At 64.8% G+C, this 56295-nt stretch carries 47 protein-coding genes and 2 riboswitches (1 of these 49 running past the window's edge); of the genes, 24 read left to right on the forward strand and 23 right to left on the reverse strand.

The features are described 5' to 3' along the window. A protein-coding gene (locus QB898_RS00280) for a ribonuclease catalytic domain-containing protein (protein WP_279523328.1) crosses the window boundary here: on the reverse strand, window positions 1-832 show its start. 1292 nt of this gene lie to the left of the window's left edge; the window shows 832 of its 2124 coding nt (coding positions 1-832); the start codon lies at window positions 830-832; its stop codon lies off the left edge, out of view. A gap of 399 nt (window positions 833-1231) precedes the next feature. Between QB898_RS00280 and QB898_RS00285 the strand changes: the two genes are divergently transcribed. The 3 genes from QB898_RS00285 to phbB all read left to right on the forward strand — a co-directional run bounded on the left by QB898_RS00285 (window position 1232) and on the right by phbB (window position 5854). Next, window positions 1232-2749: an NAD(P)H-hydrate dehydratase gene (locus tag QB898_RS00285; RefSeq protein ID WP_279523329.1), complete on the forward strand. Its 1518-nt coding sequence runs from the start codon at window positions 1232-1234 to the stop codon at window positions 2747-2749. Between the two features lie 455 nt (window positions 2750-3204). Further along, window positions 3205-4971, forward strand: a complete 1767-nt coding sequence (phaC, locus tag QB898_RS00290) for a class I poly(R)-hydroxyalkanoic acid synthase (protein WP_428982705.1) — start codon at window positions 3205-3207, stop codon at window positions 4969-4971. Window positions 4972-5116: 145 nt separating this feature from the next. Then, window positions 5117-5854, forward strand: a complete 738-nt coding sequence (gene phbB / locus QB898_RS00295; RefSeq protein WP_279523330.1) for an acetoacetyl-CoA reductase — start codon at window positions 5117-5119, stop codon at window positions 5852-5854. A 90-nt stretch (window positions 5855-5944) separates the two neighbouring features. Here phbB and QB898_RS00300 read toward each other — a convergent pair whose 3' ends face one another. Next, window positions 5945-6232, reverse strand: a complete 288-nt coding sequence (locus tag QB898_RS00300; protein ID WP_050715906.1) for a c-type cytochrome — start codon at window positions 6230-6232, stop codon at window positions 5945-5947. A 134-nt stretch (window positions 6233-6366) separates the two neighbouring features. Between QB898_RS00300 and QB898_RS00305 the strand changes: the two genes are divergently transcribed. The 3 genes from QB898_RS00305 (at window position 6367) to QB898_RS00315 (ending at window position 8407) form a co-directional block, all read left to right on the forward strand. Then, the gene (locus QB898_RS00305; protein WP_279523331.1) at window positions 6367-6612 is read left to right on the forward strand and encodes a TIGR04438 family Trp-rich protein; all 246 of its coding nucleotides are present in this window, start codon (window positions 6367-6369) and stop codon (window positions 6610-6612) included. Between the two features lie 251 nt (window positions 6613-6863). Then, window positions 6864-8090 (forward strand): multidrug effflux MFS transporter, encoded by a 1227-nt coding sequence (locus QB898_RS00310; protein WP_279523332.1) that lies wholly within the window; start codon window positions 6864-6866, stop codon window positions 8088-8090. Between the two features lie 98 nt (window positions 8091-8188). Further along, window positions 8189-8407: a hypothetical protein gene (locus tag QB898_RS00315; RefSeq protein WP_279523333.1), complete on the forward strand. Its 219-nt coding sequence runs from the start codon at window positions 8189-8191 to the stop codon at window positions 8405-8407. A gap of 7 nt (window positions 8408-8414) precedes the next feature. Here the strand turns inward: QB898_RS00315 and QB898_RS00320 are convergent, their stop codons facing one another. After that, complete coding sequence (locus QB898_RS00320; protein WP_279523334.1) at window positions 8415-8564, reverse strand: hypothetical protein; 150 nt, start codon at window positions 8562-8564, stop codon at window positions 8415-8417. Here QB898_RS00320 and plsY point away from each other — a divergent pair. Continuing rightward, the gene (gene plsY / locus QB898_RS00325) at window positions 8563-9192 is read left to right on the forward strand and encodes a glycerol-3-phosphate 1-O-acyltransferase PlsY (protein WP_279523335.1); all 630 of its coding nucleotides are present in this window, start codon (window positions 8563-8565) and stop codon (window positions 9190-9192) included. The two genes, QB898_RS00320 and plsY, sit on opposite strands and share 2 nt — an antisense overlap. Next, window positions 9189-9806: a DUF1287 domain-containing protein gene (locus tag QB898_RS00330; protein ID WP_279523336.1), complete on the forward strand. Its 618-nt coding sequence runs from the start codon at window positions 9189-9191 to the stop codon at window positions 9804-9806. Before plsY ends, QB898_RS00330 begins: the two co-directional genes overlap by 4 nt. A 182-nt stretch (window positions 9807-9988) precedes the next feature. On the opposite strand, the gene QB898_RS00335 is transcribed toward QB898_RS00330, so the two are convergent. From QB898_RS00335 to bioB, 12 genes are all read right to left on the reverse strand, one after another. Then, a complete protein-coding gene (locus QB898_RS00335; RefSeq protein ID WP_279523337.1) occupies window positions 9989-11191 on the reverse strand; it encodes a YncE family protein in 1203 nt (400 codons plus the stop codon). A gap of 141 nt (window positions 11192-11332) precedes the next feature. Beyond that, window positions 11333-11836, reverse strand: a complete 504-nt coding sequence (locus QB898_RS00340; protein WP_279523338.1) for a copper chaperone PCu(A)C — start codon at window positions 11834-11836, stop codon at window positions 11333-11335. Between the two features lie 87 nt (window positions 11837-11923). Beyond that, window positions 11924-13006 carry an SCO family protein gene (locus tag QB898_RS00345; RefSeq protein WP_279523339.1) on the reverse strand — a complete coding sequence of 361 codons (1083 nt, stop codon included), beginning with the start codon at window positions 13004-13006 and terminating at the stop codon, window positions 11924-11926. A gap of 187 nt (window positions 13007-13193) precedes the next feature. Then, window positions 13194-14342: a copper-containing nitrite reductase gene (gene nirK / locus QB898_RS00350; RefSeq protein ID WP_279523340.1), complete on the reverse strand. Its 1149-nt coding sequence runs from the start codon at window positions 14340-14342 to the stop codon at window positions 13194-13196. A 253-nt stretch (window positions 14343-14595) separates the two neighbouring features. After that, window positions 14596-15255: a DUF2726 domain-containing protein gene (locus tag QB898_RS00355; protein WP_279523341.1), complete on the reverse strand. Its 660-nt coding sequence runs from the start codon at window positions 15253-15255 to the stop codon at window positions 14596-14598. A gap of 689 nt (window positions 15256-15944) precedes the next feature. Further along, the gene (locus tag QB898_RS00360) at window positions 15945-16955 is read right to left on the reverse strand and encodes an inorganic phosphate transporter (protein ID WP_102282932.1); all 1011 of its coding nucleotides are present in this window, start codon (window positions 16953-16955) and stop codon (window positions 15945-15947) included. A 23-nt stretch (window positions 16956-16978) separates the two neighbouring features. After that, window positions 16979-17626, reverse strand: coding sequence for a DUF47 domain-containing protein (locus QB898_RS00365; RefSeq protein ID WP_050715914.1), 648 nt, complete (start codon window positions 17624-17626; stop codon window positions 16979-16981). Between the two features lie 300 nt (window positions 17627-17926). After that, on the reverse strand, window positions 17927-20371 hold the full coding sequence (locus QB898_RS00370) for an MMPL family transporter (RefSeq protein WP_279523342.1): 2445 nt from the start codon (window positions 20369-20371) through the stop codon (window positions 17927-17929). Further along, entirely contained in the window at window positions 20368-21009 is a 642-nt protein-coding gene (locus QB898_RS00375; protein ID WP_279523343.1) for an outer membrane lipoprotein carrier protein LolA, read from the reverse strand. Before QB898_RS00375 ends, QB898_RS00370 begins: the two co-directional genes overlap by 4 nt. Next, window positions 20978-21973 (reverse strand): lysophospholipid acyltransferase family protein, encoded by a 996-nt coding sequence (locus QB898_RS00380; RefSeq protein ID WP_279523344.1) that lies wholly within the window; start codon window positions 21971-21973, stop codon window positions 20978-20980. The genes QB898_RS00375 and QB898_RS00380 overlap by 32 nt, the downstream gene beginning before the upstream one ends. Further along, entirely contained in the window at window positions 21970-22332 is a 363-nt protein-coding gene (locus tag QB898_RS00385) for an ApeI family dehydratase (RefSeq protein WP_279523345.1), read from the reverse strand. The genes QB898_RS00380 and QB898_RS00385 overlap by 4 nt, the downstream gene beginning before the upstream one ends. A gap of 469 nt (window positions 22333-22801) precedes the next feature. Next, entirely contained in the window at window positions 22802-23827 is a 1026-nt protein-coding gene (gene bioB / locus QB898_RS00390; RefSeq protein WP_428982706.1) for a biotin synthase BioB, read from the reverse strand. A 109-nt stretch (window positions 23828-23936) separates the two neighbouring features. Here bioB and QB898_RS00395 point away from each other — a divergent pair, with 109 nt between their 5' ends. The 5 genes from QB898_RS00395 (at window position 23937) to QB898_RS00415 (ending at window position 30618) form a co-directional block, all read left to right on the forward strand. Next, the gene (locus QB898_RS00395; protein WP_279523346.1) at window positions 23937-24614 is read left to right on the forward strand and encodes a protein-L-isoaspartate O-methyltransferase family protein; all 678 of its coding nucleotides are present in this window, start codon (window positions 23937-23939) and stop codon (window positions 24612-24614) included. A 53-nt stretch (window positions 24615-24667) separates the two neighbouring features. Further along, on the forward strand, window positions 24668-25669 hold the full coding sequence (locus tag QB898_RS00400) for a glycosyltransferase (RefSeq protein WP_279523347.1): 1002 nt from the start codon (window positions 24668-24670) through the stop codon (window positions 25667-25669). A 212-nt stretch (window positions 25670-25881) separates the two neighbouring features. Further along, window positions 25882-25998, reverse strand: a riboswitch (SAM riboswitch). A 315-nt stretch (window positions 25999-26313) separates the two neighbouring features. Continuing rightward, complete coding sequence (locus QB898_RS00405; RefSeq protein ID WP_023133590.1) at window positions 26314-26664, forward strand: VOC family protein; 351 nt, start codon at window positions 26314-26316, stop codon at window positions 26662-26664. A gap of 282 nt (window positions 26665-26946) precedes the next feature. Beyond that, window positions 26947-27243: riboswitch (cobalamin riboswitch) on the forward strand. Window positions 27244-27337: 94 nt separating this feature from the next. Then, window positions 27338-29197 (forward strand): TonB-dependent receptor domain-containing protein, encoded by a 1860-nt coding sequence (locus tag QB898_RS00410; protein WP_279523348.1) that lies wholly within the window; start codon window positions 27338-27340, stop codon window positions 29195-29197. Beyond that, window positions 29194-30618: a cobyrinic acid a,c-diamide synthase CobB gene (locus QB898_RS00415; RefSeq protein WP_279523349.1), complete on the forward strand. Its 1425-nt coding sequence runs from the start codon at window positions 29194-29196 to the stop codon at window positions 30616-30618. The genes QB898_RS00410 and QB898_RS00415 overlap by 4 nt, the downstream gene beginning before the upstream one ends. Window positions 30619-30979: 361 nt before the next feature. Here the strand turns inward: QB898_RS00415 and QB898_RS00420 are convergent, their stop codons facing one another. Next, on the reverse strand, window positions 30980-31570 hold the full coding sequence (locus QB898_RS00420) for a hypothetical protein (RefSeq protein ID WP_279523350.1): 591 nt from the start codon (window positions 31568-31570) through the stop codon (window positions 30980-30982). A 341-nt stretch (window positions 31571-31911) separates the two neighbouring features. Between QB898_RS00420 and rng the strand changes: the two genes are divergently transcribed. The 3 genes from rng to QB898_RS00435 all read left to right on the forward strand — a co-directional run bounded on the left by rng (window position 31912) and on the right by QB898_RS00435 (window position 35123). Further along, complete coding sequence (gene rng, locus QB898_RS00425; protein ID WP_050716577.1) at window positions 31912-33411, forward strand: ribonuclease G; 1500 nt, start codon at window positions 31912-31914, stop codon at window positions 33409-33411. Between the two features lie 225 nt (window positions 33412-33636). Then, complete coding sequence (locus QB898_RS00430) at window positions 33637-33837, forward strand: hypothetical protein (RefSeq protein ID WP_279523351.1); 201 nt, start codon at window positions 33637-33639, stop codon at window positions 33835-33837. Beyond that, window positions 33834-35123: an MFS transporter gene (locus QB898_RS00435; protein ID WP_279523352.1), complete on the forward strand. Its 1290-nt coding sequence runs from the start codon at window positions 33834-33836 to the stop codon at window positions 35121-35123. The genes QB898_RS00430 and QB898_RS00435 overlap by 4 nt, the downstream gene beginning before the upstream one ends. Window positions 35124-35332: 209 nt before the next feature. Here the strand turns inward: QB898_RS00435 and QB898_RS00440 are convergent, their stop codons facing one another. Then, a complete protein-coding gene (locus QB898_RS00440; protein ID WP_279523353.1) occupies window positions 35333-36145 on the reverse strand; it encodes a sulfite exporter TauE/SafE family protein in 813 nt (270 codons plus the stop codon). A gap of 415 nt (window positions 36146-36560) precedes the next feature. Between QB898_RS00440 and QB898_RS00445 the strand changes: the two genes are divergently transcribed. The 3 genes from QB898_RS00445 (at window position 36561) to rlmB (ending at window position 43991) form a co-directional block, all read left to right on the forward strand. Then, window positions 36561-38144, forward strand: a complete 1584-nt coding sequence (locus QB898_RS00445; protein WP_279523354.1) for a flavodoxin domain-containing protein — start codon at window positions 36561-36563, stop codon at window positions 38142-38144. A gap of 435 nt (window positions 38145-38579) precedes the next feature. After that, entirely contained in the window at window positions 38580-42707 is a 4128-nt protein-coding gene (gene hrpA, locus QB898_RS00450; RefSeq protein ID WP_279523355.1) for an ATP-dependent RNA helicase HrpA, read from the forward strand. Between the two features lie 543 nt (window positions 42708-43250). Next, a complete protein-coding gene (rlmB, locus tag QB898_RS00455; protein WP_279523356.1) occupies window positions 43251-43991 on the forward strand; it encodes a 23S rRNA (guanosine(2251)-2'-O)-methyltransferase RlmB in 741 nt (246 codons plus the stop codon). A gap of 204 nt (window positions 43992-44195) precedes the next feature. On the opposite strand, the gene QB898_RS00460 is transcribed toward rlmB, so the two are convergent. Then, window positions 44196-46085 (reverse strand): carbohydrate-binding domain-containing protein, encoded by a 1890-nt coding sequence (locus QB898_RS00460; protein WP_279523357.1) that lies wholly within the window; start codon window positions 46083-46085, stop codon window positions 44196-44198. A 457-nt stretch (window positions 46086-46542) separates the two neighbouring features. Beyond that, window positions 46543-47757, reverse strand: coding sequence for a 5-demethoxyubiquinol-8 5-hydroxylase UbiM (gene ubiM / locus QB898_RS00465; RefSeq protein ID WP_279523358.1), 1215 nt, complete (start codon window positions 47755-47757; stop codon window positions 46543-46545). A 222-nt stretch (window positions 47758-47979) separates the two neighbouring features. Here ubiM and QB898_RS00470 point away from each other — a divergent pair, with 222 nt between their 5' ends. After that, window positions 47980-48969 carry a Bug family tripartite tricarboxylate transporter substrate binding protein gene (locus QB898_RS00470; protein WP_279523359.1) on the forward strand — a complete coding sequence of 330 codons (990 nt, stop codon included), beginning with the start codon at window positions 47980-47982 and terminating at the stop codon, window positions 48967-48969. Window positions 48970-49315: 346 nt separating this feature from the next. Further along, the gene (locus QB898_RS00475) at window positions 49316-50398 is read left to right on the forward strand and encodes a TRAP transporter substrate-binding protein (RefSeq protein ID WP_279523360.1); all 1083 of its coding nucleotides are present in this window, start codon (window positions 49316-49318) and stop codon (window positions 50396-50398) included. Window positions 50399-50534: 136 nt separating this feature from the next. Here the strand turns inward: QB898_RS00475 and QB898_RS00480 are convergent, their stop codons facing one another. After that, entirely contained in the window at window positions 50535-52415 is a 1881-nt protein-coding gene (locus tag QB898_RS00480) for a TRAP transporter large permease (protein WP_279523361.1), read from the reverse strand. A gap of 16 nt (window positions 52416-52431) precedes the next feature. Next, on the reverse strand, window positions 52432-53049 hold the full coding sequence (locus QB898_RS00485; protein ID WP_102282911.1) for a TRAP transporter small permease subunit: 618 nt from the start codon (window positions 53047-53049) through the stop codon (window positions 52432-52434). Between QB898_RS00485 and QB898_RS00490 the strand changes: the two genes are divergently transcribed. Together QB898_RS00490 and QB898_RS00495 are read left to right on the forward strand one after the other, a co-directional pair. Continuing rightward, window positions 53048-53224, forward strand: coding sequence for a hypothetical protein (locus QB898_RS00490; RefSeq protein ID WP_279523362.1), 177 nt, complete (start codon window positions 53048-53050; stop codon window positions 53222-53224). The two genes, QB898_RS00485 and QB898_RS00490, sit on opposite strands and share 2 nt — an antisense overlap. Before the next feature lie 123 nt (window positions 53225-53347). Further along, the gene (locus QB898_RS00495; RefSeq protein WP_279523363.1) at window positions 53348-53500 is read left to right on the forward strand and encodes a hypothetical protein; all 153 of its coding nucleotides are present in this window, start codon (window positions 53348-53350) and stop codon (window positions 53498-53500) included. On the opposite strand, the gene QB898_RS00500 is transcribed toward QB898_RS00495, so the two are convergent. Beyond that, window positions 53494-54627, reverse strand: coding sequence for a quinone-dependent dihydroorotate dehydrogenase (locus QB898_RS00500; RefSeq protein ID WP_279523364.1), 1134 nt, complete (start codon window positions 54625-54627; stop codon window positions 53494-53496). The genes QB898_RS00495 and QB898_RS00500 overlap by 7 nt on opposite strands. A 213-nt stretch (window positions 54628-54840) precedes the next feature. On the opposite strand from QB898_RS00500, the gene rpiA reads away from it, so the two are divergent. Then, window positions 54841-55512 carry a ribose-5-phosphate isomerase RpiA gene (gene rpiA / locus QB898_RS00505; protein WP_279523365.1) on the forward strand — a complete coding sequence of 224 codons (672 nt, stop codon included), beginning with the start codon at window positions 54841-54843 and terminating at the stop codon, window positions 55510-55512. A gap of 78 nt (window positions 55513-55590) precedes the next feature. Here rpiA and QB898_RS00510 read toward each other — a convergent pair whose 3' ends face one another. After that, the gene (locus QB898_RS00510) at window positions 55591-55740 is read right to left on the reverse strand and encodes a hypothetical protein (RefSeq protein ID WP_279523366.1); all 150 of its coding nucleotides are present in this window, start codon (window positions 55738-55740) and stop codon (window positions 55591-55593) included. Between the last annotated feature and the right edge of the window lie 555 nt (window positions 55741-56295).

Consider the following 56295-nt stretch of genomic DNA (forward strand, 5'->3'; position numbering starts at 1 on the left):
CAATGTGGATGCCCAGCGTGACTTGCCCGCTGCCCAGTCCTTCGACGGAGAGCGCGTCGTCAATTTCGGTGGTTTGCGAGTCGTCAATGGAATACGCCTGCACGCCAGCCAGCGGCAAGTCATCTGCGGGCGCCAGCGCAGCGGCCAGCGCCTGCGGCGGAAACTGCGTGCCTTTGGGAAAGTGCTCGAACAAAAAGCGCTGCCAGTGAAACTGGTAGGCCGAGGCGATGGCGCCCGCGTTCTTCAGCAGCTCCAGCGGGGCCAGTTGCGTGGCGCGCGCCGCTTCCACCACGGCCTTGTATTCGGGCGCGTTTTTGTCGGGCTTGAACAAGATTTTGTAGAGCTGCGCTTCGATTTCCGCCGGACAGCGCCCGGCCGCCAGCTCGGCCGCCCAGGCGCTCACTTGCGCGGCAATCTGCTTTTTCTTTTCGATGGCCGCCAGCGCCTGCGCAACGATGTCGGCGGCGGCCTTGCGAAAACGCCCCTTGCCCGCGCGGCGAAAGTAGTGCGGCGCGCCATGCAGCGCCATCAGCATGGCCGCCTGCTCTGCCGCGCCGGGCGCGCCGCCAAAGTAATCGGCCGCCAGCGCGGCAAAGCCGAATTCGTCTTCCGGCGCGAATTCCCAGGCCAGCGGCAGCTCCACTTGCGCCGCCATTTCGCCCGCCTGCGCCAGCAAATCAGCGGGCGCGGGTTTGTCAAAACGCAAAAGCTGATTGGCCGCCTTGACTTTCACCCGCTTGCCCGAGTCCAGCTCCACCTGCGCCGATGCCTCGGCCTCCGAAAGAATGCGGCCCGCAAGAAATTTGCCCGCTTCGTCAAACAAAAGATTCATGGGCGCGGATTGTCACATCGAGCCTTGCCAGGATGCAGGCGCGCCCGCCCAAGAAGCCGCGCCCGGCGCCGTCGGCTTTTGCGTCTGCGCTCCGGGCTTTTTTCGCTGCATCCGGAGTTTGTTCAGGGCCTGGCTGCAAGAGGCAAAAGTGCGAAATCGTGATGGGCCGCAAGGCGCAAACCGCTGGCGGGTCTTGCCGCCCAATTGCAGCCCGGCGAGGAGGATGTGCAAGGCCCACGGGCGTCCGAGTTCGCACTTTTCGCACCCACGGACGGATTTTGAACAGGCTCTTAGAGCAGACTGGGTTAGCCGCTGCCGCTTTTGAAGCGCAGGAATGAGCGCCTTCGCTTCTTGGCGTTGCCAGAATCAGGCTTTCGCAGCCTTTGAACCGGAGATTTCATGTTCCGCATCACCCGCCAGACTCCTTTGCCGCTTCACAGCGTGGCTGCTACGCGCCGGATGGAGCATGCGGCCATGCAGGTCCTTGCGGCGCACACGCTCATGCAGCGCGCGGGGCTGGCTGCCGCGCGGCTGGCGCTGGCGCTGGCGCCTCATGCGCGCGTGATCTGGCTGGCCTGCGGCCCTGGCAACAACGGCGGCGACGGGCTGGAAGCCGCCATGCATCTGCACGCCTGGGGCATGCGCCCGGTGGTGAGCTGGCTGGGCGAAGAAGAGCGCTTGCCGCCCGATGCGCGCTGCTCGCTGCAGCGCGCGCGCGCCGCTGGCGTGCTCTTTACGGATGAGCCGCCTGCCGGGCTGAGCGCGCAAGACTTGTGCGTGGACGCGCTGCTGGGCATAGGCGCTACCCGCCCGCCCGAAGGGCGCATGGCCGGCTGGCTGGCGCACATGCATGCCAGCGCCGCCCGCGTGCTGGCGCTGGATGTGCCCACAGGTCTCAACGCCGACACCGGCCACATGGCCCAGCCCTTGCCTGCGCCACGGGCCGAGCGCCACACGCTCACGCTGCTCACGGCCAAGCCGGGGCTTTTCACCGCGCATGGGCGCGATGCCTGCGGCACGGTGTGGTTTGACGACTTGGGCGCGCCCGCCGCCCTGCCCGCTGGCGAGCCGCCTGCCGCCTGGCTGGGCGCCCAGCCTGCCGCGCCGGTGCCGCCCGCCGCCTGCCGCCCTCATGCCAGCCACAAGGGCTGTTTTGGCGATGTGGCCGTGATTGGCGGCGAGTGCAGCGCCGCGCGCGGCACGGCCATGACGGGCGCGGCCTGGCTGGCTGCCAGCGCCGCTTTGCACGCGGGCGCGGGGCGCGTGTATGTCTGCCCGCTGGCTGACGCAGGCGAGCCGGCGCCTGCCGCCTGGGCGGCGCTGCCGGAGCCGGAGCTGATGCTGCGCCGCTTTTCGGCGCTGGAGCTGCGCGCCATCACCGCCGTGTGCGGCTGTGGCGGCGGCCAGGCCGTGCAAGCCGTGCTGCCGGCGGTGCTGCGCGCCTGCCCGCGCCTGGTGCTGGATGCCGATGCGATCAATGCCCTGGCGGCCAGCACGGCTTTGCAGGCCGCCGTGCGCCAGCGCAGCGCCGAAGGCCATGCGACTGTGCTCACCCCGCACCCGCTGGAGGCTGCGCGTTTGCTTGGCAGCAGCGCCAGCGCCGTGCAGCAAGACCGGCTGGCCGCCGCACGCACGCTGGCCGCGCGGCTGGATGCCGTCGTTGTTCTCAAAGGCTCCGGCACCGTCATCGCCGCGCCTGGGCAGCCGCCGTGCATCAACCCCACCGGCAATGCCCGCCTGGCCACGCCCGGCACTGGCGATGTGCTGGCCGGCCTGATTGGCGCCCGCCTGGCCGCAGGCGCACACCCCTGGCCTGCCGCCTGCCAGGCCGCCTGGCAGCATGGCGCGCTGGCTGATGACTGGCCCGCCCTTCAGTCCCTGACGGCAGGCGAACTGGCCCGCCGCCTGCGCCCTTGAGAGCCTGTTCAGAAAGCTGGCCCGCCGCCTGGCCGCAAGCGCAAAAAAACGGTTCGGAATGGCAAGCCGCAGGCGGCGGGGGTGCGGCGTTTTCCGTCTTTATTTCGCTCCTCTATCCATAGCAATACGTCCTAGTGGGGATTGCGCCAAGCGGTATTTGGCCCCACTATTTTTGCTCCTGTTATTGATGCTGCCTGGCAGGCAGCGGGCCGCCCGCTCCGGGCTTGCGGCGCGCTTCGGGACTTGGCTGCGGGCAGGCCTTGAAAGCGCCGCAACAAAGCGCCGCCCGCCCTCTGCGGCGATGGAGAGGAAACTGCATGGCCGCTGCTTGCACGCATTGATTTCCGTCAATCTGGCGCGTCTTTGCATGAAGGGTTTTATCCCATAGCCGAAGCGCGCGTTCCCGCTTACATTGGCCTTGCTGTAGACCGCACTTTTGACAAGGAGGTAATTGCATGGCTCAGCCTTCGAACCCTTTTGCGTCTTTTGGCGCGTGGCCCTGGATGGGACAGACGCAGCCGTTCGCGCCCATTTTCAAAATGCCCTGGCAAAGCGACTGGATGGGCGACTGGGCCAGAGCCATGCAGTCATTGCAGCAGGGCGACGCGCCCAATCCGCTGCCGCCCGCCATGCCGGTGCTGCGCTTTGCGCCGGAAAAACTGCGCGAGTTGCAGGACGAGTACATGAAGGAAGCCACGGCGCTGTGGAACCGCAGCCTGCAAGCGCCGCCTGAAATCAAGGACCGCCGCTTCAAGGGCGAAGCTTGGAAGCAGAACCCGGTGGCGGCCTGGACGGCGGCGCTGTACCTGCTCAACGCCCGCACGCTGATGGCGCTGGCCGACGCCGCCGAGGGCGACGCCAAATCCAAGGCGCGCCTGCGTTTTGCCACCGAGCAGTGGATTGCGGCGGCCGCGCCGAGCAACTTTCTGGCCTTCAATGCCGAAGCGCAGCAAAAGGCGCTGCAAACGCAAGGGCAAAGCCTGGCGCAGGGCCTGGCGAACATGGTGCGCGACATTCAGCAAGGCCATATGTCGATGACCGACGAGAGCCAGTTTGAAGTGGGCCGCAACGTGGCCACGACCGAGGGCGCCGTGGTGTTTGAAAACGAGCTGTTCCAGCTGCTCGAATACAAACCGCTGACGGAAAAAGTGCATGAAAAGCCGCTGCTCATCGTGCCGCCGTGCATCAACAAGTACTACATCCTGGACTTGCAGCCCGACAACTCCTTCGTGCGCTACGCCGTGGCGCAAGGAAACCGCACTTTCGTGGTGAGCTGGCGCAACGCCGACGAATCGCTGGCGCAAAAAACGTGGGACGACTACATCGAGCAGGCCGTCATCACCGCCATCGAGCAGGTGCGCGACATCACGGGCGCGGAACAAATCAACGCGCTGGGCTTTTGCGTGGGCGGCACGCTGCTGACCACGGCGCTGGCGGTGCTGACGGCGCGGCACGCCAAGGCCAAGGGCCGCAAGAGCGCCTTCCCCGTGGCCAGCGTCACGCTGCTGACCACGCTGGTGGACTTTGGCGACACGGGCGTGCTGGATGTGTTCATCGACGAGCCTTCCGTGCAGTTCCGCGAATTGCAGATGGGCAAGGGCGGCCTGCTCAAGGGCAAGGAACTGGCCAGCACTTTCAGCTTTTTGCGGCCCAACGATCTGGTCTGGAATTACGTGGTGGGCAACTACCTCAAGGGCGAAACGCCGCCCCCGTTTGACCTGCTGTACTGGAACAGCGACTCCACGAACCTGCCCGGCCCCTTCTACGCCTGGTATCTGCGCAACACCTATCTGGAAAACAACCTCGTCAAGCCCGGCAAGCTCACCGTGTGCGGCGAAAAAATCGACTTGCGCAAGCTGCACGTGCCGTTTTACGTGTATGGATCGCGCGAAGACCACATCGTGCCCATCGGCGGCGCTTACGCCAGCGCGCAGGCGCTGCCCGGCGAGCGGCGTTTCGTGATGGGCGCTTCCGGCCACATCGCCGGCGTGATCAACCCGCCCCAGGCCAACAAGCGCAACTACTGGCTGCGCGAAGACGGCCAGTTGCCAGCCGACGTGGACCAATGGCTGGAAGGCGCTACCGAACACCCCGGCAGCTGGTGGCCCGACTGGTCTGCATGGCTGGCCGCCCACGCTGGCAAGCAGGTGCCCGCGCCTGCCAGCTATGGCCGCAAGCCCATTGAACCGGCTCCGGGGCGCTACGTGAAAGTCAAGGCCTGAATCGGGACGCCTGCCGGCCGCCTCGCATGGGGTTTTTCATTTCATGCAAGGCGGCCTGGCGGGCGGGCAGGCCGTCGTCGGCTGTCAGCGCCAGTGGAGTGGACGCTGACCAGCCATTTTTTTCAAAGCAAAGGAGGACCTCCACATGAACCAGAAAGTTGCCTACGTGACAGGCGGCATGGGCGGCATCGGCACCGCCATCTGCCAGCAACTGCACCGCCAAGGCTTCAAAGTCGTCGCAGGCTGCGGCTTGACGCGCGACTACAAGAAGTGGCTGGACGAGCAAGCCGCGCAGGGCTTCTCCTTTTACGCCAGCGTGGCAGACGTGGCTGACTGGCAATCCACCGTAGATGCCTTCGCACGCGTCAAAGAAGAGCATGGCGGCGTGGACGTGCTGGTGAACAACGCCGGCATCACGCGCGACCGCATGTTCATGAAAATGACGCGGGAGGAATGGGACGCCGTCATCAACACCAACCTCTCGGGCGTGTTCAACGTGACCAAGCAGGTGGTTCCCGACATGGTGGCCAAAGGCTGGGGCCGCATCATCCAGATCAGCTCCGTGAACGGCAGGAAAGGCCAGGCCGGGCAGACCAACTACTCGGCCGCCAAGGCGGGCATGCACGGCTTTGCCATGGCGCTGGCGCAGGAGCTGGCGGGCAAGGGCGTGACGGTCAACAGCGTCAGCCCCGGCTACGTTGGCACCGACATGGTCAATGCCATCCGGCCTGATGTGCTTGAAAAAATCGTGGCGGCCATCCCCGTCAAACGCCTGGGCACGCCGCACGAAATCGCCTCCATCGTCGGCTGGCTGGCCGGTGAAGACTCGGGCTTTACCACCGGCGCCAATTTCTCGTGCAACGGCGGCCTGCACATGGAATAAGGGCGCGGCCCTCCATCCCTGAGCACCCATGAAAAAAGCCCGCTTGATGCGGGCTTTCTTATGGCTCACGCGGCAAACGGGCCGCCTGGCTCATTTCAGCGACAACACCCATGCGGCCAGTTGCTGCGCCTCTTCATCCGACACCCGGTTGGGCGGCATGGGAATGGCACCCCATTTGCCCTTGCTGCCATTTTTGATGCTGTCAGCCAGTTTGCCAGCATCTCCGCCCTTGGCGGCGATGTCCTTGAAGCTAGGCCCCACCATTTTCTTTTCTACCGAATGGCAGGCCAGGCAGTTCTTGGCCTTCGCCATGCCCTCGTCGGCCACAGCCGGGCCGGCAGCTGCCACGCAGGCCAGTGCAAGCAGAAGGTGTTTCATGGTCTGTGTTCCTCTTGTCATGGGAGAAGTTAAGCTACGCCTCAACAACGCGGCTTGCCTGCGCACGGTTGACAGCACGCTTGGCAGCCAGTTTGCCGGGTTGTGAAAACAAACATTTCGACAGAGGAATAGCAATGTATCTGGTGGGTCTGGGCGTCATTTTCATGCTGCTGAAATATTTTGAGGTGTCTCCCGTGGCCGAATGGTCGTGGTGGTGGGTGCTCTCCCCCTTTGCGGGCGCCTTTGTCTGGTGGAACTGGGCCGATGCCACAGGCTACACCAAGCGCAAGGCCATGGAACGTGAAGAGCGCGAACGCATGGAGCGCAGAGACCGCCAGATGGAAGCCATTGGGCAAAAGCCCCGCAGCCGCAGACGCTAGCCGCCTGTTCACAATTTGGCCGCAAGGGGCGAAAGTGCGGCTCAGGCGGCGGGCGCGCAGCGTTATTTTGCTCCTTTGTCAATAGCAATACGTCCTAGTGCAGAGTGCGCGAGAGCCACTTTTTGCCACCTTTATTTAGCTCCTCTTTTCGATACGTCACTGCGCTTGCCAGAGCGTCTGCCGCAGCATCTGCCGGCCCGTCCCGCGCCTTGCCTGCCTGTCAAGGCGCTTCTCGCTTCGTCACGCTTTTCATGAACGCCACTGAACCCCAATCTGCCTGGCAAGGCCCCCGCTGGGCGCTTGCCATTTTGCTGGCCATTCTGGGCATGCTGGGTCCCTTTTCCATCGACACCTACATCCCTGCTTTTGATGCCATCGCCCAGGCCACCGCTGCCAGCCCCACGCAAATGCAGCAAACCCTCTCGGCCTATCTGTTCGGCTTCGCGTTCATGAACCTCTTTCACGGCGCGCTTTCCGACAGCCTGGGCCGCCGCCCCGTCGTGCTTGGCGGCTTGGTCGTCTTCACCCTCGCATCCATCGGCTGTGCCCTGGCGCCCAATGTGGAGCAGCTCATCGTCTGCCGCGCCCTGCAAGGCTTTTCCACTGGCGCGGGCATCGTGGTCTCGCGCGCCGTCGTGCGCGACATCTTCCGCCCTGCCGAAGCGCAGCGCGTCATGAGCCAGATCACCATCTTCTTTGGCGTCGCGCCCGCTGTCGCTCCCATGATCGGCGGCGCGCTCTCGCACGCCTGGGGCTGGCACGCTGTTTTCTGGTTTCTTGCCGCTATTGGCGCGGCGCTGTGGCTGATCAACTTCCGTCTGCTGCCCGAGTCGTTGCCGCTGGCGCAGCGCCAGCCTTTTCGCGCAGGCGATCTCTTGCGCGGCTACGCCCAGCTTGCAGGCAATGGGCGTTTCACGCTGCTGACGCTGGCCTCCGGCGTGCCTTTCAACGGCATGTTTCTCTACATCCTGGCGGCGCCGGCCTTTCTGGGGCGCATTCTGGGGCTGGAACCCACACAGTTTTTCTGGTTCTTCTTTTTCAGCATTGGCGGCATCATGGGCGGCTCCTGGCTTTCCGGGCAGAAGGCCGGGCGCGTGCCGCCCCGCCGCCAAATCCGCGATGGCTTTGTCATCATGACCGCCATCTCGCTCATCAACCTGGCTGCCAGCGCCTTGCTGCCGCCCAGCGCATGGTGGGCTTTTGTGCCCATTGCCATTTTTTCCTTTGGCTGGGCGCTCATGACGCCCGCTGTCACCTTGCTGGCGCTGGATGTCGTTCCTTCCCGCCGGGGCATGGCCTCTTCTTTGCAGGCTGCCGCCAGCTCCGCCGTCAATGGGCTGGTGGCAGGCGTTGTCGCGCCGCTGGTCATGCACTCGGCCATGACCCTGGCGCTGGCCTCTTTTTCCTTCCTCCTCGTTGGCTTGGCCGCGTGGCAGCTCTTGCGCTGGCGCTGGCCTGAAACGGGCCGCGTCAGCTAGCAGCGCTGCGGACCCGTCCGCAGCCTGCTCATGGGTGTGTCTTCGTAGGCGCAAAGCCGGGTCGCAAATATGGCGCAGGGCCGTTTATGGTTTGCGCCTTGCTCCCTCCCATTACCGCCAGGCAATTGGATCGTCAAAAACAGCGCCGCTCATTTGGCGTGACGAAAAAGAAGGTTTCAGGCCATCGTGAAATGGATCGCCATTTCAATCGGGAACGGATGGGTCGATCGCCTCAAAAAGTTGAATATCAATCCCTGGCAATTTATCAATACTCCGCTTCCAGAGTGGAACGGCGTGATCTTTTCCGCCGGTTCTGAAAATGGTTCAGACGCTAGACCGGGTGAAATAAGCATTTGAAAAATCCACCTGTTTCCAAGCAGAACGCATATCGGCGCGCATGACATTTGCCTTTGAAACGGCCTCTACAATGCCCGGCCGCTTTTCGCAGGTTTTGAAGAAGGAGACATCTGCCATGAATGAAACCGCCTGGCCCTTGCTGGCTATTGCCGTGGGGGCTTATTTGCTGGGGTCGCTCAGCTTTGCCGTCATCGTCAGCCGCGCAATGGGACTGGCGGACCCGCGCAGCTATGGCAGCGGCAATCCGGGGGCGACAAACGTGCTGCGCTCCGGTTCCAAAAAAGCGGCGGCAGCCACGTTGCTGCTGGATGCTTTCAAGGGCTGGCTGCCTGTGGCGTTGCTGGGGTGGTTTGGCGCGGGCTTGCCGCCTGCTGCTGCAGCCGTGGCGGGGTTGGCGGCGTTTCTGGGGCATCTGTATCCGGTGTTTTTCGGCTTCAAAGGCGGCAAGGGGGTGGCGACGGCTGCGGGAGTGATTCTGGGCTGGCAGCCGCTGCTGGGCCTGGCGGTGGTGATGGTCTGGGTGAGCGTGGCGCTGGTTTCGCGCTATTCCTCGCTGGCGGCGCTGACGGCTGCCGTGCTGGCGCCCGCCCTGTATCTGGCGGGCAATGGCTGGCTGTGGCAAGCCAACGCGGCGGTGTTGATGGCGCTGTCGCTGATGGGGCTGCTGCTGCTGTGGCGGCACCGCGAAAACATGCGCCGCCTGCTGGCGGGCACGGAATCGAAGATCGGGAGCAAGAAGAAATGAATGCCCACCGCCGCGCCGCGCTGGCGGTGCTGGCAAGCTGCGCCGTAGCTTTGGCAGGCCCGGCGCTGGCAGCAGGCAGCGCGGAAACGGCGGCCCCTGCGCACGCCCTGAAGCTGGTGCGTGCCGCCCGCGCGCAAATTGGCGTGACCACGCGCTACGACGGCGCCTACCGCCGCATCCTCTACCCGATGGGCGATGTGCCTGCGCAAGCGGGCGTGTGCACGGATGTGGTGGTGCGCGCCTGGCGCGCACAGGGCGTGGATTTGCAGCAGCTCGTGCACGAAGACATGCGCCGCGCCTGGCCTGCCTATCCGAAGCTGTGGGGGCTGAAGCGCCCCGATACGAACATTGACCACCGGCGCGTGCCCAATCTGGCCGTGTTTTTCCGGCGGCGGGGCCAGTCGCTGCCCGCCAGCCGCCAGCCTGGGGATTACCGGCCCGGCGACATGGTGACCTGGATGCTGCCAGGCAACCTGCCGCATATCGGCATCATTTCCGACCGTAAAAGCGCCAGCGGCACGCCGCTGGTCATTCATAACGTGGGCGCAGGCACGCAGGAAGAAGATGCGCTGCTGCGCTGGCTGGTGACGGGGCATTACCGCTACCGGCCATGAGCCGGGCGCCCGTCCTGGAAAACAGGAAAGAAAAGCGGCGGAAAACGGAGCGCGCGCCCCTGAAAAAGGAGCAAATTTAAAGGGGCAAAAAACGGGCCTTGCGCCCGTTTCACTAGGACCTGATGCTATGAATAAAAGAGCGAAAACAGGCGTTTTCTCTCGTCTGTTTTCGCCTGCCGCGTTCAGTAGCAAATGCTGTTGTTGCTGCTCATGCGGATGATGTTGGCCATGGACACGCCGGGCGTGAGAATGGGCTTGAGCCGCTCGCGCGTGCGGATGTCGTAGGGAATGATCTGCGGATAGCCCTCGTCGATGGTGATGAGCGCGGTTTTGCTGTCGCCCGTGACCCAGACGTTGGTGACTTCGGCCACGAAGCGGAAGACTTTGCGGTCTGCCGGGTCTTTGAGGGACTGGAACATGATGCCCTTGTCGCCAGCGAGCACCCAGGTGCTTTCCAGCCAGCCGCTGCGAATGAAGCGGGGCGAAAAATCCACAGTGAAGCGTTCAGGCTTGTCGCTGCCGCTTTCGAGGTCAAAGTGGGCCATCTGGCCTTCTTTGTTGCCGAAAATGACATTCTTGGTATAGAAGTCGATATACGGCATGAGCATGGGCTTGTAGGTGTTTGTGGCGGTGCGCATGGAGCCGGTGCTCAGCAGCTTGTCGCTTTCGGGAAAGTAGATCAGCCCTTCGTTGCCGTCTTCCGTGGTCATGGTGAGCAAATAGTCTTCGGGGCTGGAAATGCCCACGTCAAAACCACGGCTGGTTTTGATGCGGCCAGAGAAATCAATCTCATCCCACTTGGAGTCGGCGCTGTCTTTTCCGTATTTATGGAAAATGCGCGGCTTTTCTTCATCCAGCACCCAGAATGATTGGCTGAAGGAGCTGAACAACAGGAAATAGAAGGAATCCAGGACGGTTTTGCGGTTGGGCGAATCAAACTTGCGGTTAAATACCTTGAGCGTGAATTCGTCGTAGTCAATCATGCCCACGCAGTCGCGCATGCCAAGAGCTACCAGCTTGGATTGCGGCACGAAAAAGATCTGGTAAACCGGCGCGGGCAGTTTCATGCGCGTGGTTTCGCGCGTTTTCAGGTTGAAAAAGCAAATTTGCGTGGCCTCGGGCGATGCAACAGCCATCATGGCGTCGTCGCGCGCCATTTCAAAAACGTGTGGGCGAATGCCGAAATCCAGCGATTCAACGTGCTTGCCTGAAACGAGGTCAATCACGCTGATGAAGTTGCTCATCTTGTCGGCAACAAAAACATAACGCGTGGGTTCATAAAGCGATGGGGCCGCAGGAGCGGCTGGCGTGGCGCTGGCCCATGCGCCTGCATGCGCCAGGGCCATGCTGCTGGCTGCCGAGAGAACGAAATCGCGTCTTTTCATGGGGCTTTCTCCTGCAAAAAAATGGCGGCATTGCAGCCGCCATTGCTTAAATGCTGATTCGTCTCAGAACCTGTGCCAAGTCCGTTCGTGTGTGTGAAAAACGCGGACCCGGGCGGTCTGCGAACAGGTTTTCAAGAACGATCAGTGCTTGCCATGACCGCCGCCGTGGGCGTCATTGGCGCTGTTGGGGTCGATGCCGGCGTCCTTCATCACGTCTTGCACCGACTTGACCACGGCTTCGCAAGAAGCCTTGGTGTTATCGCTGAAATAAAGCGTCATGGTGTGCTTGCTGCCGATTTTGGGCTTTTTCGCCACGTCAAACAGCATGACGTGATCGCCGCCTTTTTTGAACACGCGCTCGCCAGCGTTGATCTTGACGTCGGTCATTTGCGTCATGGTCATAACGCCATCTTTCATGACCATGCTGTGCAATTCAATGCGCTGGGAAACGCTGGGCACTTCGGCCTTGACCACGTCCACGGCCGGGCCGGTGTGGACGATGCGCGCGAACGCGCCCGTCATGTCTTTGCCGGGCAGCACTTCCTGAATGGCGCAGTCTTTCAGCTCGGTGTGTGAGGCGTCTGCGGCTTGCGCTTGCACGGCCAGCAGGGCGGCGGCCACAGCGACGGCGTATTTGATTTTCATTGGATGCTCCTTTCAGTGGTGAGTTGAAAAAAAACGGAGATTGCCAGAGACAACGGATTCACCAATCGCCCCCGGCCGGTGCTGTGTTTATTGGCTTGCAGCGGCGCATTTGGCGTATTCGGCCAGTGCGTCGGTCTTGTCAATCATGCCGCTCTTGGCTGCGGCCATCTTGCCGTTCACAAACAGGCTGGTGAAGGGCAGGCCGGGCGCGCCCAGGCGCTGAAGCACGTCGCTGCCTTGGGTGCGGGTTTGCGGCAGGTTTTTCAGGCCCATCTTGGCAAACAGGGTGGCGATGTCAGGCTCTTTGTCGCCCAGATTCAGGGTTTGCACCTTCATGTCTTTCTGGCTGGCGGCCAGTTTGTCAAGCAGGGGCAATTCCGTGCGGCAGGGCGCGCACCACAGCGCCCAGAGATTGAGGAGAACGACTTTGTCTGCCGGCGCGTCAGCCATCACGTCTTTCAGCGCCACGGCTTGCTTGGCGGCCTCGAAACCGGCGGGCAGGGCGCAGGCCGCTTTGCCGTTTGCGACGGCGGGCGCGGCTGTCTGCGGCGCGTCCTGTTTGTCGCTTTCAGGCGCGGCGGCTTTGGGAGCGGGGCCGCCTTTGCCATCGCCCAGCACCTTGTCCAGCGCCTCGGTCAGGCCTTTGGCGCCAATCTGGTAGTCAAACACGTCCATCAGCTTGCGGTCGGGGCCGATGAGGTAGATCAGGGCGCTGTGATAGACGGTGTAGCTCATGCCTGGCTTGGGCTGGTCTACTTTCTTGCCGTCCATGCGGTAACCAAAGGTGGCGCCCAGCTGATCCGCCAGAGCCTGAATGTTTTTCATCTCGCCCGTCAGGCCGACGATGCGCTCGTCAAAAAAGCGGGTGTAGGTGTTGAGGCGCTCGACATCGTCACTCACCGGATCAATGGTGACGAAGATGGGCTGGATGGCATCCGGGTTTTTGAGGGCCTTCATGACCAGGCCATATTCATACAGCGTGGTCGGGCAGATGTCCGGACAGGAGGTGTAGCCAATGGCCAAAAGCAGGTATTTGCCCGGGTAGCTCTTTTGCGTGACAGGCCCGTTTGCGTCCCGGAGATCAAACGTGATGTCGCGCGCCTGGGCGGCGCCGGCCCACAGTCCGAATATGCAAAGGCAAACTGCCATCCACTTCCTGAGCATGTTCATCACTGTGTCTCCTTGCCTGAATGACTGCTGGCCAAACAGCCGTGAAATTTCTGGTTTCCGGTTGCCTGAAGAAACAACCCGCCCCGGAAAAAGCGGGCTGCTGGAAAGGAACTGTTTTTGGCGGAGCCGCCAGACTCCGCCCTGGCAGATGGCCGCAATATAGCTTGCGGCCATCCGTCATGCCGCCTTATTCCTTGTAGGCGCGCGGAGCAACGAGCTGCTCCATCAGGTTGTTGTCCCACTTGCCATCAACCTTCACGTGAGCCAGGGCGCCCAAGTTCACGGATTCGATCAGGTTGTGGTTCAGGTACACATACACGCCAGGCTGGCGGAAGGTGTACATGGCCGCGCCGGTGGAGCCGGCTGCAATGGCCCAAGTTTCCAGGTTTTGAGCGGGTGGATCAGCCAGATTGCCGCGTTCCCACACATAGTCGCCGTGACCGCCGATCAGGTGAGGATACGAAAAGCGGTTGGCCTGCGAGTGGTAGAACATGACGGTTTCGCCCACTTTGGCGGTCATGGCCTTTTCGCCCGTGTAGGCGTATTTGCGGTCGCCAAACACAATATGGCTGGGAATCAGCTTGTCCATGACTTCCTTGTCTTCGGCCATGGATTCGGCAGCGGTGGCAAAGCGCTTGAAATTGCCTTTTTCATCCCTGGGCAGGTAGAAGTCCTGCTCGCCAATGTAATAGGCCTTGTCGTACGTGATGGATTTGCCGTTCTTGTCTTTCAAACCGCCTTTGGGCAGCACAGTAAGAGCGCCATTCATACCATGCACCACGTGCCAGGGAATCATGGGGCCGCCGGGAGCACAGTGATACACGAAGGTGCCGGGCTTGGAGGCCTTCCAGCGCACCACCACTTCCTGGCCGGGCTGCACGTGGGTCAGCTCGCCAGCGCCCAGAGCGCCGGTGGAAGCGTGGAAGTCAATGTTGTGAACCAGCTGGTTCTTGGCCATGTTCTTGAGCGTCAGCTCAACATAGTCGCCTTCGTGCACGATGATCATCGGGCCGGGCACGGTGCCATTGAAAGCAAAAGCCCACATGAACACGCCAGGCTCGACTTCAATTTCTTTTTCCTCAATCGTCATTTCCACCTGCACCACGCGCGGCGCGGCGGGCGATTTGAGGGAGTGTTCAGGCACGTTCGGCGGAGCGACCAGCGTTTGCTTGACGCGCTGGAGCTTGTCGATGCTGGGAGAAGCCTTGATGACTTCATAGCCAGGCAGGCCGCCTGTGGTGGACACAACGGGATCAGCGGCAAAGGCGGACGTGCCCATCAGGCATGCGCCAATGGCCGAGCAAAGCAGTGATTTGCGGATGGTGGTTGCTTTCATGGTCAAAGACCCTCTCTTTCGTTGCAAAAACCGCTGTTTAGCAAGTGGCCAGACCCCCGCCAGCCACCCAAAAACATTGGTGGAAGAATGGTAATCAAAGCCGTGGCATGGGTTCTTCTGCGAAATTGATTCAGGTTAATTTATTCATGTGTAACCGTATGATGCAGGGTGCATCAAAGAAAAAAGCCCCGCCAGCTTCTGGCGGAGCTTTTGGTAATGGACGGTTTACAGGCCACCCGTCTTCTGCTTTTACTTACCGCGAAAGACTGTTGTGACGGCTATCGAAAGGTGCGAGGAAGGAGTCGTTCTGTTGCCAGCTTGCAGGGCCGCTGTCATTGCGGATATTGCGCTTGCGATCCAGCGCCTTGTGTAGCTGCTGGCGCGCCTGTTGCAGGCGTGCCAAGTCTGACGCAGTGCTGTCGTGGATGCCAAGAAAGCGCGAACGCAGAGCCTCAGCTGGCGGCAACGCTGCGCCTGGCGAAAGCAGAAAGTAGGCAATGCCGCATTGCGACAGCAACTGGTGCTTGAGATTGCTATGGGCTGCTGAAACGCCGCTAGGGCCTGCCACGTCCACACAGCCCAGCACGCGGCCTTCGTCACTGCAAATCGTGAAAGTGCAGTACAGACTGTTGAGCATCTCGAACCAGTCGCGCGCCTCTTCGCCCCGGCGTGGCACTGTAAAGCGGGTGATAGGCATCTTCACCATGATCATGCTTTCAGGAAAGATGTGCGCCAATTGCAGCCATACGCTGCGCTCCAGCGTGTTGAGCACGGGGCGAGCACTCAACGGCCACTGCTCAGGAGGCACGCGCAGCTTGCGCGCGGCATGGGCATGATGTTGCGCCTTGCCTTCATCCGATCGCCACAGCAGCCAGAAAGCGGCAATTGCAGCCAGCACAACCGCCAGCAGCACCAGCCAGAAAAACCAATGTTCAAACAGATTCATATCGCGCAATGCCTTGAATGTACGTAAGCGCAAACTCCATCATCATTGTTCGATTGTTCGTAACTTTCCATATTTTATTTGTTATGGCAACTCACTGTGTTTGCCTTGCTTCAGAGCTTCTGATTTTCGGGCAGTCTCATCATTTGCGCTGGCTTGGGACCGCTTCTGAGGGCGAGGTCATCCACAATTGCGTCAAACCAATGCAACAGTCATCAAGGCACAACAGAATTCAACAAGATGTGAGGCGTTGCTTGCTATCAGCAGCTTGTTGCAGAAAAGCGTAGAGGCCGACGGCGTAGGCGTTGCAGACACAGTCAAATAAACAGGAGCAGGAGCTTCATGCTGCTCCAACTGCCGGGAGCGCTTTTAAAAACAGAAGCAAATACAGGGTGCCCAAAATGACCCTGAGCGCAATTTTCACTAGGACGTATTGCTATCGATAAAGGAGCTAGAAAGTCCAGCCTACGAGCAGACTTTGAGTGCCTATCCATAGCTCATGCGTGAATGCGAAAGTGCGGATTCGCAGTCTTCTGGGGGGCGGCCTTGGGCGCCGCGAATCCTCGCTGGGTCTCAAGCAGGCTGCAAGGCTGTCTGCAATCTGCACCTTGCGGCCATCCCTGCCCGCTGTCCATCAAGGCCAGACTTTGAACAGGCTCTCAGAACAGCGCCTTGCTGAGCCAATAACCCAGCGCGGCCACGAAAGCGCTGGCCGGAATGGTGAGCACCCAGGCCCAGATGATGTTGCCTGCCACGCCCCAGCGCACGGCGGAGGCGCGCTGCGCGGAGCCTACGCCGACGATGGCGCCGGTGATAGTGTGTGTGGTGGACACGGGCACGCCCAGCGCGGTGGCGAAAAACAGCGTGAGCGCACCGCCCGTTTCGGCGCAAAAGCCGCCCACGGGCTTGAGCTTGGTGATCTTCTGCCCCATCGTCTTGACGATGCGCCAGCCGCCAAACATGGTGCCTGCCGCAATGGCTGCGTAGCAGCAAATCACCACCCAGACGGGCGGCGCGTCGGCCCCCGCCGCGCTGTAGCCGGTGGCCATGAGCAGCATCCAGATGATGCCGATGGTTTTTTGCGCGTCGTTGCCGCCGTGGCCCAGGCTGTAGGCCCCGGCGGAGAGCAGTTGCAGGCGGCGAAACCACCGGTCCACTTTTTTGGGGCGCATGCGGCGAAACAGCCGCGCCACCAGCACCAGCATGAGCGAGCCGAGCACGAAGCCCAGAAGCGGCGAGATGAAGATGAAGGCCACCGTTTTGAGAATGCCGCCGGCCAGCAGCACGCCCGCGCCCGCCTTGGCTGTGGCCGCGCCGACGATGCCGCCGATGAGCGCGTGCGAGGAGCTGCTGGGGATGCCGTAGTACCAGGTGATGAGGTTCCAGGCCACGGCGCCCGTGAGCGCGCCGGCGACCACATGCGCGTCCACCACGCCGGGCTGCACGATGCCCTTGCCCACGGTGGCGGCCACGGATAGGTGAAAGATGGCCACGGCCAGCAGGTTGAAGCAGGCGGCAAAAACCACGGCCTGCGTGGGGCGCAGCACGCCCGTGGAGACGACGGTGGCGATGGAGTTGGCCGCGTCGTGAAAGCCGTTCATGAAGTCAAACGCGATGGCCAGCGCCACCAGCATGACGACGGCCCACAGGGCCACTTGGGCGGTTTCCATGGATTTGGGGCCTTGGTCGCGGGTCAGGAGTTTTCGAGGATGACGCCTTCGATCTGGTTGGCCACGTCTTCGCACTTGTCGGTGACGGTTTCCAGCAGCTCGTAAAGGGCCTTGAGCTTGATCAGCTCGCGCACGTCAGGCTCTTGCCGAAAAAGCTTGCTCATGGCCTCGCGCAGCAGGCGGTCGCCCTCGGACTCCAGGCGGTCAATTTCTTCGCAGAACTTCAGCGCTGCATCGGCCGCCGCCTGCTCGGCCACGCGCGGCAGCAGGGCGACCGCGTCGCGCACGCGCTCGCAGCATTGCATGCACAAGGCGGTGAGCTGGGCCACTTCGGGCGTCATGTGCTGCACGTCATACAGCGTCATGGCTTCGGCGCAGTCTTGCAGCAAGTCGGCCACGTCGTCCATCTGGTTGATAAGGGCGTGGATCTGCTCGCGGTCGATGGGCGTGATGAAGGTGGTGTGAACCAGGCGCGTGACTTCGTGCGTAACGCGGTCGGCGGCGCGCTCGGCCCCGTCCACCTCGCGGGTGTGCTGCTGGCGCATCGCCGCATCGCCGTAGTGCTCCACCAGCCTGCCAAACGCCTGGGCCGCCTCGACCACGTGCTCAGCGTGCCGGTTGAACAGTTCAAAAAAATTGCCCTCCTTGGGCATCAGTTTGCTGAACAGCATGAAGTGAACCTTGTTGCGTTGGGTGGCGCTTGATGGCGCTCGAATAACCGGGGCAAACAAGTTTACTTGCGCCCGGCTGTGGGCTGCCCTGATCGCGGCGGAGCGGAGCTGGTGCACGGCTCGCCGTCAGACTCAAAAACAAGAGCGAATTTAAAGGTATAAAAAACGGGTTCTGCGCAGCTTCCACTAGGACCTCTTGCTATGGATATGGAAGCTAAACAACCGCAGCAAGCTCCTGGCCTGTCCGCTCTTTCGCGTCCCTGCGGGGCGGCTTGCAAACGGGCGCCGCAAGCCGGCAGCTCACGCGCGCTCTTTTTCCGGGCCGCACGCGGGCGGCTGGCGCGCGCTCCAGCTCATGGACAGCAGCAGCGCCAGCAGGGCGCCGGGGCCGACGGTGGCGCCGATGGCGTGGAGCACGGGCACTTGCGACAGGCCCAGAACGCCAAAGCCGATGAGGGTGGAAACGTTGGCCAGCGCGAGCGAGGCGAGGGCGGCGGCGCTGCCGCCTTCGCTTTGCGCGCCGCTGATGTTCTGGTTGAAAAACAGCGCGTAGTTGGAGCCGACGGCCACGATGAGCAGCAGGCCAATGAGGTGCAGCAGCGTCAGCGGCGTGCCCGCCAGCGCATGAGCGGCCATGACGAGCAGCACGGCGGCGGCCAGCGGCGGCAGCACGCGCAGCAGGGCGCGGGCGCTGCGCAGGGCGGCGGCCAGCACGGCCAGGATGGCCGCCGCGCCCAGGCTGGTAAAGAGCAGGGCCTCGTCCAGGTACTGGCCGAACAGGACGGCGGTCTGGGCGTCAAGGTCCAGGAAGAAGGGCGCGTCCGCTGCCGAATCCGCCATCGAATCTGCCGCCGTTTTTGCCGCCGCTTCTTCTGGCGCGCCCGCTAGCGCCTGGTCCACGGCGGCTTGCAGGCGGGCGATGCCTTCGGGCGCGAGCGTGTCCGGCAGGCGCAGGGGCAGCAGGGCGGCCCAGCCGCCTTCGCGCGGCAGCAGCAGGGTTTGCAAGGCGAAGTCAAAGCTGGCGCCTTGCAGGGCGCTGGCTGTCAGGGGCGGCTGCTGGCGGGCCTGCGCCACGTCTTGCACGAATGGCTCCAGGCGTTCGGGGCGGATGGGCAGGCCGCTGGTGGCCGCTTGCAGGCGCTGGCGCAAATCATCCGGCGCGGGCAGGGCGGCGCGGCGGGCGGCCTGGGCGGCGGCGCTAGGCAGAAAGCGCGCGGGGCTGTCGATGTGGAGGATGTCGCCGCGCTGCACCCAAGGGGCCAGCAGGCGCTCGGCGCGTTCGGCGGCGGCCAGCGCGCCGTCCGCCGTGGCGGCGGGGGCGATGACGAGAAAGCGCAGATCGGGCGCGCCCGCTTCGCCGCGCAGGCGTTCGTCGAGCTTTTGCAGCGCCAGCGGCGCGGGGTTGAGGCCCGACAGCCCCCGCGCCCAGAGCGCCGCCCCGTGGCTGATGACGATGAGCAGCGCCGCCGCTGCGCAGGCCGCCGCCGGCCAGCGCAGCGCCTGCATGGCGCGGCGCAGTGCGGCCATGCGCGCGCCCAGCCAGGCGATGCTGCCGGGCGGCACGGGCGCGGCGGGCAGCGCGGGCAGCACGTAGCGCGTGACGGCGGCGGCGGTGAGCAGCCCGGCCACGGAATACACGCCCAGCTGCGCCAGCCCCGGAAAGCTGGAAAACGCCAGCGCGGCAAAGCCGCACACCGAGGTGAGCACGCCCAGCCGGATGGTGGGCCAGTAGCTGCGCAGCCAGCGGGCGCGCTGGCGGGCGGCTTCAGGATGGCCGCCCGCGCCGCTTTGCACCAGAAAGTAGATGCTGTAGTCGATGGTTTCGCCCATGAGCGTGGTGCCAAAGCCGATGGTGATGGCGTGCACGGTTTCAAAGCCCAGCGCCACGGCGGCGATGGCGGCGGCAATGCCCGTGGCCACGGGCAGCAGGCCAATGAGCACGTTGCGCAGCGAGCGGTAGAAGGCCAGCATCATGAAAAAGACAGTGAGCGTGCCCGCCAGCGAGAGGCGCCCGACTTCGCTGCGGATGGTGCGGCGCGCGTCCACGGAAAAAACGGGCGCGCCGGTCATGAGCAGCCGCACGCCGGAGGCCGGGGGCGCAGCGGCCTCGAAAGCCGCTTGCAGCCGTGCCAGCGCGCGCTCCTGCGCGTCGGTATCGGCGCCGGGGGCGGCGGTCAGGGCCGCCAGCAGGGCCAGGCTGCCGTCGCCGCTGGCCCACACGCCTTCGCTGCTGTTGGGAAGAGGGCCGCCGGCCATTTGACTGATGAGCGCGCTCATCTCGCCAGTCGGGTCGCGCGGCAGCAGGGCCTTGAGCGCCAGCCCGGCGGAGCCGCCCAGCGCGGCGATGCTGCCTTGCAGGGCCGCGCGCAGCCCTTCGGGCGTGAAGCGTTCGGGCGTCACTTGCGGGCTGAGGGCGTAGCGCTGGGCGAGCAGCCAGGCTTCATCGCGCTCGCGGCTGGCGGCGTCGCCGTTGATGACGGCGGCAAAGGCATCGTCGGCGCGCAGCCGGGCGGCCAGATCGCGCGAGGCTTGGGCGCGCGCGGCGGGCGTGCCGCCTTGCAGGCCAATGAGCACCAGGCGCGAGAGCGCGCCGTCGCGTATCTGATCTACCAGCAGCTGCTGGCGCGCGCTGGGCCGGCTGGGCAAAAAGGCCGACATGTCGGTGCTGTAGCGCGCGCCGAGCATGGCGGCCACGCACGCGGCGGCCAGCAGCAGCCAGGCGGCGAGGATGGCGGCGCGCTTCACTTGGCGGCGGATGGAGCGGGCGCGGGCCGGATTTCCATCAGCGAGCGGTCGCCGTCGGCCTGCTCCATCTCCACGCTTTGCACCACGCCGCGCGCGCCACGGATGGTGACCTTGCGCAGCCAGCGGCGGCGCATCTGCTCGTCCAGCGGGGTGAGGGCCAGCTGCCAGCCGCCCTCGCTGCCCGCCAGCGCCAGCGCGTAGTGCGACTGCAAAAGCGCCTGGCTGCCCGCCAGCGCGCCGCGCAGGGCGGCCACCAGCACCTCCACCTCGGGGTACTGCGGCAGGCGCAGCTCGCGGCGCTGGCCGCCTTGCATCAGCGTCAGGTTCTTGCCGTTGATGATCATCGACTCCGCCTCGGGCTGGAGCGTGTGCTTTTCCAGCCGGTCCGGCGGGCTGTAGAGCAGCTCGCCGGAGCTGACCACCGGCTCGTCCAGCAGCGCGATGGTCTTGGTCTCGGTGAACGTGGCGCGGCCCGTGGGATGGCGCGCCAGCAGCTGCATCAGGCGCGGCACGTCCCAGCCGGGCGCTGCGGCGGCCGCAGACGGAGCGGAGCTGCCAGCCAGCGCGGCGGGCAGCCAGCAGCAGGCGGCCAGCAGCGCGGCGGCGCTAGCCAGGCGGCAGGGGCGGGGAAGACGCATTCCAGAAGTCATAGAAGTTGAACCAGTTCCACGGCGCTTGCAGACAGTGCGCCTCCAGCAGGGCCACGTAGCGTTGCAGGGCCTGGTCAAGCGCCTGCGCGCGCGCGCCAGCGGGCGTATGCGAGAAATCGGCCATCGGCTCGAACGCCAGATGGTATTGGTTGCCGCCCAGATACATGCCCGCCATGAACACCACCGGCGCGCGCAGCAGCGCCGCCAGCCGCAGCGGCCCCTGCGGAAAAGCGGCCTTATCGCCCAGAAACGGCAGCAGGCGCGCCTTGCCATCGCCCTCTTGCAGCGTGCGGTCGGCCAAAAAGCCCACGCAGCCGCCTGCGGCCATGTGCTCGTGCACGCGCAGCAGGGCATCGGGCTGGCCCAGGGCGATCACGCTTTCGGTCAGCTCGGGATTGATGGCCGCCAGCGTCTGCGTGACCATGCGCGCGTTATCCGGGTACATGAGCATGCGCACATCCAGCCCGTAGCGCCCGCCCAGCACGCGCAGCGCCTCGAAACTGCCAAAGTGCGCCCCCATGAAAACGATGCTGCGCCCCGCCTGCCGCAGGCCGATCACATGCTCAATGCCGCTCAGGCGCACGTCAAACAGCTCATGCTGGCCGCGCAGCCAATACACGCGGTCATGCACCACCGAAGCAAAAGCCAGCACATGCCTGAAACCATCGCCCATGCGCGCAGGGCGGCCCAGCGCACGGCGCAGAAAGTCGCGGCTGGCGCGCCGCGCCGCCGGGGCGAACAGCACGAAATACGCCGCAATGGGATAAAGGATGAGCCGGCTGACGCGCCGCCCCAGCCGCAAGGAAAGCCAGGTCATCAGCCGCAGCACCCACATGGAACTGCGCTCGGGCCGCTGCCGCCAGGCGCTGGCGGCGGATGGGGCGGCGCTGCCTGCTGCCAGCCGCTGCGGCGGCTCTACCGGAGCCTGGGGCGGGGCGGGGCTGCGGCTCATGCGCCCTCTTGCAGCGCCAGCGCGCCCGCGCACGCCAGCGCCGCGCCGTGCATCAGCGCAAAGCGCGCCAGATCCGGCTCCAGCCGCGCATGCAAACGCAGCAGCGGGCCGGGCGGCGTGGCGGGCACGGCGGACAAAAACTTGGCCTCGCGCACCGCCAGCACGCGCCGCCCGCAGGCCGCCTCCACCTGCGCCGCCACCGCATCCAGCAGCCACGCCCCCGGCAGGATGGGCCGCCCCGGAAAGTGCCCGTCAAACTGCCCCGCCTGCACGCTGGCCCGCCACTGGGCCAGCAGCGGCCAGTCAGGAAAGCCGCCAGCGGGCGGCGCAGCTAAAGAGTTGGCAAGAGAGCCGGTCATCAGGCGTTTTACCTTAAAAACAAGAGCGGATTCATGGAGTCAAAAATGGCTTCAGCGCACGTTCCACTAGGACATCATGCTATGAATCAAGGAGCAAATTATCGCCAAAGCCGCAGGCGGCCCCAAGCCTGCGCTTTTCGCACCCACGGACGCACCCACAGACGGATTGTGAGCAGGTTCTAACCGCCCGGCAGTGCGGCGCGCATGGTGTTGTTCACGCGGATTTGCCAGTCCGTCGCCTTGAAGGCAGCCCGCCTGCGCCGGAGCGCAAGGGAAAACTGCACCTTCGCGGGCGCCATGCCCGCCGTCTGGCCGGGCGGCGGGCCTCGCCATCCGTCAGCGAGGCGGCGGCCGTTTGTGCTTTTTCGCCTTTCACGCAGAAATGACGTGCCGCCGCAGAGCGCCCGAAGCCGCACTCCAAGTGCGCACTTGCCGCGCCTGCGGACAGGCTCTGAACAGGCCCCCAGACTCAGGGCCGGCCTGCGTCTGTGGCGCGCATGCCCAGACGCTTGAGCAGGCGGTGGTCGTCGTCGGCGTCGGGGTTGGGGGTGGTCAGCAGCTTTTCGCCCAGGAAGATGCTGTTGGCGCCGGCCAGAAAGCACAAAGTCTGCATGCCGTCGTCCAGCTGGCGGCGGCCTGCGGCCAGGCGGATGCGCGCGCGCGGCATGGTGATGCGGGCCACGGCAATCATGCGCACGAACTCGAAGGGGTCCACATCGGGCGCGTTCTCCAGCGGCGTGCCGGGCACTTTCACCAGGTTGTTGATGGGCACGCTGTCGGGGTATTGCGGCCATAGGTTGGCCAGCTGCTCAATCAGCTCGGCGCGCTGGCGGCGCGTTTCGCCCATGCCGATGATGCCGCCGGAGCACACGTTGATGCCCGCCTCGCGCACGCGGCGCAGGGTTTGCAGCCGGTCTTCGTAGCTGCGGGTGCTGACCACGTTGCCGTAAAACCCGGGCGAGCAGTCCAGGTTGTGGTTGTAGTAGTCCAGCCCGGCGGCCTTGAGCTGCTCGGCCTGCCCAGGCTCGAGCATGCCCATCGTGGCGCAGGCTTGCAGCCCTTCCTGCTTGACGATGTGGATGAGTTCGGCAATGGCGGGCATGTCGCGCTCCTTGATGCCGCGCCAGGCCGCGCCCATGCAAAAGCGCTGCGCGCCTGAAGCCTTGGCGGCCCGCGCGGCCTGGCGCACCTGGTCGGCTTCCATCAGTTTGCTGGCCTTCAGGCCCGTGTCGTGGTGAGCCGATTGCGAGCAGTAGCCGCAGTTTTCCGGGCAGCCGCCCGTTTTCACCGACAGCAGCGAGGAAAAATCCACTTCATTGGCGTTGAAGTGCTGCCGGTGCACCTGCTGGGCCTGCCACATCAACTCGGGAAAAGGCAGGTTCAGCAAGGCTTCGATTTGCTCCACTTTCCAGCGGCCCGTGCCAGCCGGGGCGGCCGGCTGGGCAGGGCGGGGCATGAAGTGCAGCGGCTGGGGCTTGTCAAGCGTGGCGTGCATGGGGCTTGTCTCCTGGTTTGCGTGGGTGGCTGCGTGTGCGGCATGCCTGTGAAAAGAGGTGGAAATTCTAGAATTCATCTCTTTTTGCCCCTCTGCTGGAAAACCCGCGATGAACCTGGAAAAAGCACGCTTCAACATGATCGAGCAGCAAGTGCGCCCCTGGAATGTTTCAGACGAGCGCGTGCGCCAATTGCTGGCCGAAGTGCCGCGCGAGGCTTTCGCCCCCGCCAAATACCGCGACTTGGCCTTTGCCGACATCGAGCTGCCCCTGCTGGATGACGAAACCCTGGCGCGCCAGCGCGGGCAGGTGATGCTGCCGCCGCGCGTGCAGGCCCGCCTGCTGCAAGAGCTGCGCCTGCAAGGCGGCGAGCGCGTGCTGCACGTGGGCACAGGCTCGGGCTACATGGCCGCGCTGCTGGGGCGGCAGGCCGCCAGCGTGTTCACCATTGAAATCGACAACGCCATTGCCGCCTTCGCCCAGGCCAATTTGCAACGCGCGGGCGCAGGCAACGTGCAAGTGCTGGCAGGCGACGCCGCGCAGACCGCGCCGCTGCCGCAAGGGCCGTTTGACGCCATCGTGCTCTCCGGCTCCGTGGCGCGCGCGCCGCAGCACCTGATTGCGCAGCTGGCGCCCGGCGGGCGGCTGCTGGCCATCACAGGCGACGAACCCGTGATGCGCGCCACCCTCGTGCAACTGCAAGGCGAAGGCGTGCGCCTGACCCAGCCGTGGGACTGCGACGCGCCGCGCCTGATGAACTTTCCGGACACGCCCGTCTTTCACTTCTGACGCTGCTCCCCTAACGCCGCTCCCGTGCTGCCCCTTCAGCCACCGGCCTGCCCGTGAAAATCCTCCACATCCTGCTCACCGAAACCCCCCTGCCGCCCTTGCGCTACGGCGGCACCGAGCGCGTGATGTGGGCGCTTTCGCTGGGCCAGCAGGCGCTGGGGCACGAAGCGCGCTTTCTGGTGCGCGCCAACCCGGCCGGCCACCCCGCCGCCCAGGTGTTTGACGCCGCCCGCCCGCTGGAGGCGCAGATTGAAGGCTGGGCCGATGTGCTGCACTTTCACTGGCCTTATGACAACGCGCACGGCCTGGTGCGCACGCCTTACGTCTGCACCGAGCATGCCAACCGGTCAAGCCGCCAGCCTTACCCCGTCAACACCATCTTCCTGTCGCAAAAGCACGCGCGCATTCACGGCGCGCAGTGCCACGTGTACAACGGCCTGCACTGGCCCGATTACGGCGAGCCGAATCTGAATGCGCCGCCGCCCGCCGCGCGCTACGCGCACTACCTGGCCAAGGCCGCCAACCGCAACAAAAACCTGCAAGGCGCCGTGCGCATCGCCCGCCGCGCTGCGCTGCCTCTGCACGTAATGGGCGGGCGGCGCTGGAGCCTCAAATCCAACTTCTACTTTTACGCCGGGCGCGATGTGCGCTTTCACGGCATGGTCGGCGGCGAGCACAAGCTGGAACTCATCCGCCGCTCCAGCGCGCTGCTCTTTCCCGTGCTCTGGCACGAGCCATTTGGCTTGGCCATCATCGAAAGCCTGTACCTGGGCTGCCCCGTCATCGCCACGCCTTACGGCTCTTTGCCCGAGCTGGTGAGCGAAGAAACCGGCTTTCTGTCTGACAGCGAAAGCGCCCTGGCCCAGGCCCTGGCCGGTGCAGGCCGCTTTGACCGCCGCGCCTGCCATGAAAGCGTCAAGCGCCGCTTCAGCCATCTGGCCATGGCCCGCGCCTACCAGCAGTGCTATGAGCGCGTGCTGGCGGGCGAAGCCCTCAATCCGGCGCCGCCCGTGGCGCAAGGGCTGGAGTCTGTGCCCCGGCGGCTGCGGGCGTAGAGCCTGCGCCCACGGACAGCGTGCCAACAGGCTCCGAAAGACGGCGCCCTTCACGCCAGGCCCATGAACATGCCATCGCGCTGCCGCAGGCAAAGGGAAAGCAGCAAGATTTTCCCAGAACGCTACCCGCGCTTCATCGGATTTATGCGCGGGGTTGGGGGTAGGGGCTAGCGGGTTTGTGAACGAGAAGGGGCTGGGCAGTCCCACAGTATCTCCCATCGGTTGCTGGCGTTAGCACCTTCGGCGTTATGAGGGCGCATGATGCGCCACCGCAGGCGAGGTTGCTGCGACGTCGTCGAGCCAGGTCTCTCGGTCGCTCTAGATGGATTACCAATCTAGTAAACCCTGTAGCTGCCGCAGGTGCAAAGGCATCCTGTCATATTGCGTGTGTGCACGCCATGTTCGTAACATTCCGCAATATTTGTTTGATCCCGCACCCAGAGATTAGCTCTCGTGTCGCATACACCCCAGGCGTACAGCCTGCCAGGCGGAGAAACTCTAACCCGCAAATCTAATGAGCTTTGCCTGTGTTTAGACTTAAACCCGTTCTTAATCTTGCCCTGTAGGCTTGCATCTCTTGATAGGCTTCATCGTAAGTGCCTGAAGATTGAGCCAAAATAAAACACTCACGGAAGGGGCGTCTGATGGCTGTTAAGCGTATCGTTACTAATCTTGCCGCTGATAAACCTGAGTCAGCTGCTGCTTTTTACCGGGACATCCTGGGCCTGGAGCTGCTCATGGATCACGGATGGATACAGACTTATGGCAATGCGGAAACTACGACTGTGCAGGTCAGCATAGCTAGTGAAGGCGGATCAGGTACTCCGGTGCCTGATTTATCGGTTGAAGTAGATAATCTTGATGAAATCCTCGCCCGCATTCATGCGGCAGGTATTGCGCTTGAATACGGTGTTGCTGAAGAGCCCTGGGGCGTGCGGAGGTTTTTTGTTCGCGATCCGCTGGGGAACCTGGTGAATATTTTGCAGCATATGTAGCAGCAGCCAGCTCCTGCCAAGTCTGTTCACAACCTGCATGAGAAGGCGAGACCGCGCGTGAAAAAGGAAGAAGGAAAGGGCAGAATTTGCTTCCAAATTTGGAGCATGATGTCCTAGTGGAACCTGCGCAAGAGCCGTTTTTCAACCCTTCAGATTTGCTCCTGTTTTCAATGCGCCCTGCGGCTTTGCCAAAGCAATGGATGGAGCGCTTTCCACGCGGGCCGGCCCTTGCCGCCCTGCTTTTCAGGGTAATCCGCAGCAACGTTTTCCTTGAACAGCTTCTTACAATCTGACGCTGTTGGTGCCTGCGCTGCCGTTCTGGCGGCGCGGTTCAACGGGAAGCAGGAAGGCCCCGGAACCTCGTTTCCAAAGCCCAACCTGCGCTGCCCCCGCAACGGTAAGCGGCATGCGGCGCGGCCAGAACCTGTTCAGGGTTTTGATCGCGCCGCAGCTTCGTTCCCACCCTCGCCACGGCCTAGGCGTGCCTGCTTTGCTGGCAGGCGGCGCGCCTGCCAGCCGGAAGGCCGGGCGCGAAGGCAAGCCGCCAGCCCGGATACCGGCCAACAACAGGTGGCCCGCGCGCGGCGCAACAGCGCTGCCGCGCGCGGGCCGTGATTGCCCTTCATGCTGGCGGGGAAGCCAGCCGGGGCTGTTTCTCAAGCTGTTTTTCCTCATGACTTCTCGCCTTTATCCGCCTGCGCGCGCTTCGGCGCTGGCTGCTGCCTGCCTGCTGGCCGCCGCGCCTGCTGTTGCCGCTGCCGCTGGCGGCCACGATGAACGCTCTTTTTCCTCTTCTTCCACCTTGCCTGACGTGGTGGTGACCACCACCCGCAGCACGCAGCCGCTCACCGACGTGCTGGCCGATTTCACGCTGATTGACGAGCGGCAGATTGCCCAAAGCGGCGCGGCCACCGTGGCCGACATGCTGGCGCGCCAGCCGGGGCTGGAGATGACGCGCAATGGCGGCCCCGGCACGGCCACTTCCGTGATGATGCGCGGTGCCGAGAGCCGCTTTATCGCCGTGTATGTGGACGGCGTGCGCATGGACTTGCAAATTGGCGGCGCGCCGTGGGAGGCGCTGCCGCTGGCGCAGGTGGAGCGCATTGAAATCGTGCGCGGCCCGGCGGCGGCCGTGTATGGCTCTGACGCCATTGCGGGCGCAGTGCAAATCTTCACCCGTCGCGCCACGCGCGAGGGCTTCGCGCCCTACGCCGGCGTGGGCGCAGGCAGCCGCGGGCTGTGGAAGGCCGACGCGGGCTTTACCGCCAAAAGCGGCGCGGCCGATTACGCGCTGGGCGCGTCGCACGAGCAGGCCAAGGGCTACAGCGTGCGCACCGGCGGCAACCCTGACCGCGACGGCTGGCGCAACACCAACGCCAGCGCCAGTGCGGGCTATCAGCTCAATGACCAGCACCGCCTGCAAGCCAGCGCCTTGTGGGGCCGCATGAAGGCGCAGTACGACGACTTCACTTCCAGCCCCGCCAACTGGGCCGATGACTGGGGCGACAACCGCGTGCAAACGCTCGCTGGCACCTGGGCCGCCCAGTGGAGCCGCGCCTGGCGCACCACCGCCACCCTCAGCCACGCGGGCCAGCGCTATGAAACGCGGCCATCGCCCTACCTGAACAAAACGCGCCAGCGCACCGCCCAGCTGCACAGCGAATGGCGCGAAGGCCCGCACCTGGCCGCCGCCACGCTGGAGCGCCGCCATGACCATCTGGAAAACGACCCCATCGTCCGCAGCCGCCACCAGACCTCGCTCAATTTCATCTACGGCTTCAGCCACGGCCCGCACACCCTGCAAGCCAATTTGCGGCGCGAAGACGACAGCGACTTTGGCGGCCACACCGGCGGCAGCCTGGCCTACGGCTGGCGCTTTGCGCCCGAATGGCGCGTGAGCGCCGCCGCCGGGCGCGCCCTGCGCATGCCCACGCTCTACCAGCGCTTCAGCCAATACGGGCAGGCGGGCCTCAAGCCCGAAACGGGCCGCAACGTGGAGCTGGGCCTGCACTGGGCGCGCCAGGGCAGCCAGATCGACCTGACCGTGTATCGCAACCGCGTGCGCAACCTCATCGTCTTTGGCGCGGCAGGCCCTTGCGCCGCCAGCTTTGGCTGCTACCACAGCATCGGCCGCGCGCAATACGAAGGCGTGGCCTTGAGCGGCACGCACCGCATCGCATCCGTGCGACTGACGGCCTCCATTGACGTGCAGCGCCCCAAAGACCTGGACAGCGACAAGCTCCTGCCCCGCCGCTCGCGCCGCATTGCCAAACTGGCCGCCGACACGCGCATTGGCCTGTGGGATGTGGGCGCCGAATGGCAGGCCCACTCGCGCCGCTTTGACGACCGCGCCAACCGCAACGCCATGGCGGGCTACGGCCTGCTCAACCTCTACGCCAGCGCCACCTTCGCGCGGCAATGGACGCTGCTGGCGCGCATCGACAACGCCACCAACACCCGCTACGAAACCGCGCGCGGCTACCCGCAGCCCGCCCGCAGCTTCTACGTGGGCCTGCGCTGGGCCATGCCGTGAGCGCCAAAGCCGCCGCCCTGCTTGTGAGCGCCCCCTCATCCGGGCAGGGCAAAACCACCGTCACCGCCGCCCTGGCCCGCCTGCACGCGCGGCAAGGGCGGCGCGTGCGCGTCTTCAAATGCGGGCCGGACTTTCTCGACCCCTTCTGGCACCAGCTCGCCAGCGGCCAGCCCGCGCACAACATCGATTTGTGGATGACCGGCGAAGCCGACGCCCGCCAGCGCCTGCGCCAGGCCGCGCAGCAAGCCGACGTGATGCTGGTAGAAGGCGTGATGGGCCTGCACGACAGCGACCCCAGCGCCGCCGACCTTGCGCGGCGCTTTTCTCTGCCCGTGCTCGCCGTCATTCAGACAGGCCGCATGGCGCAAACGCTGGGCGCCATCGCCCACGGCCTGCGCCACTGGGGCGAAGACACGCGCGGCCCCTTGCCCTGGGCCGGCGTGCTGGCCAACGGCGCGGCCAGCGACAGCCACGCCCGCCTGCTGCGCCAGGCCCTGCCTGACAGCGAATGGCTGGGCCACCTGCCGCAAAGCGCCGCCATGCACCTGCCCGAGCGCCACCTGGGCCTGATCGCCGCCCACGAAATGCCCCGCGCCGAAGCCCTCGCGCGGCTGGACGCCGCCGCCGACCTGCTCGCCGCCACGCCCCTGGGCCAAATGAGCCTGGCCGAATGGCAAGCGCGCTGGCCCGCCGCCTTTGATGCGCCGGATGCGCCGGATGCGCCGGATTCAGGCGGCGCGCCCGAATCGGCCGACGCACCCGATTTGCCCGCGCCTGAAGACAACGCAAAGCCGCTGGCCGGCCGCGTCATCGCCATCGCCCGCGACGCCGCCTTTGCCTTCATCTACCCCGCCAACGTGCAAACCCTGCACGCACTGGGCGCGCGCGCCGTCTTCTTCTCGCCCCTGGCAGGCGACGCCCTGCCCGCGTGCGACGCCCTCTGGCTGCCCGGCGGCTACCCCGAACTGCACGCCGCCCGCCTGGCCGCGCGCAGCGACCTGAAAGCGCAACTGCACGCCCACGCCGCCGCAGGCAAACCCATCTGGGCCGAATGCGGCGGCATGATGGTTCTGTTCGAGCGCCTGACGGACGCCAGCGGCCACACCTGGCCCCTCTGGGGCCTGCTGCCCGGCGAAACCGCCATGCAAAAACGCCTCGGCGGCCTGGGCATGCAGCAATGGGCCATGCCGGCAGACAGCGCCAGCCACTTTCTGCCGCCCTTGCCCCCTCTTCGCGGCCACACCTTCCACTACTCCGCCGCCCGCACACCGCTGTCGCCCATCGCCCACACCCGCCCGGCCCCCGGCAGCGCCCGCACCAGCGGCGAAGCCATCTACCAGCACGGCAGCGTGCGCGCCAGCTACTTTCACGCCTGGCTGCCCAGCAGCCCGCCAATGGCAGCCTGGCTGTTCGGGGCGTGAGGCGGAGATTGGCCTGGCGCGCAGCCGCCAAGATTGGCCGCGCTTATTTCAAAATCCTTCAAGAATCAGATTATCAAGAGCTATCTTTTGCCAGCTCATCTGATTGGCGGAAGTGAAGAAAACAAAGCGGCCGTTTTGTGCCCTGCAAAATACGGGGATTCTTCTTGATCGGCGAAGAATTCATTCAGCTTCATCTGCTGGCCAGGCGATATTTCTCGTTTGAATACGGAAAATAGTTATCCGAAAGTCATCGATAGCTTGTTTCAGGCGGAGCGCCATAATCCAAAAAAACAGCTTAGGATCCTCAAGCATTGTTTCCAGGCAATTTCATTGCAAACATCAGTATATTGCCGATTGGCATCTATGAGCGCTGAATATCATTAAAAAATCCATCATGATAGAAGTTTTCCTTTGGTTCATTTTCTAATGCCATGTCAAACAATAATTTCAATGTCCATTGAGAGGGTGTTACAATATCATCAGGATTGATTTCTGCATCATGGGAATACATGTCAGGGAGGCATTCGCAATGAACAAGCCACCATTTTTCTATCTTGCATAGTAAATTCGTTAGGCAAAAAAATTTGTTGAAATCTATGTTTTTGCCTGCATCGGCAATAAATGAAAGAGGATTGTGAGCCAATTCATTCCTGTGCTTTCTTATTTCATCAAAATTCTTGATATCTGCTTGATCCATCGCTCCCAATTCTTTTAGCCATAATAGGGAAGCGTATACCCTGCTGTTATTTTTTGACAATACATCCTTTTTGTATTGTTCATTGATGGCATATTCGTCAGACTTGTTAATATCCATGAAAAAGGTTTTTGGAAGCCCGACAACTCTTTCTTTAAACATCTCAAAAGCCGTCAAGAAGAGAGAAATCGAAATCAAATTGGACTTTAGTGTCCTGGATGTTAAAAGTTTTCTCCAGCTTTCATTGGTATCGTTCATATTAAACCTTCTGCAAATAATAAGTGTGCCAAATCAGATTTGGTTTGAGTTCCAGACGGCCTCGTTATACATCCTTCAGACCCATCCCGTTTTCTGAACAACTTTGCCTGCAAATCTTCTCCAACGAGCAAGTTTTGCAGCGTTTGCTGTAGCCAGGCAGCAAGATTTGTCCGCTATGTAGGAGTTCACGCACGGCAACGATGGCAGCGGTGGTTTTTACCCTTGGGGCCTGCTCACAGCCTGGCCGTGAGGAGTAGCGGATCGAAATGGGCCGCAAAGCGCAGGCGGCGCGCTGGCCCGGCGGCAAAATTCCGGCTTCGCTCTGCCGGACGGCGCTCACCATGCAACAGGAAATTCTCATCAACTACACCCCCCAGGAAACGCGCGTGGCCGTGGTGGAAAACGGCGCGGTGCAGGAGCTGCACGTGGAGCGCGCGCTGGAGCGCGGGCAGGTGGGCGATATTTATCTGGGCAAGGTGGTGCGCGTGCTGCCGGGCATGCAATCGGCCTTTATTGACATTGGCGCGCAACGCACGGCCTTTTTGCATGTGGCCGATGTGTGGCAGCCCCCGGCGGCGGGCGAAGCGCCGGCGGCCCAGCGCAGCGCGCCGCAGCGGCCCATTGAAAAGCTGGTGTTCGAGGGGCAGGCGCTGATGGTGCAGGTGATCAAAGACGCCATTGGCGCCAAGGGGGCGCGCCTTTCCACGCAGATCAGCATTGCCGGGCGCATGCTGGTGTTTTTGCCGCAGGAGGCGCACGTCGGCATCTCGCAAAAAATTGCGCCCGCCCAGCGCGAGAGCCTGCGCCAGCGCGTGCAGGCGCTGGCGCAGCAAGCCGCGCTCGAATCGGGCGGCCGCGCGCGCGGCGGCTTCATCGTGCGCACCAACGCCGAAGATGCAGACGACGCCGCGCTGGCCGAAGACATTGCCTACCTGCGCAAAACCTGGGCCTGCATCCGCGAAGCGGCCTCGCGCACGCCGCCCGGCGCGCTGCTGCGCCAGGATTTGTGCCTGATGCAGCGCGTGCTGCGCGACATGGCCGGCGAGCACACGCAAAGCATCCGCATCGACTCGCAAGAGCAATTGCAGCGCCTGCTGCGCTTTGGCAACGAATTCATGCCGCAAGCGGCGCGCCTGCTGTCGCACTACAGCGGCGAGCGGCCCATTTTTGACCTCTACGGCATTGACGAAGAAATCACCCGCGCCCTGGGCCGCCGCGTGGAACTCAAATCGGGCGGCTACCTGGTCATTGACCAGACCGAGGCGCTCACCACCATCGACGTGAACACCGGCGCCTTCACCGGCGCGCGCAACTTTGGCGAAACCATCTTCAAAACCAATCTGGAAGCCGCGCAAGCCATTGCCCGCCAGCTGCGCCTGCGCAACCTGGGCGGCATCATCATCGTGGACTTCATCGACATGGCCACGCCCGAACACCAGCAAGCCGTGCTGGCCGAGCTGCGCCGCCAGCTCGCGCGCGACCGCGTGAAAACCACCGCCGCTGACGGTTTTTCGCCCCTGGGCCTGTTGGAGCTGACGCGCAAGCGCACCCGCGAAAGCCTGGCGCAAATGCTCAGCCAGCCCTGCCCCCTGTGCCAGGGCAGCGGCCGCGTGCGCACCGCCCGCACCGTGGCCTACGACATCCTGCGCGAAATCCTGCGTGAAGCCCACCAGTTCAACCCGCGCGAATTCCGCATCGTCGCCCACCCCGCCGTCATCGCCTTGCTGCAAGACGAAGAAAGCCAGCACCTGGCCAGCCTGTCCGACCACATCGGCAAACCCATCTCGCTGCAAGCCGAAAGCAGCCTGGGGCTGGAGAGCTTTGACGTGGCGCTGAGCTGATTGCCTTGCCCTTGCGCAGGCTTTTCAGCTCCTGAATCCATAGCATGATGTCCTAGTGGAAAGTGCGCGAAACGGCATTTCAGGGCGCTCAAATCCGCTCCTGTTTTTGATGGATGGCGGCTGGCGGGCCTGGTTCTTGCGCATGCCGTCCGGCGAAAATCTGCCCGCGCTGCAGGCTGGCCTGCTCTCGCCTTGCCTTTTTTGCGTTCTGACCGGAGCCACGCCATGTTCGGCATTGCAGACACCGTTACCTTCACCATTGCCGCCGCCGTGCTGATGGCGCTGCTCAATCTGAAAGGGCTGCTGTTTTTCCCGTCGATGATGGTGCAGCTCGTGGGCGCGCGCTACCGCAAGAGCGGGGCCGTGGGCAAGGGCGGCGTGGGCGCTTTGTTTCTGGCCTTCGCCGCCAAGCTGTGGACGGCATGAGCGCTGAAAGGATTGCGCGGCAGGACGGCGAAGCCAGCGCGGCAGGCGTGGCCGAGGGGCAGCCGTGGAAGCTGCGCTTCGGGGCCATTTTCACGGGCCAGGCGCTGTCGCTCACGGGTTCGGCGCTCACGCAATTTGTGCTGCTGTGGTGGATTACCGATACCACGGGCAGCGCGGCGGCGCTAGGCATGGCCGCGCTGGCGGCCCTGCTGCCGCAGGCGCTGCTGGGGCCGCTGGGCGGCACGCTGGCCGACCGCTACAGCCGCCGCTGGCTGATGGCGGCTTCTGATTTGGTGAGCGCGGCGTGCATGGCGGTGCTGATTGCGCTGTTTCTCACGCAGCGCGTGCAGCTGTGGCACATCTACGCCATGCTGGCTGTGCGCAGCGCCATGCAGGCGTTTCAGCAGCCAGCGGCGGCGGCCAGCACGGCCATGCTGGTGCCGGGCTACTTTCTGCCGCGCGCGGCGGGGCTGAACCAGTCGCTCATGGGCATCATGACCGTGGGCGCGCCGCCGCTGGGGGCGCTGGCCATGAGCGCCATGCCGCTGGGCTGGGCGCTGGCCATTGATGTGGCGACGGCGCTCCTGGGCATTGCGCCGCTGTTGTTTTTCACCATTCCGCAGCCCAGGGCCGCGCGCGGCGGCGGGTGGCGCAGCCTGTGGCGCGAGTGGCGCGAGGGCGTGCAAGCCGTGTGGCGGCACGCGGCGCTGCGCCAGCTCTATGCCCTGATCGGCGCGGCGGTGATGTGCGTGATGCCGCTGTTCACGCTGGTGCCGCTGCTGGTGAAAACGCACTTTGCGGGCGGCGCGAATCAGGTGGCGCTGATGGAGAGCCTGAGCGGCATCGGCATGATCGCCGGGGGCGCTTTCGTGGCCGCCTTCGCGCCGCAGCGGCGCATGCGCTGGTTTTTGTGGGGCTTTGCCCTTTCGGGCCTGACGATGGCGCTCACGGCGCTGGCCCCGGCAGACCAGTTCGGTCTGGGCGCGGCCTTCTGGCTGTTAAGCGGCCTGACGTTTGCCGTGGGCAACGCCCCTTTCATGGCCATGCTGCAAAGCGCGGTGCCCAACCACTTGCAAGGCCGGGTGCTGTCGCTGCTGAACACGCTCATCGGCCTGGCCGGCCCCGTGGGCCTGGCGCTGGCCGCGCCGCTGGGCGAGGCCTTGGGATCGCGCTGGCTGTTCGTGCTGCTGGGCGCGTGCGGCGGGCTGGTCATGCTGCTGGGCTTTGTCTCGCGCGCGCTGCGGCGCATGGAGCAGGGCGAAAGCGGCGGCTCCGCTGGCAGCTGAAAGCGCGCTCGCGGCCTGGCTATCAGGGGGGAGAAAAAAGCGGATGGCGCAGGCAGGGCCATCGGCAGAAAACAGGCCGCTATTTCGCTCTGCTATTCATAGCATGATGTCCTAGTGGAACGGGCGATGGGCGGCATTTTGCCCCTATCAAATCTGCTCCTGCTTTTGATGCTTCCAGGCGTCCGGAACGCCTGAGTCCGATGCGCCCGTCAGCCCAGCGTCTTGTGCAGCATGTATGCGCCCAGCGCGTAAAGCACCAGGCCAAACACGCGCTTGAGCTTGCCCACCGGCAGTGCATGGGCCGCGCGCGCGCCCAGCGGGGCCATGAGCACGCTGCACGAGGCAATGGCCGCCAGCGCGGGCAGCCACACATAGCCCAGCGACCAGGCGGGCAGCCCGCCGACGGACTGCCCGCCCGCGACATAGCCCGCCGTATTGGCCAGCGCAATCGGAAAGCCCAGCGCCGCGCTGGTCGCCACCGCTTGATGAATGGGCACGTTGCACCAGGTCATGAACGGCACCGATACAAACCCGCCGCCCGCGCCCACCAGCCCCGACAAAAAGCCAATCACGCCGCCCATGCCTGCCAGCCCCGCCGTGCCGGGCAGCTGGCGCGTGGCGGCGGGCTTTTTGTTCAGCAGCATCTGCGTGCCCGAAAAAAACACGAAAACCGCGAACACCACCCCCAGCGCAGGCCCCTTGATGAGGGCAAACGCCCCCAGGCTGGCCAGCGCCGCGCCCGCCACGATGCCCGGCGCCAGACGCCGGACCAGATCCCAGCGCACTGCGCCCCGCCTGTGATGCGCGCGCACGCTGCTGATGGAAGTGAAAACAATGGTCGCCATCGAAGTGGCGATTGCCATCTTCAGCGCCAGCTCCGCTCCCACGCCCTGCGCAGCCAGAATGGCCGAAGTAAACGGCACCAGAATCATCCCCCCGCCAATGCCCAGCAACCCCGCCATGAAGCCCCCCAGCAACCCCAGCAGCGCAAGCAGGGCAATGGACATCGGCTCAAGAGGCATGGCGGCGTGCTCCGGGCAATAAAAAAGCCGGCGAAGCGGCTTGGGGAAAGAGGGCGAAAGAGAGCGGAAAAGGTGTCTGCGGCTGCCGCCGGGCCGGCATCCTGAACCGGGGGTTCAGGGGGGCGGGGTCAGAAAGGCCTTGGGTTCGTCTGACGCGAGACGATCACGCCAGCCAGACGATATTCCCCACCCAGGCTCACAGGAGCATTGGTTCAAGGAAATATATGACCCGGCACCCAGCCGCAGACGTGCAAATTCTAGAGCGTTTGCGAGCGGAAAACCAGCCGCAAAAGGCAGCGTTTGCAGGCGGGAAATGCGCTTGAACCCATGACGTCATGTTTTGGTGGAGCCTGCGGGAAAGCCGTTTTTCACCCTGCTGAAATGGGTTTCTTTGAGGCCCCGCCCGCCTGTGCCCATGAAAAACAGGCTAGCCTTGACCCGCACCGGCATGCGCTCTTCGCGCTTGCTTTCCTGTTTTGCCGCCGTCTTCATCTCTACTGTCATGCCTGACTATTCCGACGCCTTGCGCTACGGCCTCACGCTCGCCCTGCTGGCCGCCTATGCCCTGCTGTGCCTGAGCATCTGGCAGCGCCAGCGCCGCAGGCGGCTGGCTGCCGTGGCTGAAGCCGCCCAGGCCATGCAGGCCGCTGGCCTGACGCCAGCGGGCGGCGGCGCTTTCGCCACGGTTTCTACCGGCTCCAGCGGGGCAGGGCAGCCCGCCCATCCTGAAAACGCCCCCGTGCTCGTCGCCTGGGCCACGCAGACCGGCATGGCGCAGACGCTGGCCAAAAACACCGCCGCCATGCTGCAAGCCTGCGGCCAGGCCGCGCAAGCGGCGCCGCTGGCGCTGCTCGATGCCGATGCGCTGCGGCGCGCAACCCGCCTGCTGGTCGTGGCCAGCACCTATGGCGATGGCGAACCGCCCGACGAAGCCGTGGCCTTTGAAAAACAGCACATGCGCCAGCACCCGCCCCTGCACGGCCTGCGCTACGCCGTGCTGGCGCTGGGCGACAGCAGCTACGACAACTTCTGCCAGTTCGGCCAGGCCATCGACGGCTGGCTGGCCTCCAGCGGCGGCCAGCGCCTGTTTGCCTGCATCAAGGCCGACAGCGCCGATGACTTTGAAATGAACGCCGCCCTGGCCGCCTGGCGCAAGCAGCTGGCCGCCGCTTTCGGGCTGGACGCCGCGCAACTGGCCCGCTGGCAGCCCGAACGCCCCAGCGAAGCGGGCGGCTGGCACGACTGGACACTGGCCGCCAAAACCCGCCTGAATCCCGGCAGCGTAGGCAGCCCCGTCTGGCTGCTGGAGCTGACCGCCCCCGCCGGAGCCAGCCTGACGTGGGAAGCAGGCGACCTGGCGCAAATCGCCCCCCCGGCTGACGTCAAAAACCCGCGCGACTACTCCATCGCCTCCATCCCGCAAAGCGGCAGCCTGCAACTGCTCGTGCGCCGCCAAAACCGCGCCGACGGCAGCCCCGGCCTGTGCTCCGCCTGGCTGACCGAAGAGCTGCAAGCGGGCCAGACGCTGCCCGTGCGCCTGCGCGCCAACGCCGGTTTTCACCTGGGCGGCAACGCCGCGCGGGCGCTCATCCTCATCGGCAACGGCGTGGGCCTGGCCGGGCTGCTGGCCCACCTGCACGCGCGCGAAGCCGCCGGACAGCACCGCAACTGGCTCATCTTCGGCGAACGCAACGCCGCGCACGACTGGCTCTGCCACGAACAAATCGCCCGCTGGCAAGCCAGCGGCCACCTGCCGCGCGTCGATGCCGCCTTCTCCCGCGACAGCGCCCCCGGCGCGCCCAAAACCTACGTGCAAACCGTGCTCGCGCGCGAAGCCGCCACCTTGCGCCAGTGGATGGACGAAGGCGCCGCCCTTTACGTGTGCGGCAGCCTCTCTGGCATGGCCGCCGGCGTGGATGCCGTGCTGCGCCAGACGCTGGGCAGCGAGCGCGTGGATGCCTTGCTGGCCGAAAGACGCTACTGCCGCGACGTGTATTGAGGCCAGGCCCGCCGTCCGGCTGAATTCAAAAGTCCGCCGTTTGCCGCCATTCAATCAAAGACCAACGCATCTTGCCGATGCGCGGGCACGGCAGAAGAAATTGCGCCATGGCTGACCATGACTGAAAGAAGCAGGTTCACGGCGCGCTTGCCAGCGGAGCTGGCGAGGTGTGCTGCCTGTTCTTTTCTAGCCCGATAGGTTCCAAAAAAGGAGCGAATTCAAGGGGCTTGAAATGCTTGTTAGCGCAGTATCCACTAGGACATCATGCTATGAACAAAGGAGCGTAAAAAGCAACTTATCCACCGCTCACGCCTGCTTCGCCCCTTTTTCGCTTTTCCGCTTTTTCCGCTTTTTCCGCGCTGGCAGGCCGCGTGCGGGCAGCGGCTGCGCAGGCAGCCCCGCGTGAAGACGCCGCGCCAGATAATCGCCCGCCCTATGAATGCCCCTGCCTCGCCCGCTTCAGCTTCTTCGCGCCCCGTCATCGCCTTTCCGCCGGATCTGCCCGTTTCGGCCCGCCGCGCGGAAATCGAGGCGGCGCTGCAAAAGCATCAGGTCATCATCGTTTGCGGCGAAACCGGTTCGGGCAAAACCACGCAGCTGCCCAAGATGGCGCTGGCGCTGGGGCGCGGCAGGCTGAACGCCCAGGCAGGCGAGCGCGGACGGCTGATTGGCCACACGCAGCCGCGCCGCATCGCAGCCACCAGCGTGGCCCGGCGCATTGCCGACGAGCTGCAAACGCCGCTGGGCGAAGTGGTGGGCTACAAGGTGCGTTTCAGCGACCGGCTCTCGCCCGGCGCGAGCGTGAAGCTGATGACCGACGGCATCTTGCTGGCCGAAACGCAGACCGACCCGCTGCTCAAGGCTTACGACACGCTCATCATCGACGAAGCCCACGAGCGCAGCCTGAACATTGACTTTTTGCTGGGCTTCCTCAAGCAAATCCTGCCCCGGCGGCCTGATTTGAAGCTCATCGTCACCTCCGCCACGATTGACGCCGAGCGCTTTGCCCGCCACTTTGCCGACGCCAGCGGCCAAAGCGCGCCGGTGCTGATGGTTTCGGGCCGCACGTATCCGGTGGAGCAGCGCTGGCGGCCCTTTGAAGAAAGCCGCGATTACGGCCTGAACGACGCCATTGCCAGCGCGGTCGATGAACTCTGGACGGGCCAGCCTTCGGGCGATGTGCTGGTGTTTCTGCCCGGCGAGCGCGAAATCCGCGAAGCGGCCGACCACTTGCGCCAGCACTTGTCGCACAGCCCGCTCACGCGCGGCGCGGAGGTGCTGCCGCTTTTTGCGCGCCTGAGCCAGGCCGAGCAAGACCGCGTGTTCGCCCCGCACACGGCCCCGCGCATCGTGCTGGCGACCAACGTGGCCGAAACCTCGCTGACGGTGCCCGGCATCAAATACGTGGTGGACGCGGGCACGGCGCGCGTCAAGCGCTACAGCTTGCGCAGCAAGGTGGAGCAGCTGCTGGTGGAGCCAGTCAGCCAGGCGGCGGCCAACCAGCGCGCGGGCCGCTGCGGGCGCGTGAGCAACGGCGTGTGCATACGCCTGTATGACGAAAAAGACTTCGCGGGCCGCCCGCGCTTTACCGACCCCGAAATCCTGCGCAGCTCGCTGGCCGCCGTCATCTTGCGCATGAAGGCGCTGCGCCTGGGCGGCGAAGGCGGGCGGGTGGAAGACTTTCCGTTTCTCGACGCGCCCTCGGGCCGCGCCATTGCCGACGGCTTTGCCCTGCTGGCCGAGCTGGGCGCGATGGACGAAGCGCAAGCCCTCACCCCGCTGGGCCGCGAGCTGGCCCGCCTGCCGCTGGACCCGCGCGTGGGCCGCATGCTGATTGAAGCGCGCGAGCGCGGCGCGCTGCGCGAAGTGCTGGTGATTGCCGCCGCCTTGAGCGTGCAAGACGTGCGCGACCGCCCCTTGCAGGCGCAAGCCCAGGCCGACCAGGCGCACGCCAAGTTTGACGACGACAAAAGCGAATTCAGCGGCTACCTGCGCCTGTGGCAGTGGCTGCAAGACGCGCGCGAAGGGCGCGCCGCCAGCGGGCGCGCAACAGCCGCCCAGCGCGCCGAACAGGCGCTGGCGCAAGCCAGGCGGGCGCTGCAAAAACAAGAGCAGCAAAGCCCCGAAAACCGTGCGACAGAGGCCCTTTTGGCTGATGAAAACCAGGCCGCAAACCCGGCTGAAGCGCCCGCCCACCGCCTCAGCAACCGCCAGTGGGAAGCCTTGCTGCGGCAAAACTACATCAGCGTGCGCCGCGTGCGCGAGTGGCGCGACATCCACACCCAGCTGCGCACCGTGGCCGCCGAGCACCAATGGCGCGAAAACACCCGCCCCGCCAGCTACGAGGCCCTGCACAAAAGCCTGCTGGCCGGCCTGCTGGGCAACGTGGGCTGCAAGCTGGAAGAAGGGCAGCACGGCCACGCCGGAAGCCACGGCGGCGAGCAATACCTGGGCGCGCGCGGCATCAAGTTTCACCGCCACCCCGGCGCGCGCCTGCGCAAAAAGCCCGGCAAATGGATCGTCTGCGCCGAGCTGGTGGAAACCACGCGCCTGTATGGCCGGGGCATCGCCGGCATCGAGCCGCAGTGGCTGGAGGAAATGGGCGGCCACCTGCTCAAAAAGCAGCTGGCGGAGCCGCACTGGGAGAAAAAAGCGCAAGACGTCATCGCCTTCGAGCGCGCCACGCTCTACGGCCTGACGGTCTACAGCGGCCGCCGCAAAAGCTACGCCCAGGCCGACCCGCGCGAGGCGCGCGAAATCTTCATCCGCGAAGCGCTGGTGCACGGCATGGCCGAGCGCAACGTGCCCGACGACTGGCCGCGCCGCCTGCCCTTTTTGCAGGCCAACGCCCGCACCATCGCCCAAGTGCAGGAGCTGGAGCACAAAAGCCGCCGGCAAGACGTGCTGGTCGATGACGAACTCATCTACGCCTTCTACGACGCGCACGTGCCCGAAGGCATCAGCAACGGGCGCGACTTTGAAAAGTGGTGGCGCCAAGCCAGCCAGGCCAACCCCCGGCTGCTGACGCTCACCCGCGAAGAACTCATGCGCCACGAAGCGGCGGGCATCACCACCGCCGCCTTTCCCAAAATGCTGCGGCTGGGCGGCGTGGACTGCGCCGCCGCCTACCTGCACCAGCCGGGCGACGCGCGCGACGGCCTCACCGTCACCGCGCCGCTGTTCGTGCTCAACCAAATCAGCGAAGCGCGCTGCGAGTGGCTCGTGCCCGGCATGCTGAAAGAAAAAATCCAGGCCCTGCTCAAAAGCCTGCCGCAAAAGCCGCGCAGCCGCTTCGTGCCCCTGCCCGAAAGCGCCGCGCGGCTGGCTGAAAAACTGGGCGCGCCCGACGCCTTCGGCCACGGCAGCCTGACCGACGCGCTGCTGCAAATCGTGCGCAGCGAAACCGGGCTGGATGTCAAACGCGCCGACTTCAAGCTCGACATGCTGCCCGCACACCTGTTCATGAATGTGCGCGTGGTAGACGAACACGGCCGCCAGCTGGGCGCGGGCCGCAACCTCGCCGCCCTCAAGGCCGAACTGGGCGGCCAGGCGCGCGGCGCTTTTCAGGCGCTGGCCGGCCTGAAAGCCGCCAAGGCGGAACTCAACGCCGACGCGGCCCCCGCAAACCCGGCAGAAACACCCCAAGCGCCGCAAACGCCCGCCCATCCAGCGCGGGCCGCCCTCAAAACCGAAGCTGACAGCGGCGCCGCCAGCCAGCGCCACACCCGCTGGAGCTTTGGCGAGCTGCCCGAGCTGATGGAAATTTCCCGCAAAGGCCAGACGCTCATCGGCTTTCCCGCGCTGGTGGACGCGGGCGACGCCGTCACCATCGAAGTCTTTGACGAGCCGCAAGTGGCCGCCGCGCGCCACCGCACCGGATTGCGGCGGCTTTTCGCCCTGCAAATCCGCGACGCGCTCAAATACCTCGAAAAAAACATTCCCGATCTGCAAAAAATGGCCGTGCTCTACATGCCGCTGGGCACCGAAGGGCAGCTGCGCCAGCAAATCATCGACCTGGCGCTGGACCGCGCCTTTCTGATGGAGCCGCTGCCCGCCAGCGAAGCCGCCTTTGCCGCCCGCGTGGAAGAAGGCCGCGCGCGCCTGACCCTCATCGCCAACGAAATCGCGCGCCTGGCCGCCCACATCCTGACCGAACACGCCCAGGCCGCCCGCAAAGTGAAAGACGCCGCCAAAGCCGCCCCCGAAGCGGCCAAAGACGCCGCCGAGCAATTGCAGCGCCTGCTGCCGCCCGGCTTCATCACCGCCACGCCCTGGAGCGCCCTTCAGCACTACCCGCGCTACCTCAAAGCCGTGCAACTGCGCTTTGACAAACGCCGCGCCGACCCCGCCCGCGACACCCGGCACATGCAGGAGGCGCGCGCGCAAGAGCAGCGCTTTGGGCGCCTGGTGGCCGAGCGCAAAGGCCAGCAAGACGAGCGCATGCAAGAGCTGCGCTGGCTGCTTGAAGAGCTGCGCGTGAGCTTTTTCGCCCAGGAGCTGCGCACGCCCCAGCCCGTGAGCCTCAAGCGCCTGGAAAAAGTCTGGGCGCAGGTGGGGCGCTGAGAACCTGCCCGGAGAAACTGCGAATCAAGATGGGCCGCAAGACGCAAGCCGCAGATGAGCCTTCGCCACCTGCCCGCACTGCTTGACCTTTCCACCCCTTTGCCCGTCCGGCCCCGCGCCGCAGGCGGCTGAACCGGACAGGCGTACCCGTCCGGATTCATCAAAAACAGGAGCTAATTTGATGGGGTAAAAATGCCTATCTGCGCACTTTCCACTAGGACATCTAGCTATTAATTAAAGAGCAAAATAAAGCCGCATATTCATCGCTGTGCATTCATGGCTGGCCCAGTCCGCGATCGCGCTCCGCACTGGTCTTGTCAATGGCAGCCGCGCCCTGTTCTGCAAGAACCTGCCCAAAGTCTGGCTGTGAGGGGCAAAGGGGCGGAATGTGGAATGCGAGGGGCAAACCGCCATGGGGCGCAAGGCTTGGGCTGGCTCCTGCCTGCGCTGTGCGAAGGCGTGGCCGGTATCGGGCAGCCAGAATTCGCTTTTTTTCAAGGCTCGGCCCCTGCCGGCTTTTTCTCCTTTTTTCCGGGTGGCTTCATGTCTGGCTCTTCCAAGGTTTTGTTTGGCTTTCATGCCGTGGGTGTGCGGCTCAAGGTCGCGCCTGCTTCCGTGATCGAGATTTATGTGGACGCTTCGCGGCGCGATGCCCGCATGAAGCAGTTTCTGGCGCGCGCGCAAGAAGCGGGCGTGCGCGTGATTGAGGCCGATGGCCTGCGCCTCACCCGCCTGGCGGGCAGCGCGGGCCATCAGGGCGTGGCCGCGCGCGTGCAGGAGCTGGAGCGCTCGCGCTCGCTGGACGATTTGCTGGATGGGCTGCAAGCGCCGCCGCTGCTGCTGGTGCTGGATGGCGTGACCGATCCGCACAACCTGGGCGCGTGCCTGCGCGTGGCTGATGGCGCGGGCGCGCATGCCGTGATCGCGCCCAAGGATCACGCGGCGGGCATCAACGCCACGGTGGCCAAGGTGGCCAGCGGCGCGGCGGAGACGGTGCCCTATTTCATGGTGACCAATTTGGCGCGCACGCTGGGCGAACTCAAGGAGCGCGGCATCTGGGTCACGGGCACGGCGGGCGAGGCGCAAAAGACGCTGTACGAGGCCGATTTCGCCGGCCCCGCCGCACTGGTGCTGGGCGCGGAGGGCGCGGGGCTGCGCCAGCTCACGCGCAGAAGCTGCGATGAGCTGGTGCGCATTCCCATGCGGGGCGCGGTGGAAAGCCTGAATGTTTCGGTCGCCAGCGGCATTTGCCTGTATGAGGCGCTGCGCCAGCGCGGCGGATGAGGGCCTGTTCTTGAAATCCATCCGTGGGTGTGGCAAGCGCGGAATCGGGCAGCCTGCGGCGCTGCCCATCTTCGCCGGGCCGCAAGAGCCTCCCGCGCATTCATCCCTCACGGCCAGACGCTGAACAGGCTCTGAAAAAAAGCCCCGCCGGGCGTATGCGCCGGGCGGGGCTTGCGGTGCGCCTGGGGCCTGCTGGCGTTCGGCTCACATGGCTGTCAGGCGGCCGGAGATGGTGACGCTGCGGCCGGCCGTGCCGCCCGTGTGGGTGGTGGGGCTGATGGCCAGGCCGTGGAAGTCTTCGCCCGCGCTGCCCAGCACGCCGCCCGTAACTGCCGAGTAGGAGCCGCCCGTGACGATGAGCGGCGAGCTGGCGAGCAGGGCCTGTGCCGGTTTCGGCGCGTGGTATGAGAACACGGCGTTGCCGGAGGCATCGCGCAGCGTCCACAGGCCGGCGCTCACGTTGCGCGCAGAGATGATGTTTTGCGCGGCTGCGCCGGCGGCGGGCGTGCTGTTGCCGCCGCCGATGCCGACGAACACGCCGCCCGTGACGGTGAAGGCGCCCCGGCTGGCGTTCAGCGCGCTTTCGGTGGCGCTGGCGCCAATGGCCACCATGTAGCCGCCGGAGATGGTGAGCGCTCCGCTGGAATCCACCGCGCTGGCTTTGCTGCTGGCAACGTAGACGCGCCCGCCAGACACGGTCACGGCGGAGCCTGCCTTGAAGGCGTCGTCCGTGGCATTGACGGTGACGGAGCCGCCATTGACGGTGAGCGCGGATCGGGCTTCGATGCCCTTGGGCGAAAGCGCGTCTTTGCCGCCAGCCGCATTGGCGTTTTCCCGGGGCGCGCCGGTGGTGGTGATGGTGACCGCGCCGCCGTTGATCGTCACGCGCGGATCGGGGTCGTCCGCCGTGTCGGCCGTTTTGCCGTCGCTGCTCTTCCAGGAGGCGGTCATGCCCTTGTCGCGGCTGGTGACGGACAGCGCGCCGTCATTGATGGCGACAAAGCCCAGCGCCGGCGTGTTGCCGACGGCGTTGCTTTCCTTGCCTTTTACCCTGATGCCCTTGCCCGCTGGCGCGGTGATGCCTAGCTGCCCGCCATCCATCACGAAGGCCTGGGCGGCGCGCAGGCCGTCCTTGGCGGCGGCCGCGAGGGTGAGCGTGCCGCTGCGCAGGCGCACGTGCGCGTCGCTGGCCAGCGCGTGCCTTGGCGTGGCGCTGATGGCCAGCGAGCCGCTGCCGCTGAACACGACGGGGCCTTCGGCAAACAGCGTGGCTTTCAGATCCATGGCGCTGCCGTCGTCCCTGGTGCGCGCGCTCCAGGTGGCGGAGTCGGTCAGGGTGTTGATGCCCGTCAGCTCGATGAAGGCCGTTTGTTTCGATTGCAGGTTCAGCGCCGGGCCGTCGCCGCTGGCAATGGCCGCGCCCGAGAGCGCCAGCTTGTAGTCATTGGCGCTGTACACCGTCAGCGGCGTGACGCCCGCGCCGCTGAGGTTGAAGGCCACGTGCGTGTCGCCGCTGAGCTGGTTGCGAATGGTCAGGCCGTAGCTGTCGCGCGTGAGGGTGATGGCCGCCATGCCGTCCACTGAAACCGTGGCCATGCTGCTGCTGGCGCGGTTCACCGACAGGCGCGGCGAAGCGCTGCTGACCTCCAGCGTGTCCAGCGCAATGGAAAGAGGCAGCCAGCCGCTGGTGTCCGCCAGATCAGGCGCGTGGCTGCCGGTGTGGATGTTCCAGGCGTTGCCGGGCGTGCCCGCGTCGTCATGAACCGTCACGGTGGCGGTGTTGCTCGTCACGCTGCCGTAGGCGTTGCTCACCACCACGGCGTAGCTGCCCGCCGTGCTGGTGGTGTAGCTGGAAAACGTGGCCCCGCTGATGGCCGCGCCGCCGCGCTGCCACTGGTAGCTGAGCGCGCCGCTGCCCGTGGCCGCCACGCGCAGCGTGGTCACCCCGCTGCTGGAAATGGTGACGGACTGCGGCTGCGCCGTGATGACTGGCGCCGATCCGGCGCTGGCGGCATCTCCATCACCGCCGCCGCAGCCTGCCAGCCCCAGCGCCAGGGCAAAGCACACAAAGCCTCGCTGAAGTGTTCGCATCATCCAAATGCTCCTGTTTCAGGTGGTTGAGGGAAGTGCGAATTTATACGGACCTGCTTTTACGGACATGCGAACCCACGAGCCGGCCCGCGCTGAAACCCCGCACAGGCCCCGGCCCGTGAGCGGACGCGTGCTGTCCATTCCAGAATCAAAAAAAGGAGCGAATTTGAGGGGTAAAAATTGGCATCAGCGCAATTTTCACTAGGACCCATTGCTATTGATAAAGGAGCGGAATATGCCGCGTATTCAGCCTTTCATTCGCCTTGCTGGCCCGCGCTTGCCGCCCCGTTTTGCTCTTTCCGTTTCGCTCTTTTCATTTCGCGCATGCAGGCCATGAGAGGGGCTTGAAAGCGGCTCTGTCATTGGGTGCGGAAATACGGGACCGGGCGCTTGGGGGTTTTGCCAGCCCTCGCCGGGCTGCAAGCTTTTGCTTCTTTACGGCCAGGCTCTGGACAGGCTCTTACGCCGCATGGCCCGCCAGCGTGGCGGCTACCAGGCGCTTGAAGGGCGTCAGGCGCTGGGCCGCGTGCAGGGCGGCGTCGCGCAGCAGCCGCGCGGGGGCGGAGTCGGTGGTGTACAGGCGCGCGATGAGGCCGGTGATTTCATACAGCGGCCGCGTGGCCAGCATGTGGCGGCGCTCGTAGCGGGCCAGCACGTCGGCGGCGGCGATGTCGCGGCCGGCGGCGTGGGCGGCGCGCAACTCCTGCGCCAGGGTTTGCACGCTGAGCAGGCCGAAGTTGAAGCCGTGCGCCGTGACGGGGTGCATGCCCACGGCCGCATCGCCCACGCAGGCAAAGCGCGGGGCCACCAGGCGGCGCGGCATCACGCCTACCAGCGGATACACGTGGCGCGTGCTGTTCAGGCGCACTTCGCCCAGGCGGCCATGAAAGCGCCGGGTCATGTCCTGGCCGAAGGCGGCTTCGTCCAGCGCCATCATGGCCTCAATGCCCTGGTGCGGCAGCGTGAGCACGGCAGAGGCGCGCGGCATGCCGGTGGCCGGGTCATCGTTCATGGGCAGCAGCGCCAGCGTCTGGCCGTAATCGAACCATTCCCAGGCCGTGTGCTCGTGCGGCACTTCGTGCGTGATCTGGCACACCAGCATGCTGCGGCCAAAGTCGTTTTGCCGCGCGGCAATGCCCACGGCGCGGCGCGTGGCGGAAAAACGGCTGTCGGCGGCCACCAGCAGGCGCGCGGTGTGCGTGGCGCCATCGGCCAGCGTGAGCTGCGCGCCTTCGGCCCCGCAGCGCACCTGCGTGGCGGCTTGCCCCGTCAGCAAGGTAATGCGGCCATGCGCGCTGGCGGCGGCCTGCACTTCGGCCAGCGCGGCACGGCGGATGAGGTAGTTGGAAACCAGCCAGCCCAACTCGTCGCGCCGGGTGAGACGGTGGCTGATTTGCATGGAAAAGGGCGATTCGCCATTGAATACCCGCGCATCGCGCAATGGTGAAAACGCCGCAGGCTCCATGGCTTCAATGCGCTGCCACAGCCCCATTTCGCGCATCAGCGTGGCCGAGCGCTGCGTGAGCGCGATTTCGCGCCCGTCAAACGGCGCCTGCTCCAGCGCCGAAAGCGATTGCTGCTCAACCAGGCCGATATTCAGGCCCGATTCCGAAAGCGCGCGCGCCAGGCACAGGCCCGCCGGGCCAGCGCCGCTGATGAGAATGTCAAATTGCATAGAACAAATCCATGAAGGGCAAAAGAAAAAACACGCCATGCAGGCGGCTGTTTTCACATGGTAAACCAGCCATTGCCCCTGCCTATTACAGGGAAATCAGGCATTTGCCTGCGCCAGCTTCGCTTGTTTGCCCGCCCCAAAAATGGCGATTCGCATCGCCAGCGCCTTGCCTGCGGGCTGACAATAGGCGCAGCATTCACATTCATAAAACCCCGTATTCCCATGCCTGCCTTCAACCGCCGCCGCTGTCTGGGCTTGCTGGCCCGCGCAACTGTTCTGCCTTTTGCTGCTGCGCCTTTCGCCGCGCGTGCGGATGCGGGCCTGATTCGCATCATCGTGGCCTACCCGCCAGGCGGCGTGGCCGATGCCACGGCGCGGCTGCTGGCCGACCAGCTTGCCCAGCGCCTGGGCGTCAGCGTCGTGGTGGAAAACAAGGCTGGCGCGGGCGGCGCCATAGGGCTGGGCGCCATAGCCAAGGCCGTGCCTGATGGGCGCACGTTCGGCTTTGCCTCCGTCAGCCCCGTGGCGCTGCTGCCCCACCTGGGCGGCAAGATGCCGTTTGACCCGCAAAAAGACCTGGCTCCCGCCGCCAGCGTGCTGGCCTCGCCCGTGCTGCTGCTGGCCACGCCCGCCAACCACGCGCCTGACTTCAGGGCGCTGCTGGAGCGCGCCAGGGAGGAACCCGGCTCCGTGCGCTGGGGCACTGCAGGCTCGGCCGCGCTGGGCCACGTCATGCTGGAGCAAATCAAGGCCAGCGCGAAGGTAGACATCACCCACATTCCCTACAAGGGCGGCGGCCAGCAAATCAACGACGCGCTGGGCGGGCACTTTGAAGTGCTCTCCACCAACGCCGGCCCCGCTGTCATCGGCCACGTGCGGGCGGGCAGGCTGCGCGCCCTGGCCGCAGGCGCTCCCGCCCGCCTGGCAGCGCTGCCCGATACGCCCACGCTTTCAGAACTGGGCCTGCCTGAATCCAACCGCTTTTCCGTATTCGGCCTGTTCGCCCCGGCCGGCACGCCCGCCGCCGTTATCGAGCGCATGAACGCCGCCGTCAATGCCGCGCTGAATGAGCCGCAGACGCGCCAGAAAATCGAAGCCGCCGGCAACCTGCCCACTGGCGGCAGCGCTGCTGCCTTTGCCCGGCAGATACAAGCCGAATCACAGGCCAATGCCCGCATCATCAAAAAAGCGGGCATCACGGCGGGGAGCTGACGGAAAACCCGTTTTCCCGCTGTTTTTCCCTCCCCTCCCCGTGAAGCGGCGGGCCAGCCTTGCCGCCGCAGGCCGCCCGCGCGCTGCAAGCGCTGAACCGGGCAGCCGCATTCGCCTAAAACCATCAAAAACAGGAGCGGATTCAGCGGGCCAAAATACCGTTTAACGCAGTTCCCACCAGGACATCACGCTATTGATACAAGAGCAAATCCAGATACCCTATTTCAATCTGCCGCCCCCCGCAGCCGGACGGTGGGCATTAGGCGTTTTCCTGCACGCGGGGCGCGGCTGGCCGTGACTACACTTTGTTTTTCCCTTTTTCATGGACTCAAAAGGAACCCCCATCATGGATCGTCGTTCTCTCATCAAAGGCGCTGGCCTGGCTGGCGTGCTGGCCGCTGGCGTGGCCCCTGCCGTGCAGGCGCAGCAGGCGGTGCGCTGGCACATGGCTTCGAGCTTTCCGAAGTCGCTGGACACGCTCATGGGCAGCGCCGAGACGTTTTCGCGCGTGGTCAAGGCGCTGACGGGCGGCAAGTTCGAGGTGTCGGTGCACGCCGCAGGCGAGCTGATGCCCGCTTTCGGCGTGCTGGACGCGATTCAGGACAACAGTCTCGAAATTGCGCAGACTGCCGGCTATTACTTCACGGGCAAAGATCCCGTTTTCGCCTTTGCCTGCGCCGTGCCGTTTGGCCTGACCACGCTGCAAATGGAAGCCTGGCGCCGCCAGGGCAATGGCGGCAAATTGCTGGACGAGTTTTTCAAGAAATACAACTTCCACGCGCTGTGCGCGGGCAACACGACCACGCAGATGGGCGGCTGGTACCGCAAGGAAATCAAGTCGCCTGATGACCTCAAGGGCCTGAAGATGCGCCTGGGCGGCGGCCTGTTTGGCGAAGTGATGGCCAAGCTGGGCGTGGTGGCGCAGAACATGCCGGGCAGCGACGTGTATCAGGCGCTGGAAAAAGGCACGCTGGACGCCACCGAGTTCGTGGGGCCGTATGACGATGAAAAACTCGGCCTGAGCAAAGTGGCGCCGTATTACTACTACCCTGGCTGGTGGGAAGCGAGCGCGCAGTTTGACTTTTTCATCAACAACAAGGCCTTTGACAAGCTGCCGGACGAATACAAGGCCGCCGTGCGCGCCGCCGCCGATGTGGCAGCCATTGAGGTGACGAGCAAATACCAGGCCCGCAACCCGCAAGCGCTCAAGCGCCTGCGCGCGGGCAACACGCAGTTCAAGATGTTCCCCAAACCGGTGGTGGACGCGGGCTTCAAGGCCGCGCAGGAGGTGTATGCCGAGCACTGCGACAAATCACCCGAATTCAAGAAGGTGTTTGACGACATGCGCGCCTTCCAGAAAGAGCAGATTTTGTGGAACCGTTATTCGGAATTCACCTACAACCAGTACATCAATGGCGCGAAGCTGTAAATGATGGATAAATGAATAAAAAAAGCCGCGATGCGAATCGCGGCTTTTTTTATTGGCGCATTCACTGCGCTTATGGAAAATGGCCGTTTTATTCCGTCGGCTATTCCGCTGGCTATTCCGCTGGCTATTCCGCTGGCTATTCCGCTGGCGCTTCGCTGCCGTAGCCCTGCGGCTCATCTTCCGGCGGCGGCGCGGCCTCGCCGCCTTCCGTGCCAGCGCCATAGCCGCCAGATGAGCCATAGCCCCCCGCATCGCTGCCGGAAGACTCGCCAGCAGGCGCATCGCCATAGCCGCCCTCGCTGCCGTAGCCGCCCGCGCCTTCTCCGCCATGGCTTTCATCAGCCGCATCGCCGTAGCCGCCGGAAGGCTGCTCCAGGTCTTGCAGCATCTGCTGGCCAATGGCGTCCAGATCCACCTCCGCCTTGGCTTCCAGGCTGCCCGTGACCAGCTGCGGAAAGGCGATGAGCACGCCCACCATGAACAGCTGGATCAGCAGGAAGGGAATGGCGCCCTTGTAAATCTGCATCGTCGTCACCGGCTGCATGAGCTGGCCCGTGACGCGGTCCACATAGGGACTGGCAGGCGCCACGGAGCGCAGGAAAAACAGCGCGAAGCCGAAAGGCGGATGCAGGAACGAAGTCTGCATGTTCACCGCCAGCAGCACGCCGAACCACACCAGGTCAATGCCCAGCTTCTCGGCCACTGGCGCCAGCAGCGGCACGACGATGAAAGACAGCTCGAAATAGTCCAGAAAGAACGCGAGGAAGAACACCATCACGTTCACCAGAATCAGAAAGCCCGCCGGGCCGCCTGGCAAGTCGCTGAGCAGGCGTTCCACCCACAGCGGGCCGTCCGCCGCCTGGAACACCAGGCTGAAGATGGTGGCGCCAATGAGAATGAACATGGCAAACGAGGCCAGCTTGGTCGTGGCCGCCAGCGCCTGCCTGAGCAGCGCCCAGTCCAGCCGCCTGCGCGCAAAGCCCATGACCAGCGCGCCCACCGCGCCCATCGCTCCGCCCTCCGTGGGCGTGGCCACGCCCAGGAAGATGGTGCCCAGCACTAAAAAGATGAGCAGCAGCGGCGGAATGAGCACGAACGTCACCCGCTCGGCCAGGCGCGAAAGCAGCCCCAGCTTCAGCCCCCGGTTGATGAGGGCGATGAGCAGCGCCAGCGCCACGCCGCCGCAGGCGGCCACCACGATTTTTTCGTCGGTGGGCACGCTCTGCACCGTACGGCCCAGCCACCAGGTGTGCACGGCGGCCATGTTCTGCGCCAGCACAGTGGCCGTGCCAATAGAAAGCGCCATCACCGCCGTCAGCGAGGCATAGCCGCTGCTGCCGTTGGCCTCGCGGAACGTGCGCGCCTGCGGCGGCAGCGCGGGCACGCAGGCCGGACGGAATATCGCCAAAAGCACCACATACAGCACATACAGCCCCACCAGCATGAAAGCGGGCGTGAACGCGCCCTTGTACATGTCGCCCACGCTGCGGCCCACCTGATCGGCCATGATGATGAGCACGAGCGAGGGCGGAATGATCTGCGCCAGCGTGCCCGAAGCGGCAATGGCGCCAGCCGCCAGCGGCCGGTCATAGCCGTAGCGCAGCATGATGGGCAGCGAGATCAGCCCCATTGAAATGACCGAAGCCGCCACCACGCCCGTGGTGGCCGCCAGCAGCGCCCCCACAAAGATGACGGCCAGCGCCAGCCCGCCGCGCAGCGGGCCGAACACCTGGCCCACCGTCTCCAGCAAATCTTCAGCCATGCCGCTGCGCTCCAGCACCAGCCCCATCAGCGTGAAAAAGGGCACGGCCAGCAGCGTGTCGTTGGACATGATGCCGATCAGCCGCTGCGGCAGCCAGGCCAGCACGCTGGGCGGAAACACATCCAGCTGCACGCCCACGAAGGCAAAAAACAGCCCGCACGCGCCCAGGCTGAACGCCACCGGAAAGCCCAGCAGCAAAAACACGATCAGCCCCGCGAACATGACCGGGGCGAAATTGGCCACCACGAATTCCATTGCCTGTGCCCCCGCTTCAGCCCGCGCTTTTCTCTGGTGCGGCAGCCTGCGCCGCCTCCCGCTCGGCACGCAGCGCCTCGGCCAGCGCCTGCGCGTCCTGCGCGTCGCTCATGCGGCCCATCGGGTCAGGCCCCTGCCCGCGCAAAAAGGCAATGCGCTTGATCAGCTCCGACCAGCCTTGCAGCAGCAGTAGCGCAAACGACACCGGCAGCGCCGCCCACACCGGCCAGCGCACCAGCCCGCCCGTGTTGGCCGACATCTCGCCCGTCTGAAACTTGTCGGCCAGCACCGGCACGCTCAAGTAGATGACCGCCAGACAAATCGGCGTGAGAAACAGCGCGAAGCCCGCCACATCAATCCACGCCTGCGCGCGCCTTGAAAAGCGGCTGCTGAGCACATCAATGCGCACATGCTCGCGATGCAGCAGCGTATAGCCCGCCGCCAGCAAAAACGACCAGGCAAACAAATACCACTGCACTTCCAGCAGCGCGTTGGAACTCACGCCAAACACCTTGCGCACCGCCGCATTGCCCGCGCTGATGAGCGTGGCACCCAGAATCAGCCAGATCACATATTTGCCAACCAGCCCGTTCAGCCAGTCCACCGCCCGCGAGAATTTCAAAAGCGCCTGCATGAGCAAATCCGCAAAAAAATGCGCGAAAAAAAGCGGGAATGTTATCGGCAAACAGCAAACCGTTACCGCATGTCAGAAACCGCGCTCCCGCGCCCATGCCCGCCAGCGCGGCTGGCAAATGGAAAAGGGCAGCAGCCAGATTGCAGCAAAAATAGGAGCGGATTCAGGTGCATGAAAAACGGCATATGCGCCCATTCCACTAGGACCTCATGCTATGGGTTCGGAAGCGAAACCGGCTTGCTTTTCTCAGTTTGTCGCCCCCACGGCCAGATCCTGGACAGGCCCGGAAACGGATGGCGTGCGAGAAGACGTGCGAAGCCGCTCAATCTGCGCCCGTCTGCAGGCCGGCCGGATGGCGCAGGCAAAAGCTGCCTGGACAGGCGGCCAGCCATTGCAGGCGGAAGGCAACAAAGAGGACGGCAAAGAAGGCAGCGAGCGCGCCCGTTATTGAGCGCCAGCCGCAGGCGGGCCGGCTGAGGCATCGCCAGCAGGCGGAACCTGGCCCTGCGAGGCCAGATGGGCCTTGATGGCCTGCGCCGCCTCGGCCACCAGCGCGGGGCCTTTGTAGATCAGGCCGGTGTACAGCTGCACGGCGTCTGCGCCCGCTTCAATCTTGGCCACGGCATCTTCCCCGCTCAGGATGCCGCCCGCGCCAATGATGGGAAAGCCCGCGCCCAGCGCTGCGCGCAGCTGGCGGATGACGCGGCAGCTGGCCTCGCGCACGGGCGCGCCCGAGAGGCCGCCCGCTTCCTGCGCGTGGGGCAGGCTCTGCACGGCCTCGCGCGAGAGCGTGGTGTTGGTGGCAATCACGCCATCCATGCCGTGCTCCAGCAGCGCGGCGGCGATGGACTGCACTTGCGCCTCGTCCAGATCAGGCGCGATCTTCAGAAAAAGCGGCACGTGGCGGCCATGCGCATCGGCCAGCTCGCGCTGGCGCGCCTTGAGCGCCGCCAGCAGCGCGGCCAGCGCCTCATCGGCCTGCAAGTCGCGCAGGTTCCGGGTGTTGGGGCTGGAAATGTTCACTGCCACGTAGTCGGCATGCGGATACACGGCGGCCAGGCACATCAGATAGTCGTCTTGCGCCCGCTCCATTGGCGTGGCGGCGTTCTTGCCGATGTTCAGGCCCAGCGCCATGCGCGGCGCGCCCTTGGCGGCGCTTTGCCGCTGTTCGGCAAAGCGCGACGTGCACACGTGCGTCACGAAAGCGGCCACGCCCTCATTGTTGAAGCCCATGCGGTTGATGAGCGCCTGCGCCGCTGGCAGCCTGAACAGGCGCGGCCTGGGATTGCCCGGCTGCGCCAGCGGCGTGACGGTGCCCGCTTCCACAAAGCCAAAGCCCATGGCCGCCAGCGCGTCAATGCAGCGGGCGTTCTTGTCCAGCCCCGCCGCCAGGCCCACGCGGTTGGGCAGCGTCAGGCCCGCCAGCGTCACGGGGTCTTGCACGCGCGGCTGCCGCCACAGAAGCTGCCAGAAGGTGTTCTGCGTGCGCTCCAGCGCCGCCAGCGTTTTCTCGTGGGCCGCCTCGGCGTCCATGCAGAACAGAGCAGAACGGATCAGGCCATAAGGCAAAAAAGGCATTTTGGATAATCAGAAAACATTAAGAAACTGTTCAGAGCTTGGCCGTGGATGCAGAAAGTGCGGACTCGGGCGGTCTGCGGCGTTGCGAATCCTTGCTAGACCACAAGGCCTGTCCGTCTGCGGTTTGTGCCTTGCAGCCCATCCCGATTTCGCGCTTTCGCCCCTCACGGCCAGACTTTGAACGTGCTCTGATAAACGGCACATTTTCCCAAAATGACACAGGATGAATTGAAAACCCTCGTCGGCCAGGCCGCCCTGCAATACGTGCCCGCGGGCGCGCTCATCGGCGTGGGCACCGGCTCCACCGTGAACAAATTCATCGCCGCCCTTTCCGCAGCCCATGCCGCCATTCGCGCCGTCTCCAGCTCCGAAGCCAGCACGGCCTTGCTGCGCGCGGCGGGCATTGCCGTCGTGCCGCTGGAGCAGGCCGGCGAGCTGGCCGTGTACATCGACGGCGCGGACGAAATCGACCCGCACGGCCACATGCTCAAAGGCGGCGGCGGCGCCCTCACGCGCGAAAAAATCGTGGCCGCGCAAGCCAGGCGCTTCATCTGCATTGCCGATGCTTCCAAGCAGGTGGACACGCTGGGGCGCTTTCCCCTGCCGGTGGAAATCATCCCCATGGCCGCCGCGCGCCTGGCCCGCCAGTTCGCCGCCCTGGGCGGCCAGGCCGCGCTGCGCATGAGTGGCGGCCAGCCCTACGTGACCGACAACGGCCTGCACATCCTGGACGTGCGGGGCCTGCGCATCACCGACCCGCTGGCCTTTGAAAACGAAACCAGCCAGTGGCCCGGCGTGGTCACCGTCGGCGTGTTCGCCCGCCAAAAGGCCAGCTGCTGCCTGCTCGCCACGCAGCAGGGCGTGCGTACCTTGCAGTTTGATTGAGCGCTCTGCCCATAGCCTGCCCGTGAAGAGCAGCGGCCAAAGGGTGTGGCAAAGGGCGGCAAAGCGCTGCTGCGCGGGTCAGGTTGTCAATGTTGAAGCCCGCCTGCCAAGCTGTTCGGGGTTGGCGCGGGCATGAGCGATCAGACCGGCCGCGCTGGCAATCTTCAGCCGCCAGGCGACCCCGGCATTCATCACCCGCACATTGGGCGTGCAGGCCACGGCGGTCATGCCGATGTTGCCGCCTGTGCCTGTCATGGCTTTCCACCCAGCCCGTTACAGGCGGGCTGGGCGGGCTTGAGAGACTGTTCTCAAAACCTAGATTGATAGCACTTCATATGCCTAAACGATATGAACGACGAGCAGTGGCAAGCGCTTGTCGGGAAGAACAAAAAAGCATCCTGTCAGCACAGCACTCGAGACATGATCCATGCCATCTCCCATGTGCAAGCTACTGCTGCCAGTGGCGTGCTTACCCAAGACTGCCCGCAATGAGAACAGATCTGCAACACCTTCAGCCACTGACGTGACACCCACACGGCTTAATCAGCTTGATTCTGGTTTGTCCAATGTAGCGGCGCGTGGAGAAGGGAGTCGCCCTATCCCTCCCGTGGCTCCTATTCTGGAAAATGAACGTTTTTATGACGCCGCCGATTTGTATGGAGTGTCTGGCAGGCCTTCTGCTGATAATATCCAGCAGGATCGTATTGGATATTGCTTTTCATTGCTAATGCTGGAGCTGTAGCCGACCGGTCTCCAGATCAAATCCAGAGTTCTATTTCCTAT

This window comes from Ottowia cancrivicina (genome assembly GCF_029813755.1).
Taxonomy (GTDB): domain Bacteria; phylum Pseudomonadota; class Gammaproteobacteria; order Burkholderiales; family Burkholderiaceae_C; genus Ottowia; species Ottowia massiliensis.

What these genes read in the sequence shown, in the direction of transcription:
- QB898_RS00285 (WP_279523329.1), top strand. Translation starts at nt 1,232, where the DNA reads ATGTTCCGCATCACCCGCCAGACTCCTTTGCCGCTTCACAGCGTGGCT.
- phaC (WP_428982705.1), top strand. Translation starts at nt 3,205, where the DNA reads ATGGCTCAGCCTTCGAACCCTTTTGCGTCTTTTGGCGCGTGGCCCTGG.
- phbB (WP_279523330.1), top strand. Translation starts at nt 5,117, where the DNA reads ATGAACCAGAAAGTTGCCTACGTGACAGGCGGCATGGGCGGCATCGGC.
- QB898_RS00300 (WP_050715906.1), bottom strand. Translation starts at nt 6,232, where the DNA reads ATGAAACACCTTCTGCTTGCACTGGCCTGCGTGGCAGCTGCCGGCCCG.
- QB898_RS00305 (WP_279523331.1), top strand. Translation starts at nt 6,367, where the DNA reads ATGTATCTGGTGGGTCTGGGCGTCATTTTCATGCTGCTGAAATATTTT.
- QB898_RS00310 (WP_279523332.1), top strand. Translation starts at nt 6,864, where the DNA reads ATGAACGCCACTGAACCCCAATCTGCCTGGCAAGGCCCCCGCTGGGCG.
- plsY (WP_279523335.1), top strand. Translation starts at nt 8,563, where the DNA reads ATGAATGAAACCGCCTGGCCCTTGCTGGCTATTGCCGTGGGGGCTTAT.
- QB898_RS00320 (WP_279523334.1), bottom strand. Translation starts at nt 8,564, where the DNA reads ATGGCAGATGTCTCCTTCTTCAAAACCTGCGAAAAGCGGCCGGGCATT.
- QB898_RS00330 (WP_279523336.1), top strand. Translation starts at nt 9,189, where the DNA reads ATGAATGCCCACCGCCGCGCCGCGCTGGCGGTGCTGGCAAGCTGCGCC.
- QB898_RS00335 (WP_279523337.1), bottom strand. Translation starts at nt 11,191, where the DNA reads ATGAAAAGACGCGATTTCGTTCTCTCGGCAGCCAGCAGCATGGCCCTG.
- QB898_RS00340 (WP_279523338.1), bottom strand. Translation starts at nt 11,836, where the DNA reads ATGAAAATCAAATACGCCGTCGCTGTGGCCGCCGCCCTGCTGGCCGTG.
- QB898_RS00345 (WP_279523339.1), bottom strand. Translation starts at nt 13,006, where the DNA reads ATGAACATGCTCAGGAAGTGGATGGCAGTTTGCCTTTGCATATTCGGA.
- nirK (WP_279523340.1), bottom strand. Translation starts at nt 14,342, where the DNA reads ATGAAAGCAACCACCATCCGCAAATCACTGCTTTGCTCGGCCATTGGC.
- QB898_RS00360 (WP_102282932.1), bottom strand. Translation starts at nt 16,955, where the DNA reads ATGGAAACCGCCCAAGTGGCCCTGTGGGCCGTCGTCATGCTGGTGGCG.
- QB898_RS00365 (WP_050715914.1), bottom strand. Translation starts at nt 17,626, where the DNA reads ATGCTGTTCAGCAAACTGATGCCCAAGGAGGGCAATTTTTTTGAACTG.
- QB898_RS00375 (WP_279523343.1), bottom strand. Translation starts at nt 21,009, where the DNA reads ATGCGTCTTCCCCGCCCCTGCCGCCTGGCTAGCGCCGCCGCGCTGCTG.
- QB898_RS00380 (WP_279523344.1), bottom strand. Translation starts at nt 21,973, where the DNA reads ATGAGCCGCAGCCCCGCCCCGCCCCAGGCTCCGGTAGAGCCGCCGCAG.
- QB898_RS00385 (WP_279523345.1), bottom strand. Translation starts at nt 22,332, where the DNA reads ATGACCGGCTCTCTTGCCAACTCTTTAGCTGCGCCGCCCGCTGGCGGC.
- bioB (WP_428982706.1), bottom strand. Translation starts at nt 23,827, where the DNA reads ATGCACGCCACGCTTGACAAGCCCCAGCCGCTGCACTTCATGCCCCGC.
- QB898_RS00395 (WP_279523346.1), top strand. Translation starts at nt 23,937, where the DNA reads ATGAACCTGGAAAAAGCACGCTTCAACATGATCGAGCAGCAAGTGCGC.
- QB898_RS00405 (WP_023133590.1), top strand. Translation starts at nt 26,314, where the DNA reads ATGGCTGTTAAGCGTATCGTTACTAATCTTGCCGCTGATAAACCTGAG.
- QB898_RS00410 (WP_279523348.1), top strand. Translation starts at nt 27,338, where the DNA reads ATGACTTCTCGCCTTTATCCGCCTGCGCGCGCTTCGGCGCTGGCTGCT.
- QB898_RS00420 (WP_279523350.1), bottom strand. Translation starts at nt 31,570, where the DNA reads ATGAACGATACCAATGAAAGCTGGAGAAAACTTTTAACATCCAGGACA.
- rng (WP_050716577.1), top strand. Translation starts at nt 31,912, where the DNA reads ATGCAACAGGAAATTCTCATCAACTACACCCCCCAGGAAACGCGCGTG.
- QB898_RS00430 (WP_279523351.1), top strand. Translation starts at nt 33,637, where the DNA reads ATGTTCGGCATTGCAGACACCGTTACCTTCACCATTGCCGCCGCCGTG.
- QB898_RS00435 (WP_279523352.1), top strand. Translation starts at nt 33,834, where the DNA reads ATGAGCGCTGAAAGGATTGCGCGGCAGGACGGCGAAGCCAGCGCGGCA.
- QB898_RS00440 (WP_279523353.1), bottom strand. Translation starts at nt 36,145, where the DNA reads ATGCCTCTTGAGCCGATGTCCATTGCCCTGCTTGCGCTGCTGGGGTTG.
- QB898_RS00445 (WP_279523354.1), top strand. Translation starts at nt 36,561, where the DNA reads ATGAAAAACAGGCTAGCCTTGACCCGCACCGGCATGCGCTCTTCGCGC.
- hrpA (WP_279523355.1), top strand. Translation starts at nt 38,580, where the DNA reads ATGAATGCCCCTGCCTCGCCCGCTTCAGCTTCTTCGCGCCCCGTCATC.
- rlmB (WP_279523356.1), top strand. Translation starts at nt 43,251, where the DNA reads ATGTCTGGCTCTTCCAAGGTTTTGTTTGGCTTTCATGCCGTGGGTGTG.
- QB898_RS00460 (WP_279523357.1), bottom strand. Translation starts at nt 46,085, where the DNA reads ATGATGCGAACACTTCAGCGAGGCTTTGTGTGCTTTGCCCTGGCGCTG.
- ubiM (WP_279523358.1), bottom strand. Translation starts at nt 47,757, where the DNA reads ATGCAATTTGACATTCTCATCAGCGGCGCTGGCCCGGCGGGCCTGTGC.
- QB898_RS00470 (WP_279523359.1), top strand. Translation starts at nt 47,980, where the DNA reads ATGCCTGCCTTCAACCGCCGCCGCTGTCTGGGCTTGCTGGCCCGCGCA.
- QB898_RS00475 (WP_279523360.1), top strand. Translation starts at nt 49,316, where the DNA reads ATGGATCGTCGTTCTCTCATCAAAGGCGCTGGCCTGGCTGGCGTGCTG.
- QB898_RS00480 (WP_279523361.1), bottom strand. Translation starts at nt 52,415, where the DNA reads ATGGAATTCGTGGTGGCCAATTTCGCCCCGGTCATGTTCGCGGGGCTG.
- QB898_RS00490 (WP_279523362.1), top strand. Translation starts at nt 53,048, where the DNA reads ATGAGCAAATCCGCAAAAAAATGCGCGAAAAAAAGCGGGAATGTTATC.
- QB898_RS00485 (WP_102282911.1), bottom strand. Translation starts at nt 53,049, where the DNA reads ATGCAGGCGCTTTTGAAATTCTCGCGGGCGGTGGACTGGCTGAACGGG.
- QB898_RS00500 (WP_279523364.1), bottom strand. Translation starts at nt 54,627, where the DNA reads ATGCCTTTTTTGCCTTATGGCCTGATCCGTTCTGCTCTGTTCTGCATG.
- rpiA (WP_279523365.1), top strand. Translation starts at nt 54,841, where the DNA reads ATGACACAGGATGAATTGAAAACCCTCGTCGGCCAGGCCGCCCTGCAA.
- QB898_RS00510 (WP_279523366.1), bottom strand. Translation starts at nt 55,740, where the DNA reads ATGACCGCCGTGGCCTGCACGCCCAATGTGCGGGTGATGAATGCCGGG.